Genomic DNA, 56,398 nt, shown 5'->3' with positions numbered 1-56,398 from the left:
GAGGAACATGGGGGATTATGTAGCGGATTTGCGAAGTCTTGTTGGCAAGAGGCCGTTGATCATACCGGGTTCAACCATCATCGTACAGAATCCGAAGCAAGAAATTCTGCTTCAGTTACGTTCGGACACACATGATTGGGGATTGCCGGGCGGAGCGATGGAGCTTGGCGAGACGTTGGAGGAAACAGCCAAGCGAGAACTGTTCGAGGAAACCGGTTTATCCGCAAAGAAATGGGAGTTGATTGATCTTCTCTCAGGCCCTGAGAATTTACCTGCGCTAGAGAAGCGGGCAGGAATTATCCTGAACAAGTTTTTGCACCGGAACTAAACGTCAGGCAAAAAAGAAGGATAGCCTCTCATAGGCTATCCTTTGGTATTCGGGTAATCTTGCTGACTTCTATTCGGATTGAGTTCCTCCGCCCAACGCTCGAAGCTCTTCATCAGTCAATTCTCTGAACTCACCCAGTTCGAGGGACTCGTCCAGATGCAGGGAGCCCATACGAAGTCGCTTGAGGTAGATGACCTCTAAACCATATGCGGCAAACATGCGTTTAACCTGATGAAACTTGCCTTCCATGATGGTCACACGAATCTCGGAGGTGGTGCCAGAGGAGAGGATTTCTAGTTTGGCGGGCAAGGTTTCGTACCCATCGTCTAGAACAACTCCATTGGCGAAAAGTTGGACGTGTTCTTCTGTCACGGTTCCTTCAATGCGAGCGAAGTATTCTTTGTCGACCTTTTTCTTGGGAGAAAGCAGGCTGTGCGACAACTGACCGTCATTCGTTAGAAGCAGAAGTCCCTCTGTATCAATATCAAGTCTTCCCACTGGATGAACTTTGATGGCCCATTCGTATGGAAGAAGATCGACAACTGTCTTATGACGAGGATCTTCAGTTGCTGAGATGAAACCGGGTGGTTTGTTCAGCATGACGTATACCCAGCGCTTGTATTGAAGCGGCTCACCATCAATGCTAATCTCTTGTTGTTCCGCAACGACGTGCATTCCCGGGTCTGTGGCGATTGCACCATCTACTTCAATTCGTTTTTCCTTAACAAGCTGTTTAACTTCTTTACGTGTGCCCAAGCCCATACTGGCCAGCACTTTATCCAATCGTTCACGTTTCATTCTGTTTCCTCACTCTTCTTCTGTATCATAGTTAATATTGTCCTATTGAAGGAGGAAATGCAAGCGATGGTTAACATATCTGCTTGCCACATCAACAACTTTTTGTTATATTTAGTGTTGCTGAATTGACTCGGAGAGATACCCAAGTGGTCATAAGGGGACGCACTCGAAATGCGTTAGGCGTCGTAAGGCGTGCGTGGGTTCGAATCCCACTCTCTCCGCCATTCATAGTGCATGAAGCATATTTTTGCCAAGGGGCAGGATATGCTTTTATTTTTCTCTGAATTCAAATTTTATAGCATTCTGAGTCGATGGAAGTGGAGTTGAGAAAAATGCTTCAAGAGATCATTGCTCATTCTCTCGACCAATGGGTAGCTCAACATCGCGCTCATACAGCCGAAGGGAAATGTGCTAAATATATTCCTGCATTAGAAAAAGTAAACCCGTCGCACCTGGGCATTTGCATTGCCGCTCCCGATGGAACGTTTATGTCGTCTGGAGATTGGAATGTACCCTTTACTCTACAAAGTATTTCGAAGGTCATCAGCTTTGTCGCAGCATGTTTGGATCATGGAGTTTCCTACGTGTTGGACAGGGTAGATGTTGAACCGACTGGTGATGCCTTTAATTCGATTATTCGTTTGGAATCACATAAGCCAGGAAAGCCGTTTAATCCCATGATTAACGCAGGAGCGATCACGGTGGCTTCAATGCTAAAAGGCTCTTCTCCTAAGGATAAATTGGAGAATGTGATGATGTTGTTGGAAGTCTTACTAGGAAAACGACTTCAGATCAACGAAGACGTGTTTCAATCGGAATGGGAAACTGCCCACCGCAATCGATCACTGGCTCATTATTTAAAAGAGACTGGCTATTTAGAATCTGGTGTAGAAGAAACGCTAGAGGTCTATTTGAAACAATGCTCGATAGAAGTAACGACACAAGACATTGCCTTAATCGGATTAATTTTGGCTCAGGATGGCTACCATCCTGTCCTCAAAGAGCAAGTGATGTCAAAAGAAGTGGCGAGAATCACCAAAGCGTTAATGCTTACTTGCGGCATGTATAATTTCTCCGGAAAGTTCGCCGCTTTTGTCCGTGTGCCAGCGAAGAGTGGGGTTTCTGGTGGAATCATGGCTTCCGTACCTGCTTGTCCAAGACCTGGAACGCCGTTTCCAAATGGCTGTGGAATCGGAATTTACGGACCTGCAATTGATGAGTGCGGAAATAGTGTTGGCGGGGTTTCATTATTACGGCACATTGCTCAAGAATGGGATTTGAGTATTTTTTAATAGGGTTGGAATCGATAAGGCATTCAGATGATCTGGATGCCTTTTTTTATTTCCAAATTCAATATTTGTTCAAAAAGTTATGAATGATTTATGAATACCAATAAATAAATGTGCAGCTATAATAAAAAAAGTTTATAACAAATGTATAGGAACCTCCTAATGGTGTGATCCGGCCGGAACACTCATCATAAGACGTAAATAGTGAGGATGATTAATATGGTTAACTGGCTTCGTACAAATGTATATGCAGCAGGAATTTTGGGCTTGATTCGACTGTATCTTGGATGGCAATGGATGAACGACGGATGGGGAAAACTCACTGGTCCGAAACCTTTCGACGCAACAGGCTTTATGCAAGGAATTATTGCAAAACCGGTTGTTGGCCCTCATAAAGACGTATTGTATCCGATGTATAATTCGTTTATTGAAGGTTTCGCCCTTCCCAATGTGAAGCTGTTCAACGTTTTGGTTGCTTGGGGAGAATTTCTTGTAGGCGTAGGACTTATTCTTGGTGTATTAACAACAGTAGCGATGTTCTTTGGCCTCATGATGAACTTCATGTATCTCTTTGCTGGAACCGTTTCAGTTAATCCTTGGATGATTCTTCTTGGGGTTCTCATACTCTTTGCCGGTTACAATGCAGGACGATTTGGAGGAGACTACTGGGTGATCCCGTGGGTCCGTCAATTTACAGCCCCATTCTTTGGGAAGTTGACCGGAAAACAGAATCAAAATGGAATCGATATAAAGCATAAAGTCGCATAGGTGAAAAACGAGGTCTTACAAATAGCGTTATTAAGGTTCTACACAAACTCCGTTGAGCATTCAGCGGAGTTTTTTCTGTGCTTTATGACCTGCCTATTTGGCTTTTACCCGTCTTGCGAGATAGGTTCGAATTCCATAAACCAATAGAGCCAAGATTACTAACGAGATCACGATCAGAATCGCGTAGCGATGGAACGCGAATACAAACCGATGCCAGTTTTCGCCTACATAATAACCAATTACTGTAAAACAACCAGCCCACAGAAATCCCCCTGGAAGCGCGTAGAGTAAAAAGGAGCGGTACGGCCATTTGCTGATTCCCGCGGAGATTGAGGTTACGTGACGAACTCCCGGAACGAAGTAACCAATGATAACCGCAAACTTGCCAAAACGCTCGAACCACACCTCTGATTTACGAATCCGCTCAGGCGACAGATGAATCTTCCTTCCATACTTCTCTAATAGAGGATATCCAAATTGATGTCCAATCCAGAAGCTGACGGACATGCCGCATACACTCCCCAATGCCGCAACAAGAATCACGAGCGAGAAACGAAGCTGATGGATTGATACGAGATAACCGCTGTATGTCATCAGTAATTCGTCAGGAATCGGCAATCCGATAACTCCTAGCATGAGTGCCCCAAAAAGACCAATATATCCATAATGGGCAATGAAGTTAATCACCAGTTGATGAAACAATAGGGAACCCTCCTTTTGACTCTTACTATCATTGTGCTCCGAAACGTAAGATGTATAACGCTGGTAAATCTTCAATTGAAGTTGTCTTTTGGAGTAGGAAAGTGGAGAATAGGGAAAGAGTATCCGTAATAGAACAATCGGACTGCACAAAATCATATAAGTGGTTTATTATAGATAAAAAGACAAGCCCCACTTATACAGGGAGATGAGAAAGAAACCATGACAGACTTTATTATTGGGTTAGCCAAGATCATCTTGGTCAATCTGATACTCAGTGGTGATAATGCCGTCGTTATTGCACTGGCCTGTCGCAATTTGCATCCAAGCCTGCAGAATAAAGCAATCTTCTGGGGAAGTTTTGGCGCGATTGGATTGCGGGTCATTTTAACATTTGTTGCGGTATGGTTATTGCAAATCCCGTTTGTTGAACTTCTAGGTAGTCTTTTATTGATATGGATAGCCGTGAAACTTCTGGCTGGAGAAGAAGAGAATGACGATATTAACGGTGGTTCCAATCTCCGCGAAGCGATTAAAACCATTATCGTAGCTGATTTGGTGATGAGCTTGGATAATGTGGTGGCGGTAGCAGGTGCGGCAGATGGAAATATTTTATTGATTTTAATTGGACTGGCCATCAGTATTCCGCTTATTATCTGGGGAAGTCAGCTATTGATGAAGCTAATGCAGAGATTCCCGATCATTGTCACAATTGGGGCAGCTCTCTTGGGGTACACTTCTGGTGAGATGATCATGGGAGATGACATTGTGGGAACGCAGTTGGAGTCGGTTTGGGCTGGATTTGAGCATCTTCTCCCGATTGTTCTCGCTGTCGTGGTTGTCGTGTTGGGAAAATGGATTGAAGCTCACAAAGAGAAGCAGAAAAACGCTCCGATTGTACGAGAAATACATGGTGATCTATAAATCGATCGTAGATGTAGAGACTTACCTTCAAAGGTAAGTCTTTTTTATTGGTTAGAAGCGCATATGAAACGGATTGCTAGATCAATCGTAAAAGTTAGAAATACTTCGTCAAGGCGTGATTTGTATGGAGATCAAAGAACAATTGTTGCGGGAATTGGCTCAGGTAGACAAGTGGGAAAGGGAACAGAAGGACTTATGGTTTTGGGAGAAGCTTGGTCGACTTCCATTTGTCTTGTTGGATAAAGTAACTCCGGCTTTCCTACAGGATAAGTTTAGCCAATTGCTGAACGAGACGGTAAGCTATGTCGAGACAGGTGGACGCTATCTGATCAGCGAGGATAGTGTCTATAAACGATTTATTCAGCATGTCCCACAAGGTGTCGTGCCGGATTCACACGCAGTCGCTCAATTACCGCTCCACACCATGGATCAAGTGGCTTCGGATTTGCGAGAGAACTATATCAAACTGGCTACTTTACAAGGTGCCACGACTGGATTTGGCGGGATATTTACGTTGGCGATCGATATTCCATTTTTGTTAGGCATGTCGCTCAAGACCCTTCAGGAAATAGCCTTATGCTACGGATATAACCCACGCTCAAAAGAGGAACGAATCTTTGTCGTCAAATGCCTCCAGTTTACATCTTCAGATATTGTGGGCAAACGAGCCATACTTGAGGAGCTTACCCAGTTCCAACAAGAGGTTGCTGGGAAGAACGTCATTTCGCAGATTCAAGGCTGGCGGGAGGTTGTCGTGACCTATGGGGATCATTTGGGATGGAAGAAACTATTTCAACTCATCCCGATTGCCGGTATGTTGTTTGGAGCCTACTTGAATCGCAAATCAATTGAAGATATCGCAGAGGCAGGAATGATGCTCTACCGAAAAAGAAGGATACTCGAAAAGCTAGGGAAACTGGAAAGATGAAAATCGAAGACCAATGCCAAAGGAGGGACTAGATCCCTCCTTTTTCTATGTCTATAAGCGAGAGTTTAAACGCGGTAGGCAGTCATGGAGTTTTCATTAAGCTTTAACGAAGAAGGGTTTTTCGTTCAATTGCTTTCATATATTGATCAAAAAGAAGGGGGAATGCTGGTGAAAGAGACCTCGGTAAAAAATCATGCGAACCGATTTGACTGGTTTAAAAGTCCGAGCAAGGGTTTGATGGATAAAATGCAGGTTTTTGCTGAGCTGGAACAAGCGATCTCCTTGGCCCCTGATGAGTACCAAATTATTGTGGGAGCAGATTCACAACTGCGCAGCAAGAATACTTCGTTTGTCATTGCGATCTCCTTTATTCATACAGGGCATGGGGGAGCTATTTATTATCAGCAGTTTCTGGAGCCACGAATTTCTTCCTTACAGCAGCGGATTTACACAGAAGCTTTTTATGCGGTGGGGTTAGCTTCTGAGCTGCGAGAATATATGAAAACCCGAATGATTACGGTCCCCATTCGACTTCATTTTGATATTGGCTGGAATGGTCCAACGATGAAATTCGTAAAAAGAATTCTTCACCTTGCGGATATGAACGACTTCGAAGCGTGTGTCAAACCCCATTCATACGGTGCCTCCGTGGTCGCGGACAAATTTACCAAGTAAGCGTGTCGAAAACGCTAAACCATTTGAGGTTGGCGTTTTTTGTTGCTTTCTGGCGAGTTCTAGCGAAACATTTTGACATGCGGGTCACTCTCAGCATGCAGGGTATCCCCTTATTATCGAAGAATATATCCAATTACCTAAATATGGATTCAATATCCCGCGGAACAGAACGTCTTTTTAAGTGGGGAGGGGAGGGACTGTGGATGCGACATACCTCATACAGTTCAACCAAACATTGCGCAGGTTAACACATTTCCTACAACAGTTGCAGCACGCAAGCTTGCTTGTGGACCAAGAGGGAATGGTTGTTGAGGTTAACGAAGCACTGCTACGCACGACCGGTTTTCATCGTCAGGAATTAGTCGGAAGCCCTTTTCAAAACATTTTGGATTACCCAAGAACCATCGAACAGCTCCACAGCCAATTGCTCCAACAGGATTTGACTCATGACGGGAATACCGAATGCGCGTGGCTGAATAAGGAAGGAAAGACCTCCAAAACCGCAATTATGATCACAAAAGAGCATGCTGGCGATCCTTATTATCTCGTTCATCTCTATGAACTTACTTATGTTCGCCCATACACGCTTCAGGAGCGATTGGTCAGTGAATTAACTTTTGAATCCAATCTTGGTGTCGTCGTGTTGAATACAGCGGGACAAATCGTAGAATTAAGCCAATTGGCCTGCAAACTGCTCGGTGTGGAACGAACCCAAGTCATCAACCAGCATATGGATCAGGCTTTCGCGGGAATTCCCGAAGAATATCGACTGATCCAACGTGAAGTGCTTGAAGGGATCAAAGTACAAAACAAGGCCACCTCATGGACAAATGATCAGCAGCGATATGAGCTGTTGGTCGATTCCAACACTTTGCACGATGAATCGGGTGAAATGGTTGGGGCCTACGTGATTTTTAAAGATGTTACCAATCTGCGCTCTTTTGGGCAAAAGATAGAGCGAAGCGACCGATTGGCGATGATTGGGCAGATTGCCGCGGGTACAGCGCATGAAATCCGAAATCCCCTTACCTCAATCAAGGGATTTTTGCAGATGTTCTACCATCTCTTTACGGACATGAAGATGGAGCGGGAACGAGGATATACCGAAATCATGTTAACCGAGATTAATCGGATCAATTCGCTAGTCAGCGAGTTCTTGTTGTTAAGCAAGCCGCGTGACGTTCAGTACCAGTTGGTTAATCTCAATGTCGTTTTTGAAGAGATTCTGCCCATTGTCGAGAATCAGGCGCTTCTTCATGGAATTGACCTTCAGTACAAGTCACGAGGTCAATTGTGCATGGTGGTTGGCGACGCAGAACTATTGAAGCAAGTGTTCATCAATATCTGCAAGAACGGAATAGAAGCAATGGGCAGTGAGGGAACATTGACAATCGGTCATCATTTTGAAGAGGAAGGAAACCGAATCAGCATTGACATCCATGATACGGGTCCCGGCATACCACTGTATGTGATTGATAAGATATTTGATCCTTTTTTTACGACGAAAGAAGAAGGGACAGGCCTCGGATTATCTGTGTGCCAGAAGATTATCCATGATATAGGCGGACAAATACGCGTATCGTCCAAAGGGTACGGGACAACTTTTCAAATTCTGCTTCCCTATATGTGAATATTGAAATTACTCAAGCGCTTCTATTTGCAGGGCGCTTTTCTTATTTAATTAAAAAAGTTTAAGTGTTTTACAGTTATAAAGTACTTAAACTTTTTTCCATCCGCGTAAGCTTGGTGGAGAAAAGACTTCGTCACTGAAGCCTCATTTTAAGCGAAGCTCAGCGGAGTGAACGAAGGAAGGAAAAGAGTCGGCATTCTTTACTCCTATGAGAAGCGAAGTGATTTTCTTGTCGACTCCCTTCCGTAGTGAACGGAGCGGACAGTAGATGCTACACGCGAGCTTAAACAGAGCAAAAGGGACGAAGTCTTTTCTCTTCTTATTTGGGAAAAGCCATCGGAATGGTGTATAATAAATAAGATAAGCTTATGGAGAATAGATAGCGAAGAGACAAGTGGGGAGTGGCAGGCTAATGGCTTATACAGCGCTTTACCGCGTATACAGACCACAAACCTTCGGAGATATAGTCGGGCAGGCGCACGTTACAACCACGCTGCGTAATGCGTTGAGAGAAGGACGTCTTTCTCATGCATATCTGTTTAACGGCCCACGAGGAACGGGAAAAACAAGTGCTGCCAAGATCATGGCCAAGGCAGTGAACTGTGAATCGCCACAAAATGGTGAACCGTGCAATGAGTGCGCTTCTTGTCAGGCGATAACAGCGGGCAAGGTTACAGACGTGCTGGAGATCGACGCTGCTTCTAACCGTGGAGTGGAAGAAATTCGCGATATTCGGGATAAAGTCAAATTTGCGCCGAGCGATGTCTCGTACAAGGTGTATATCATTGACGAAGTGCACATGTTGACAACAGAGGCCTTTAACGCGCTATTGAAGACGTTGGAGGAACCTCCATCCCATGTTTTGTTTATATTGGCTACAACAGAACCACACAAGTTGCCAGCGACCATTATTTCACGCTGTCAACGTTTTGACTTTCATCGGATAGCCTTATCCGAGATGGTAGAGAGGCTTCAGGAAATCTGTGAGAAACAGCATGTGAGCGTCGAGGATCATGCGTTGCAGCTGGTCGCCAAGATGGCCGAGGGCGGGATGCGTGATGCCCTCAGCTTGTTGGATCAGGCGCTTAGTTTTAGCGGAGATCACGTTACGCTTCAGGATATTTTGCAGATAACAGGCTCTGTTTCTCAGACATACTACTCGACGCTCGCCAAGAGGATTGTCGAGAGTGATGTCGCCCAGGTCATGCAGGAATTTGACCAGCTCATGCAGCAGGGGAAAGATCCTGAGCATTTCTTGCAGGATTTTATGTATTACTACCGCGATTTGCTGCTGCTCAAGACCGCTCCTACTCTGCAAGAGATCGTGGAGCGGACGCTGGTGGATGATCAATTTACGGCTGTGGCGGAGCTTTATTCTTTGGCTGGATTATATGATATGATCGAGGCATTGAATCAATCGCTTGCCCAACTGAAATGGTCCACCTATCCTCGAATTCTGGTTGAGCTGTCCTTGGTCAAATTGTGTCAGTACAGCCAGGGGCAAGGAACAGTGGTTAAATCAACGTCCGCGACTTCATCGGTTGCTCCGGAAGAGCTAACGACTTTGATGAACCGTCTCCGCTCTTTGGAGGAAAAGGTCACACAAGCCACCGCGCGTAATCAGTTGGGGACGACTGGTGCTGGACATGAAGAGGCGAAGGAACCAGCGCGACGTCCAGTTGCTTCATCTGCTTCAGGCGGAATTCGAACTCCGATGAACAAGGTGAAGGAAGTCGCTCGTTCCTTGGATGAGGCGAGAACGCAAAGACTCAAAGGCTTATGGGGTCAAATACTTTCCGACGTAAAAAAAGTCAGGATTCAGCATTACGCCTGGCTCGTCAATGGTCAACCAGCCGGGGTGAATCAGGATTCAGTTGTTGTCATTTTCAAAAGCCCTATCCATTGTGAAAAGACGATGGAGCCGGAACTAAAAGGAATCGTCGAGCAAGCCATCCAGAACGCCACAGGGGCTTCACTACAGCTGCTATCGGTGATGGAGGAGCAATGGACGTCCTTGGTTGAGCAAAGCGGGGTAGACCCGGAGGCTAAGGGTGAGGATCCATTTGTTTCGGAAGCGCTGAAGCTGGTAGGAGAGCAGCTGCTCGAAATCAATGATTAGCATTGAAAGAGTATTGATGAACGCCATTCATTTTCTAGGAGGAATATCATATGAAAAACATGCAACAAATGATGAAACAAGTGAAAAAAATGCAAGAAGATATGCAAAAGGCGCAAGAACAGTTGAAAGACAAAGTGGTTGAGGGAACAGCTGGTGGAGGCGCGGTTATGGTGAAAGCGAACGGCCATAAGCAAATTCTCGACATTACGATCAAAGCAGAAGTAGTCGATCCAGAAGACGTTGAAATGCTGCAAGATCTTGTGTTGACTGCGGTGAATGACGCGCTTCGCAACGCTGATGAATTGGCTGGCAAAGAGATGGGACGATTCACTGGCGGGATGAATATTCCTGGACTATTCTAGTTTGAACAGGATAGATCGCCCCTTAAAGGAGTAGAGATAATGTTCTATCCAGAACCGGTATCCAAGTTAATTGAAGGATTTATGAAGCTGCCAGGCATTGGCCCCAAGACGGCGGGCCGCCTGGCGTTTTTTGTACTGAACATGAAGGAAGACGATGTGCTTGACTTGGCCAAGGCGTTAGTCAATGCCAAGCGTCAGCTCCATTACTGCTCGGTCTGTAACAATATCACGGATCTGGACCCGTGTCATCTCTGCAGAGACAAGCGTCGGGATCAATCGGTGATCTGTGTGGTGCAAGAACCCAAGGATGTTGTAGCGATGGAGAAAACCCGAGAATTTGAAGGGGTATACCATGTCTTGCATGGTGCCATCTCGCCAATGGACGGAATCGGACCAGAAGATATTCGTATTCCTGACTTGTTGAAGCGTTTGGGCGATGAGCAGGTAAAAGAGGTCATTCTCGCAACGAATCCGAATATCGAGGGAGAAGCAACCGCTATGTACCTTTCCCGCTTGATTAAACCATTCGGGATTCGGGTCACTCGAATTGCCCATGGATTGCCAGTCGGCGGCGATTTGGAGTATGCTGATGAAGTAACACTTACCAAGGCACTAGAAGGCCGAAGAGAGTTATAATGAACATAGCGAATGGAAGGCTCGGCAATTGTCGAGTCTTTTTGCATGTCGAGTCTAATAGTGATCATATATAGGGTCATGATTTGATGGGACGAGGCATAGTCTAAGAAGAGGAGAGAGAATCCATGTATGTAGGAACTCAACTTCAACCGTTTACGGCGCCGCCCAATCGGACGAGACGCTGGGCATACCTATTGTTGTTCGGATACACTTTGAACCTGCTGATAGAATTCATGATGCTTCGTTTTACCAAAGGAACAGATGGACATTGGGTTGTTGAAATGGCAACGAAACTAGAGAATGGGATGATTTTCTTAATTCTCGGTGCCGGTGCTTTTAGTTTGATCTGTTCTGTCGGGTTTATCATCAGTTTTCTTCGGGAGCGTCGATTTCACAGAGAAAGAATCAGCCGATGGTCGGTGACGATTGACGATTTCTTGCATGTGATGGCGTGGCTTCAAATCTTTACTACCTTTATGTATGCGGGATATGCGTTCTTCCTTCCCAATCCTATTTTTCCAGAAGGAAGCATCGGCGGAGTTCTGGAATCGGCATCGTTTCAATTGATGATCCTTGTCATAGCGGCCTTCCGGTTTTTTGGCAGATGGGAAGTGATCGGGTTTACGCGACCGAAGAGTATGACCCGAATGCTGTTGGCGATTGTTGGTATTCTCGCCTTTATCATTGTCGGATTGGATTTTTTGCTTACGACTCCGATTGCCGACTGGTTGAATCTATCGTTGCAATCACAGCGGGAAACAGACATTCAGAACAGCATCGTTCAAGCGAAGACCTTTAATTGGATGAATGGTCTCGTCTCCATTGCCGTTGTGGGCATCATGGTGCCGATTGCGGAAGAAATCTTGTTTCGTGGAGTGATTCAGACCTACCTGGTGAAGCGCTTTGGGGCTGTTATTGGTGTGCTCTTAACCAGCTTTTGGTTTGCGTTAATGCACGTCGATATCGCTCTATTTATACCGCTGTTTGTGATCGGGTTAGGATTGGGATTTGTACGCCATCGGTACAACTCGATTTGGGGAGCCATTATTCTCCATAGCCTGAATAATCTGGCGAGTGCGATGCATTATTTTAACTAAAGAAGCCATACAAGTGTTAAGTGGGGGGAAGCGGGATGAAGTGGTTTCGGAGTAACAAAACAAGTGTTGTCATTCGCAATGACTGGAATTCGTTGACCGAAGCGATTGAGCGTGCCCGCCTCAATTGGCAGCACGCCCAACAGATGATGAGCACAGCGGAAGCAAAGCATGTGGACCAAGCCATTTACTATCTACAGCTGACCGAGAAACGTTACATGTTTTTGCTTGATCGAGCTCGTGCCGTATATGCGAAGAAGCATGCTTAGGGGGTAGCAGGATGGGTACCGAATGGATTGTTGCGTTAATCATCATCGGTATATTGCTTATGGTGGCTGCTAGCAAATCAATGACCAAGCCGCTTCGCTGGATAGGGATTTTGGCGATTAACGTTGTGATTGGCGCCATTCTTCTTTTCTTTGCCAATCTCGTCGGGGAGATGGCAGGGTTTCATCTACCGATTAATCCCGTGACGGCCGTTCTCTCTGGGTTCTTGAGGATTCCCGGGTTACTCGCTCTGATTGCCATTAAGCTATACGTTATGTAGGTTCTCTTATGTTTTCTTGTAACCTTCTGTCAGAAGAAAGGCAATGCTTCTGGTTTCGTATTTGATCCGGCAATGTTTCGGTTGTCGAAACGAATGGATTAGCCCTATGATCCGTGGAAGCGCCAAGACCAATCCCCCCGCCAAAAAGTCGATGGCATAGCTTTGCGGGATCCATACGAATAAGGCTGCAGGCACGCATATACTCCCAAGACAAACCGTAGTTTCAGCCGCACGGAAAAATCCAAGTGTAGCAGGATAAGCGGTTCCCGCCCCCCACCACGGACAAAACAACATGTCTGGTGAGAGCCTCGGTCTCGTTGAAACGGAGTATGCATACAAACGAAAGAACATGATATGCAGAATCGGCAGCAACGCCAGAATGGATAAAGAAACGAATAATTCCTCAAAATGAACGGGAAAAACTCGTGTTGATCCGAAGAGTAATCCTCCCAAACAAACCACTTGAAGCAGATAGCCTGCCAGTTTCCACCGAAAACGATATAAGAGTTGATAGTGATAGATGGTCTGTTCTTTCATAGCAGGCCTCCTTTTTTTGTGTGAAAAACGACATAACCGTTTGGTGTTGACTCTATATTACCTCAATTTTTCCTTGGACGTCTCTCTTCTAGCAGTTATGGAACGTGGTCCTCTCGTCAACAATAAACAACGAGAGACGTTTATAGCCAATGGAAGATAAGGATCACAAGGAGAACAGACATGGAGCCAATCTGGACATTACTAGTCGATTCGGAAGAAGGTTCGCTTTCCGATGATCTTCAACATACATGGAATAGACGAGGATTTACAATCACAACAGAGGAACGAGCGGCTACCGCTACTTCGGCCGTTCATGGGCTTCTTGTTTCAAGGGAGTGTAGTATTTCTCAGCTTCTTTCAAGGACGATGAAATGGCTGTCCGTGAATGGGCAGAGCAAGTTCCTCATCCTGTTGGTTGGAGATGAGATTCCCCATGGGATGGCTGAACAACTTCATGCTGCTTCTGGTGCGCATCCGGTTGACGTCGTGCGCCTTTTTCTATTACCGGATCAGGAGCATGCGGTCATTGGAGGCGATCCATCCAGTGATTGGGTGAGCACGCTTCGACGGGCTCTTGCAGATGAGGGGGTAATTTCGCAGATTTGTCAACGAATCGAGGCAGACGAAGCAGCGGTCTGTCTGTCGCTTTATCTTGAATGGAAGCATCATTTCTATATGTTCATAGGCGAACGGTGCGACCAGCTCCAAGCAAGAGCGGATGTAGTTGCCTGGGCACTTGGAATGGATAAACGGATCGGGCAAGGCTGGATTCAGGACAAGCCTTCACTTGACCACGTGAAATCGATACCCGTTCACTCCATCTCCCCGCAAGATTGGATGGTTCGAGAGCTACGCCTCCTGCTTACTCAGATCAATCCTCGGGCAGTCGCCATCTGGTCGGATGAGCGGAGTATTGCATTGATTGCACCCGAGATTGAGCGGCACGCTTCGATTCGCTTATATGTGACAGGGAACAACCATAGAGCAAATCATCCCGGGCAGGGTCGCTTTCTTCGGTTTACAAATCCGCAAGAATCACTAATAGATGCCGATGCTCTGCTGATTTTGGATGTTGATCCACTCATTAAAGAGATGTCACCCCATGTGTTTGTCCAAACCATGCGAAAGCCTGTCATTCTCGACGCCTGCTCCTGCTATCCGCTTCAGGAGATGGAAGCCTTCCACATTGCTTATCGAACCATTGGGCAAAGGACGAGATTTTTTTGAAAAATTCGACCTTTTATCCTGAGAAAAAATGTATAATTTAGTTACGATGGTTTAAATGTAAACGATTTCATCTTTATAAGAGGTGAAGGGATGGTCCCTAAGCGGCCTCGAACCTAATGCAATAGGAGGATTACATGAATCAGAAGAACGCACAGTCTTTGGTGAACGATTATCTGGATTTGTACCTCTATGCCGGAAGTATTGGTGATTGCGAATGGCAGCAGGAAATTATGGCTAGGTTGCATGAGCTTTATAACGGCAAAGACAGTCTTATGGACAACCAAACCTACACCCGGGAAGATCTTTGGCAGATATTTAATGGAATGAATCAAGAAATTCTAACACTCTACAAACAACTGCGAAGCCAGCCTGGCAATCGGTTTTTGCGAGAAAAAGTGTGGGAACTAAAAGCAAAACGTCAATCGTTAACCCGTCAGCTTTCTACTGTGGCGAAAATCCAATAAAACTGCATGCGGAAGGGAATCGTTCGTGGCTAATTTGTGGGCCTGGGTGAGTCCCTTTTTTACTTGGCAGATAGACGGCTCTGCTGGCTCCAGATGCTCATCTGACAGGTGACTTCAGGAACGTTTGGAATGGAACTGCTTATAATGGGGTATAATGTTTGGTATATAGTGGAAAAAGGTGGGGGCTACCATGGAAAAGCCTGTCCAGAATTGTATCGTGTGCAGAGAAGACCACGAAACTGGGATTGTGATCAATGATCAGTTCATCTGCCATTCATGCGAACAAGAGATGGTTAAGACAGACGTCCGTGAAGAGAAATATCTGTTCTTCATTCAACAGATGAAGCAGATCTGGTTAAAGAAAAACGCGTAACGGTGAGTCAAACACGTGTAAAAAAGGCATTTGCTATTTAAAGCAGATGCCTTTTTGCTTTACTCCCTGCGCCCAAGGCTTGGCGAAGCCCAAGTTTTCTACTACTATTTAGATAGAATAGTGACTGAAAAATACGATTTTGTAGGTTTTGTCAATGAATCGGAAACGGGATTGAAAGGATGTGAGTTTCATGTTTACAAGAGATGAGGCCTTCTGGGAGAGGCAGCATCGGGCTCCGCTTTTTGACGCGTTGAGCCAACACGCCAGGAACCGTCCGCATCCTTTTCATGTACCTGGGCATAAAATGGGACACAGCTTTGATCGGGAAGGCAAAGACGCGTATCAATCGATCCTTGCGCTTGATGTAACGGAAATTACGGGAATGGACGACCTTCACCATCCGGAAGGGATTATCGCGGAGGCGCAGAAGCTTGCGGCGGAAGCGTTCGGGGCGGAAGAGACGAGGTTTCTGATCGGCGGCAGCACAGTCGGCAATATCGCCTTAATTTTAACCGTTTGTCGGCCGGGAGATAAGATTATTGTTCAGCGCAATTGCCACAAGTCTGTTTTTAACGCGATCATTCTGGCGCGGGCAGAACCAATTTTTATTGTACCTGCGGTTGATATACCGACAGGGGTAGCGGTTGGGCTGAGAAAAGAAGATGTCGAACGCGCATTGCAAGCTCATCCCGACGTCAAAGCCGTATTTTTAACGAACCCCACCTACTATGGGATGGGAATTGATCTGGCGAAGATGGCAACCATTGTCCATCGATTCGGAATTCCGCTTCTGGTGGACGAGGCGCACGGTGCTCATTATGGTTTTCATCCAAAGGTTCCCGTCTGTGCTATGCAATGCGGAGCGGATGCGGCGGTTCAGTCGACGCACAAGATGGCGACTGCTATGACGATGTCCTCCATGTTGCACATTCAAGGAAACCGGATCGACCGCGAGCGTTTGGCTATGACCCTCGGGATGATTCAATCATCCAGTCCGTCGTATCCATTGATGGCTTCACTTGATCTGGGTCGACGGCATATGGTGGTAGAAGGTGCACGGGAAATGGACCGTGTACTCGCTCGAATGGATTGGCTCCGCGAGAATTTGGCGACACTTCCTTGGTGTAGGGTTTCTGCTTTGGAAGAAGGAAAAGCCTATTCCACACTTGATCCTTTCAAACTACACATCAGCCTGTACACGAACGAATTGACAGGCTATGAGCTGCAAGGCCATTTGGAGGCAGCGGGGATATTTCCTGAGTTGGTAGACAGAAATCATGTATTGCTGGCGGCCTCAACAGGAACTTCTCGAGATGATGTCGAAAGTGTATGGCATGTCATGAGAGAACTTGAATGTACCCCTTTAACAGAAGCAGACACCGTGTTTCAAGCGGGACTTCTTGCTTCCACGTTTGTACGAGAACTAAAGATTCCCATCTATGAAGCAGTTCATCTTGCGAAAAATTCGATACCACTTCTCGAAGCGGAAGGGAGAATTGCTGGTGAAATGGTGATTCCCTATCCTCCTGGTATTCCCTTATTGGTACCTGGTGAACGCATAGATGGTCACGTCATCTCCTTGCTTGCTGAAATGGCAGCCGACAAGGTGCGTTTTCAAGGAGCAAGCGATCCGGGACTTACCACGATTCAGGTTATTTAATCTAGGAGGGAACCAGTTGAACGGCTTATTTATCACCTTTGAAGGGCCAGACGGAGCAGGGAAAACCACGCAGGTACAGAAATTTGCGGAGCAATTAATCCAGCAAGGCTATGATGTCCTGCTGACCAGGGAACCGGGCGGAACGCCAATCAGTGACCAGGTTAGAGAGCTTGTTCTCAGTCCTTCTCATCCAGAAATGCACGATCATACGGAAGTGCTGCTGTATGCGGCTTCCCGGTCTCAACACGTGCATGAAAAAGTAATCCCTGCCCTCAAAAGCGGAAAAATTGTCGTTTGCGACCGCTTCGTAGACGCAAGCATTGCCTATCAAGGGTATGGCTTGGGCATCCCGGTAGAAGAAGTAGAACGGATTAACCGGTTTGCAACAAGCGGTCTTGTACCTAATCGTACGTATATGCTCGATGTGCCAGTAACGGAAGGGAAAGCGCGCCTGTTGGCGAGAAGCGGACTCGATCGGATTGAACAAAAGGGCGAAGCCTACCACGAGCGTGTACGAGAAGGATTTCGTAAACTAGCAGCTCAACATCCCGAGCGCATCCAAGTGATTAATGCTTGTCGGAGCATTGAGACGATCGCTCATGAAATACTGACAGATTTTACAGATTGGCTCTGCCATAACAAGTAACGTAAGCTGAGCAGAAAGGGTGTATGCGATGAAAATGGTGATCGCCGTCGTACAAGACAAGGACAGTGGACGTCTATCTCAAATGCTTGTCAAAAAAGGGTTCCGTGCGACCAAATTGGCGAGTACGGGTAGTTTTTTACGCGCAGGTAATACGACGTTTCTGGTAGGAACGGAAGACCATTTAGTTCCAGATGTGATCGATATCATCCAACACAGTTGCAAATCTCGCAAACAGATGGTTACACCCGTTTCGCCGCTCGGTAGCGCTGTTGATACGTTTATGCCTTATCCACTGGAAGTTCAGGTGGGCGGGGCAGCCGTATTTGTTTTAGATGTAGAGAATTTCCACTCTTTCTAGGAAAAGAGCATAGATACAAACGCGTCGGAGGTGAGCGCTATTGATGAAAATTGGCGAGGGTTTACGACCTAACTTTGATCCATTACGAAATACGGATAATCGTAAAAATATTCCACACGATAAGATTAACTTTGGTGAATTGGTAAGAGGCGAGGGTAATCGATTAACGGAAGATCGTTTAAGCCAATTGCTGAATGATATTGAACGACAAGGGCAAATTCTCGCTCGCTCACGTGCCGTGCGTGATTTTTATCAATACAAGAATTTGGTCAAACGTTTCATGGAAGAGGCGGTCAAGTTCGGAGTCGCGCTGGAAGAGAGACGCGGCACGAATCGACGGGGACGAAGCCGATTGTATAAAATTATCAAGGAAGTAGACAGTCACCTGCTGCAACTGGCAGAAGAACTTTTAGCGGAGGAAGCTCCGACGATTGACCTTCTCGCGAGAATTGGTGAGATTCGCGGGTTATTAATTAACCTTTATTTCTAAGTGAAAAGTGAGCACCCCGCCGAGCATCATGGTGGTGTGCCAGGCGGGTAAAGAGTTAGGTGTGAAAACAATGACGTGGAGTTCATTTACGGAACAGAGACGAGTAGCGGATATTCTTTCAGGCAGTTTGCGGAATAATCGACTGGCTCATGCGTATCTGTTCGTAGGTCCCAGAGGTTGTGGCAAAAAACGAATGGCACTCCAAGTGACCAAGTCGCTTTTTTGCGAGAAGTTAACGCATGATGCCTGCGGCGAGTGTAACAACTGCAGGCGTATAGAAGCTGGTAACCATCCAGACGTGTTCACAATCGCACCAGATGGGGCCAGTGTCAAAATTGATCAAATCCGTTCCTTGCAAAAAGAGATGGCCATGCGCTCGCTAGAATCAAAGCATAAAGTGTATATTCTGGAGCATGTCGATAAAATGACGACACAGGCAGCCAACAGCTTGCTGAAGTTTCTGGAGGAGCCGCCTGCTGGGGTCATCGCCCTTCTGCTCACAGAGAACAGTCACACACTTCTGCCAACCATTCTATCCAGGTGTCAAACCATCTCTTTTGCCCCTTTGTCAGGCGAGTTTATCGCACAACAGCTTGTGAACGAAGGGATTCCGATTGGACTTGCGCAAGCTGCATCCCAAATTACGGTACATTTGGATGGGGCAAGGGAATTAAGCCAATCAGATTGGTTTGCACTGTTTCGAAATATAGTGATACAATTAGTGAAAGAAATTAAGCAACCTGGCTCGCTGGCGTTGTTTACGATACAAGAACTTTTTCTCAAGAATGATCGGGTGAAAGAGGAGCTGCCTCTATTGCTGGATTTGCTCATCCTTTGGCTGCGTGATCTCCTGTATATCCAAGTAGGCCGACAGGCTCGACTTATTAATAGCGACCAGAAGGATGTGCTTGAAGGACAGGCTTATGCTTGGACACAAGCGGAGCTAATGCAAGGAATAGCGCTCGCCATGGAGACGCGAAACCGGATAGAGCGGAATGCCAATGCGCAATTGGCGTTGGAGCGGCTGGTTCTTCAACTCCAGGAGGGATAATGTTTGTACGAGGTAGTTGGTGTCCGATTTAAAAAAGCGGGCAAGATCTATTATTTTGATCCAGACCAATTGCCGGTGGAAAAGGATCGTAGTGTGATCGTGGAAACGGCAAGAGGGATTGAATACGGCAAAGTGGTGATCGGCAAAAAGACCGTAAGTGAGAACGACGTCGTTCTACCTTTGAAAAAAGTAATTCGGGTCGCCGATGAACATGACGCTACACAGGTTGAAGAAAACAAAGCGGCTGCGAAGAACGCTTTTAAGATATGCCATACCAAGATCCAAGAACATCAACTAGACATGAAGCTGGTGGATGTTGAGTATACGTTTGACCGCAACAAGATTATTTTTTACTTCACTGCAGACGGACGCGTAGACTTCCGGGAACTGGTGAAAGATCTGGCTTCTGTGTTCCGCACTCGGATTGAACTGAGACAAATCGGAGTTCGGGATGAAGCGAAGATGCTGGGTGGCATTGGGCCATGTGGGCGAATGCTGTGCTGTTCTACTTTTTTGGGCGATTTTGAACCTGTTTCGATCAAGATGGCGAAGGATCAAAGCCTCTCCCTCAATCCGGCAAAAATTTCCGGTTTGTGTGGACGTTTAATGTGCTGTCTTAAGTACGAAAATGATAACTATGAGGGTGCTAAAGAGGATTTGCCTGACATGGGCGCCAAAGTGGTTACTCCGATGGGACCAGGCAAGATTGTCAATGTGAACATCCTGGAACGCTCCGTTCAAGTTGATCTGTTGGAAGCAGAACGAGTAATGGAATTTAGTCTTGACGAGATATTTAACGAACAATAGTATGGTGTAGACAAGATGGTTTGGTAGCGGAGACGGGGTGGTCAAGTGGATAAACGTGATATCTTCGTGAAGATGGCAAGTATCGAAGAGAGAATTGGCGAATTATATCAAGAAATCGGCGAATTAAAAAATGTAATCGTCGCCTTAATTGAGGAAAATGGTCAATTGATCGTGGAAAATGAACATCTGCGGAATCGACTTGAGCCGAAGAAGCAAGCCTCCCCAACCAAAACAAAAGTGGAGAAGCAATCAACCAAAAAGCCCCAAAAACAAGTGGTTGGTGAAGGATACGACAATCTTGCTCGGTTGTATGCGGAAGGTTTCCACATTTGCAATATTCACTATGGAAGTTTACGAACAGAAGGAGATTGCTTGTTTTGCCTCTCCTTTTTGACGGGAAGTACCCATAAATAAAGGAAGCGACCTGATTCCATCTGGACAGGTCGCTTTTTCCCTACTATCTGGTGCTTGACGATTAAGCAAAGGTAAAGGAGTAGCAGCTTAATAATGGACAAACCACAAGTTCCTCTTTATGAGTCAGAACGTATAGACGATTTACTGACCCACGACTTGAAGATTATCCAGAGTCATGAGGTATTCTGTTTCTCGATGGATGCTGTTTTACTGGGACGGTTTGCTTCTGTTCCAAAGCGCGGGAGAATCATGGATTTCTGCACAGGGAATGGGGCGATCCCGTTGATTATGAGCACCAGAACCCTACACGCCACGATCACTGGAATCGAGATTCAGCCAAGGCTGCAGGATATGGCACAGCGGAACATTGATCTCAATAACTTAAACGAGCGAATTACGATCCATCTAGGAGATGTGAAGGAAGCGGTCAAAGAATTCGGATACGGCCAATTTGACTTAATTACCTGCAATCCTCCGTATATGCCGGCAAGCAGTGGGGAACAGAACGAGAATCAGCATTTGGCGATCGCCAGACATGAGATTCTGCTCAATCTGGAAGATGTGATCCGTGTTGCCAGTCAACTGCTCAAAACAGGTGGCAAGCTTGCCCTGGTACATAGAGCGACCCGGATGATTGATATTATTACACTGATGCGACAATATGGGATAGAACCCAAGCGTATGCGTTTGGTCCATCCACGGAAAGACGCCGAGCCCAATATGATTTTGATCGAAGGGACACGTGGAGGTAAACCTGAATTGCGGATTCAGCCACCGTTAATTGTGTATCAACAAGGAGAAGAATACTGTGATGAATTGTACGAAATCTATTTCGGTAAGCGCGATTCCCTCACATAACAGCCATTTCGTCTACATTCTTCGTTGTTCCGATGATACGCTTTATACCGGTTATACAACCAATTTAGTGAGGCGGCTTCACCAGCATAATGAAGGCAAAGCGGCGAAGTACACTCGGGGGCGTGGACCAGTCGAGATGGTTTATACGGAAGAAGGCGCGGACCGCTCCTGGGGATTAAAGCGAGAGGAAGCGATTAAACGCCTTCCGCGGAAAAAAAAGGAACGTTTAATCGATCATTACGGCGAAAAGAGGGATGGTCTTGAATAGCCAACAAAGCTTTTCAACCCCGCATGATGGCATACTCTATCTGGTGGCCACACCGATCGGGAATCTCGAAGATATAACAGTTCGTTCCCTCAATACACTGCGGGAAGCGGATATTATCGCGTGCGAAGACACGAGACAAACTCGCAAGCTGCTCAATCATTTTCAAATAGAAAAGCGAACTATCAGTTACCACGAACATAATAAGGAAGCAAGCGGACAAGGCATACTCGATCTGTTGGCGGAAGGGAAAAAAATCGCACTGGTCAGTGACGCTGGACTGCCGGCAATCTCCGATCCTGGCGCTGATTTGGCCCGAGACGCTATAGCCGCCGGTTTTCCGGTCATTCCAATACCCGGAGCCAATGCCGCTTTAACAGCGCTGATCGCATCTGGCCTGCCTACGGATCGATTCATCTTCTGCGGTTTTCTTCCGCGTGAGAAAAAGGAACGGCGCAATGAACTGGACAGGCTCCGTCGATATCCGGAAACGCTGATCTTTTACGAGGCTCCCCATCGAATTGATAAAACCATCGAAGCGATGCTTGAGGTGCTGGGTGATCGCCAAGCTGTTCTTGCCCGAGAGCTGACGAAGCGATATGAAGAGTTTACTCGTGGACAGCTTTCCGAGCTCTTGGAGTGGATCAACTCGGGAGAAGTGCGCGGAGAGTTCTGTATGGTGGTAGCTGGCTATGAGGGGGAAGCTTCAGGAGAAGAAGAGGAAATGACTTGGTGGAAGGATCTAAGCCTTGTCGAGCACATTGAACAGTACATCTCCCAAGGACTGCATTCCAAGGAAGCGATCAAGCAAGTTGCTCAAGACCGCGATCTGCCCAAAAGAGATGTCTACAAGGAATATCATACATAGAAAAAAACCCCCGTTCACGTGAGCGGGGGTTTCGACATTTGTTATTCAACAGTAGATTTATCGAGCATGGACATCAATTCTTGTACAGCCTCTTTGCTGATCATTTTGCCTTTGTAGTAAATCAAGTTGTCAGCATTTCCTGTAAAGATGCAAGCTGGCTCGTATTTTTTCAGGATAATGCGCTCTCCGTCTACATAGATCTCCAAAGCGTCTTTTTCAGCGATGCCAAGTGTACGGCGAAGTTCGATAGGAATTACAACACGTCCGAGTTCATCAACTTTTCTTACAATACCAGTAGATTTCATAGTACTTGTCCCCTCTCACATTGTAGGAATTTGCATTTATATTCCTAAACACTTTGTATTTATCGTCAATATTCGACAATTAATTTTGTTTTCATCATACCAGTGATTCCAAAAGGTGTCAATATATCTTTTACAATTTATAGAATATGTGGATTCGTTTATCACTATTTATTTACTTATTTATGATCTGGTTAAAAAACTTACCATAAATAGGACCAGAATGAGGAGTAAACGAAAAGTAATATCCAGAATATCCCGAAAACAGCTGGAAATTGTATAACATAATCATTCGATAAATGCGTCATATTTTGTCGAATAAAATATCACATTCGACAAAATCACCTGTTAATTGATAAACGACGTCCTTTTTGAATGTTGTTCAGCCCTTATCGGAATACCCTTGACAGCAGGTTTACAAAGGAATAACTTAGTACATAATAGAGATTGTTGTTACATAAGCGGACGATGATGGGAAGAGTAAATTCAATGCCAGATTTCAGAGAGCCGGGGAAGGTGGAAACCGGTATTTGCGCGTGAGTTGAAGATGGCCCCGGAGTTCTCGGATGCGAGCCGTTCCTTTTGATTGGTGGAACAGTAAGTGTTCGACGTTATCCTGCGTTAAAGGATTAGTCTATGTTGACTTGCCAAGTCCATTCCTTGCAAAAGGGTGGAAAATTTGGGTGGTACCACGGGTATAAAGACTCGTCCCAATTTCGGGGCTGAGTCTTTTTTTATTTCTTAATAGGACTAATTGTAAGGGGGATTTATAGTGAGTAAAAAAACGTATTACATCACCACACCGATCTATTATCCAAGCAATAAGCTTCATATTGGGAACGCCTACACAACGATTGCCGCAGATGCGATGGCACGGTATAAGCGTTTGCGCGGGTATGATGTTTATTATTTGACAGGAACAGATGAACACGGACAAAAACTCCAAGAGCGCGCCAAGGAAGAAGGTAAACAGCCGCTGGAATTCATCGATCCGGTTGTTGATTGGATTCGTGACTTGTGGGATAAGCTGGACATTACTTATGACGATTTCATCCGTACAACTCAGGATCGCCACAAGGAAGTGGTTCAAAAAATCTTCCAGCGTCTCCTCGATCAAGGCGATATTTATCTCGGAGAATATGAGGGATATTACTGTGTGCCGGACGAGGCGTTTTGGACCGAAACCCAAGCCAAAACGGACAAAGGCTACTTCTGCCCAGATTGCGGACGTCCCGTCAATTTGGTGAAAGAGAAGAATTACTTCTTCCGTATGTCAAACTATCAAGATCGACTGCTTCAATATATCGAGGAACATCCGGATTTCATTCAACCGGAATCTCGCCGCAATGAGATGATTAACAACTTCCTCAAGCCGGGATTGCAAGATTTAAGTGTGTCTCGCAGTACGTTCGACTGGGGAATCAAGGTTCCAAGCGATCCAGAGCACGTTGTCTATGTGTGGATTGACGCCTTGACCAACTATATTTCAGCATTGGGTTATCTCTCGAATGACGACAGCAAATACAAGAATTACTGGCCTGCGGATGTTCACCTCGTTGGAAAAGATATTTTGCGTTTCCACACCATTTATTGGCCAATTCTCTTGATGGCTATCGGTGAACCATTGCCGAAAAAGATCTTCGGTCATGGCTGGTTGTTAATGCCAGACGGCAAAATGTCCAAGTCGAAAGGAAACGTAATCGATCCGAAGTTCCTGATCGACCGATATGGTTCTGATGGCGTGCGTTATTTCTTGCTTCGCGAGATCGCGTTTGGTCAAGATGGCGTGTTTACTCCTGAGAGCTTTGTCCAACGACTCAATTTTGACTTGGCGAATGACCTGGGTAACCTGGTGAGCCGAACTGTGGCGATGGTGGAGAAATACTTTGATGGAGTATTGCCAGCTCCGACACAGCCAGGAGAATTCGACGAAGATTTAATCGCGCTTGCAACCAAGACAGCCTCACTGGCGGAAGAACATTTGGATGAGATGCGCTTCAGCAATGCCTTAACCCATATCTGGGAGCTGATCGGACGCACCAATAAATATATTGACGAAACACAACCATGGGCGTTGGCCAAATCAGAGGAGAACCAAGCGCGTCTTGGAACCGTTATGTATAACCTTGCGGAGAGCATTCGCATCATCTCGATCTTGATTCAGCCGTTCATGACCAAAACCCCTGCGAAGATTTGGGAGCAGCTCGGAATTGCTGATCAAACTGACAGCCAAGCATGGGAATCCGCGTATCAATGGGGTCAGCTGAAAGCTGGAAGCAAGCTCTCTCGCGGAGAAGTTCTCTATCCTCGTCTTGAAGTGGAGAAAGAACTAGAGTTTATTGATGCTTCGACAGCAGAAGCCCGCAGACAAGCGGAAGAGAACAAGAAGAAGCTGGAAGCCCTGAAAGGAGAAAAAAGCGTGTCCGACAACAAAGAAACACCGGTAACTACCGATAATCAAGCTGAGGTGGCGGCAAAACCTGCAGATGCCAAAGACGAAATCTCCATCGACGACTTCGTGAAGGTAGAGCTTCGTGTAGGCCAAGTAACCGCTTGTGAGAAACACCCGAACGCGGATAAATTGCTTATTCTTCAACTCGATATGGGCTATGAACAACGTCAAGTTGTATCCGGTATCGCAAAATACTACCAACCGGAAGAAATGGTCGGCAAAAAAGTAATCGTCGTGGCCAATTTGAAGCCGGTTAAACTTCGCGGGGTTATGTCCCAAGGGATGATTCTGGCTGCATCCCAAGGTGAGGAGCTTACGTTGGCAACGGTTGATCCAAGCATGCCGAACGGAGCCATTGTGAAGTAACGAAAGGGCTGAATTCGCTTGATCATCGATACACATGCACATTTAAACGCACCAGAGTTTGACGAGGATCGGGATGCCGTCATCGCCCGAGCTCGTGAGAACGGGATCTCAACCATTATTAACATTGGCTTTAATCGGGAGACGATCCCTACTTGTCTGGAGCTTGCCGAGAAGTACGAGTTCATTTACGCAGTGGTTGGCTGGCACCCGCAAGATGCCAAGGACATGACCGATGCTGATCTCGAATGGATTGAGGAGCTGACCAAGCATCCCAAGGTTGTCGGGATCGGCGAGATGGGACTTGATTATTACTGGGATACATCGCCTCGAGATGTTCAAGCGGAGGTTTTTCGTAAACAGATCCGCCTTGCCCGTAAATTGAAGTTGCCTATCGTGATTCATAACCGGGATGCCCATCAAGACGTCATCCGTATATTGCGCGAAGAGAAAGCGGAGGAAGTAGGCGGGATCATGCATTGTTTCTCGGGAAGCTGGGAAACTGCACAGATGGCGCTTGATCTGAACTTCTACATCTCATTTGGCGGTCCGGTGACGTTCAAGAATGCCAAACAACCGAAAGAAGTGGCATCAAAGGTACCGCTTGACCGCTTGTTAGTGGAGACCGATTGTCCGTACCTCACTCCGCATCCATTCCGGGGAAAACGTAACGAAACCGGATATGTGCGATACGTGGCAGAGGAGTTGGCAAATCTGCGTGGAGTTACTCTTGAGGAAATGGCGGCAATTACTTCAGAGAATGCCAAGCGTTTGTTTAAACTTCCGTAAACTGCATCTCCCTAAAATTTAATGGATTATCGACAAAGGCACCTTGCAAAAGGTGTCTTTTTTCGTGCCACATGCTTGTCCTAACCCTAGTTTTCCCCTATGTATTCGTTGGTTTTTTCGAAAAATGTAATACATATTAAAGAGTTTGCATACATTGAAAAGAAACGTAGCTTTTCCCAATTGTCGAACAAAAAAGTAAAGGATCGACAACTGAATCGACAGGAATAAGCTATCTTTTTACAAACCTTTTCTGTTAGCTTAATACCTAATGCCGCGACATGAATTCCAGTAATTACAACTTGATTTTTAGGGGGGAATTTGACAAACGGAGAAAAGTAGCATAAAATCGAGACGGCTTTGTTAAAGGAGTGTGGAAAATGGAGATTGGCAAGATATGGGTGACGCATAAGGCGTTGATCCTCTGGGTGGGGATTGCCTTACTGGCGTTATCTGTTGCAAGCTTCTTCTTTGTCCTAGCTACCCAGCCAAAGCATCTAACGCTTTCTGTGGATGGCGTTTCCAAGAACTATGAGACGCATGCGGATACAGTTCAGGAGTTTCTGAAAGAGCAGAATATTACGGTGTTGGAGCATGATGTTCTCTCACCGGAAGCGACTGCGCCTCTTAAGGAATCCATGACCGTCCAATTGCAAACGAGCTGGGCTGTGCCTGTTCAAGTAGACGGGCAAACAAAAATAGTACATACAGTCAAACGAGACGTAGCAAGTGTACTAAAGGATGCTGGGGTTACTCTCAGACAACAAGACAAGGTGCAACCTGCCTTAACATCGACGGTCTCAAAAGATACGAAGATTTCGATAAGCCGCATAGACCAAAAACTCGTGCAAGTTCAACAAGAAGTACCTTTTCAGGAAATTCGTAAAGCCGACGCTTCTCTCTCCAAAGGAAAGACGCGTGTCCTTCGAAAAGGTCAGCCGGGTAAAGCTGTCGTTCAGTACAAAGTCAATTTGGAGAACGGCAAGGAAGTTTCTCGCGAGCTAGTCAAGCGAGAAGTGGTTGCTCCTAAGGAAGATCAGGTTCTCCTGGTGGGAACCGCCAACAAGACGGTTTCGGCCGCATCCATTACTTCTCGTGGTGGGTTCGTGTTCAGACCAAGTCAGGTAATAAATAATGTTAGCTTAACAGCCTATTCCCCAGCCGTTGGAACACATACCTCAACGGGTGCAAGAGCAACGGAAGGCAGAACCATCGCTGTTGATCCAAGTGTCATTCCGCTTGGATGGTGGGTGTATATTGAGGGAGTCGGTTATCGCCGCGCAGAGGATACGGGTGGTGCCGTCAAAGGCAACAAGATTGATGTTTTCTTAGGTACGGAGGCAGAGGCCAATCGTTTTGGCCGCAAGCGAGGCAAAACCGTATATATCATCGGACCCAACAAACCATAGGTACTTACCGAAGCGAAATCAAACGCTTCGATGAAGTGGTCCCACATTTACCAAAGGCAGGAGGTAATCTCCTGTCTTCTATTTTTCGTTTGTAGGTAAAGACGATGAAGAATTAATGAACGTTTCAGCCAAACTTTCTTTTCTTCTGTTTACAAGTTTCGGCTGGGCATGCTACATACTAGGTATAAAGGTGTTAAAGGATGAAGGATGCAGATGAAGATAAAAGAGGTTATAGTCGTGGAAGGGCGCGATGATACGGCGGCGATTAAACGGGCCGTAAACGCGGATACAATTGAGACAGGAGGCTCGGCGATCAATCCGTATACGATTCGTAAAATACGTCTCGCCCAGGAGAAGCGTGGAGTCATTGTGTTTACGGACCCTGACTTTCAGGGGGAGCGAATCCGTAAGATCATTAGCAGAGAAGTACCCGGGTGTAAACACGCCTTTATTAAACGAGAAGAAGGTATGAAAAAAGGGAATATCGGGGTAGAAAATGCTTCGGTGGAAGTTATTATACGCGCGCTTGATCAAGTTAAGACCGAAATGATGGAGCAAGAAGAAGAAATCACGTTCGATGATTTGATCGACGCTGGATTGACGGCTCATCCCGAAGCCAAAGAAAGAAGAATCAAGCTAGGCGGTTTATTGGGAATCGGCTATGCCAATGCTCAGCAGATGCACAAGCGATTGAATCAGTTCCAGATCAGCCGTCAGGAATTCGCCGATGCTTTGGCCAAATTGGATGAGGGGGGGCAGCAATAAATGTCAGTACTCGAACAAAAAGATATTGCCACTCCGACGAGAACCAAACAGATTCTGGAGAAATACGGATTTTCCTTCAAAAAGAGCTTGGGACAAAACTTTTTGGTGGATACCAACATTCTTCATAATATTGTCGATGCGGCTCGGCTAAGTAAAAAGACAGCCGTAATCGAAATTGGACCAGGAATTGGCGCATTGACTGAACAATTATGTCGGGCGGCAGGAAAGGTGATCGCCATTGAGATCGATCAGCGGCTGTTGCCAATCCTTGCCGATACGTTATCTCCATATGACAACGTAGAAGTCGTGCATGGTGACGTGTTGAAGCTCAACCTGAATCAACTGATCGAAGAGAAACTTCGCGATTATGATGAGATCAGTGTCGTGGCCAACCTTCCCTATTATGTAACAAGTCCGATTCTCATGAAACTGCTGGAAGAACAGCTTCGGCTCAAACATATTGTCGTCATGATCCAGAAGGAAGTAGCCGACCGCATAGCGGCCAAACCAGGAAACAAAGATTACGGTTCACTCAGTGTTGCGGCCCAATTCTACGCGGAGGCAGAAGTAGCGATGATCGTGCCAGCCAGTGTGTTTGTACCGAAACCTAATGTGGATTCTGCGGTACTTAAACTATCCATTCGCCAAGAGCCAGCTGTTGTGGTGCGGGACGAACGGCTGTTTTTCCGTTTAGTACGAGCCAGTTTCGGACAAAGACGGAAGACGCTGTTGAACAATCTCATGAGCAATTTTGCGGGAAAAGAGCAAAAAGACGTGATCCTGCAGGCTCTGGAGTCCGTGGGCATTGATCCCTCCAGACGCGGAGAGACCTTGTCCATTGAAGAATTCGGAAAATTGTCAAACGCGTTTGGGGATTTGCTCCAATCGTGATAAAAAAGCCTCCCTTCAAGCGTAAATGAGAAGTTTACGGGAAGGGAGGCTTTTTTTGCGTGAAAAAGGCAAAATTCAACAAAAAGGGCGAAAAAATAGTCGTTGACAAAACTTAAGGTTGGTTGCTATAATTTTAATTTTTATTTGACACAATAGGGGTAGACTGTTATAATAGAAACAAGCGAGGTGGATAATACAAGATGGCTAGAAACGCTTTACTTGATATTAAACGCAGTTTAGACCTACACATTGGCGAGCGGATTGTGCTAAAGGCTAATGGTGGTCGTCGCAAGACCGTCGAGCGGACGGGCATCCTCGAAGAAACCTACCCATCAGTTTTTGTAGTCAAGCTTGATGATGATCAACTGTTTGAGCGCGTCTCTTACAGCTATGCTGATATTTTGACAGAGACCGTGGAACTAACCGTCTGTCGTGAAGATGAACACATCAGGATTACCTTCATTCAACAGTAGAGTCAATTTGGCTCTACTGTTTTTGTTTTTCCCAAGATGGCACATACTATACTTGTCAACGAGGAAGGAGGTTGTGAAGCGATGGGTCGTCGACGCGGAATCATGTCGGATCAATTCAAGATGGAACTCGCCAAGGACCTGGGGATCTATGAAACGGTGCAACAGGAAGGCTGGGGAGGCATTACCACTCGTGATGCGGGTAATCTCGTGAAACGGGCTATCCAGATCGCAGAGGAAGCGTTAGCCAAGCAAAACACCAATTCAACTCGTTGACACTAGAAAGCCGGGGAATTCCTCTGGCTTTCTTTTTCATAGGCCGATACGATGTCACAGGCCATCCATATGTGGAAAGGCGTATTTACTGGCATGGTTGATTCTGGCTGTGATAAAATAAGGAATTAGAATCAACAGACAGAGGTGAAGAAGGTGCGGATCTCAGTCAAAGCGCCGGCCAAAATTAACTTAACATTGGACGTCACATCCAAGCGGCCTGATGGGTATCATGAGGTGGAAATGGTTATGACCACTGTTGATCTTGCCGATCGGGTCGATTTAACATTACTTGGACATGATGAGATCACCCTCGATTGTTCAGCCAGTTTTGTTCCGGACGACATACGTAATCATGCCTTTAAGGCGGCCAAAATTTTAAAAGAGCGCTTCAATATTCAACAGGGTGTGAAAATCTATATCGATAAACAGATTCCCGTAGCAGCTGGACTCGCAGGCGGTAGCAGCGATGCGGCGGCAACGTTACGCGGATTGAATCAGCTATGGAACCTTCAGCTTTCGCTTGATGAACTGGCCGAAATCGGAGCGGAAATCGGTTCGGATGTACCGTTCTGCGTGTATGGCGGTACCGCGTTAGCCAAAGGACGCGGGGAATTAATTACGCATCTCACAACGCCAGCGCCGTGTTGGGTCGTGTTAGCCAAACCGCCAATAGGGGTTTCGACCGTCGATGTTTACGGAAACCTTCGGGTGAAGGAGATAACCAATCATCCGAATACAGAGCAGATGCTGCGAGCGATTGAAGAGCAGAATTTCGGGCTGATGTGTCGATCATTGGGCAATGTATTGGAGAACGTCACATTGGAGCGGTATCCGCAAGTGAAGCAGATCAAGGAGCTTATGCTGGAATCAGGGGCGGATGGAGTACTCATGTCTGGCAGTGGTCCGACGGTCTATGCCTTGGTCCAGAAGGAAGCCAAGGTTCATCGGATTTATAATGCCCTGCGCGGTTTTGTGAAAGATGTGTACGCAGTGCGAATATTAGGGGCGTCCGAAGCGGAAATACTTGCGTAAATCCGTACATAAGTGATACATTAACAACATAATATTCGGATTTTGTTTGGAGGATTGAAGGATGAAGAAATTGCGCAGAAGCGCACGCCTGGTGGATATGACGCAGTATTTGCTCGCGCATCCACATACCTTAATCCCGCTTACGATGTTTTCGGAAGAGTACGGTTCAGCGAAGTCTTCCATTAGTGAAGATTTGTCGATCATCAAAGAGGCATTTGAAAGCGAAGGCGTAGGAGTTTTGAAGACGGTTGCTGGTGCGGCAGGTGGAGTGAAATACATTCCGCGCACCGATGAGACACAAGCCAAGGTGTTCATGGAAGAGCTTTTAATTCAATTAGCTAAGCCTGAACGTCTCTTGCCTGGCGGATATTTGTATATGTCCGACATACTGGGCAACCCCAAGACACTTGGGAAGATCGGGAAGTTGTTTGCTTCCGCATTCGCTGACAAGGATGTAGAAGTGGTCATGACGGTGGAGACCAAAGGAATACCGCTTGCTTATGCAACCGCTACTTATTTGAATGTTCCGGTGGTCATTGTTCGCCGGGATAACAAGGTAACGGAAGGCTCGGTTGTAAGCATTAATTATGTATCAGGGTCAAGCAAGCGGATCCAGACGATGTCTCTTGCCCGCCGAGCGTTGGCGGAAAAATCTCGCGTACTTATTGTCGACGACTTCATGAAAGCTGGCGGAACTGTTCGAGGAATGATTGATTTGCTGCAGGAATTCCAGGCTACGGTTGTAGGCTGCGGGGTTTTTGTTGAAACGGCGGATGTTTCCGAACGGTTGGTGGACGAGTATATCTCACTTGCCAAGCTGCAAGATGTTGATGTGAAGGAAAAACAAATCGAGCTTGAACTAGGCAGTTACTTTACCAAGGAAGGGAAGTAGAACGATGGCAAAAATTTCGTTTATCGCTACCAATGAGGCACCAGCAGCAATTGGTCCCTATAGTCAAGCAACCAAGGTCGGTCCTTTTCTCTATACCTCAGGCCAGATTCCACTGAAACCAGATGGAAGTTTGGTAACAGGTGACATTGTAGAGCAAGCTCATCAGGTGTTTCATAACCTGCAAGCCATCCTGAAGGAAGCGGGAGCATCTCTTCAAGACGTAGTGAAGGCCACTGTCTTTATTAAAGATATGAATGAATTCGGCCGCTTAAATGAAGTATACGCACATTACTTCGGGGAGCATCGTCCAGCCCGTTCCACGGTTGAAGTCGCTCGTTTGCCTAAAGACGTTCAAGTGGAAATCGAAGTTATCGCATATATTGACGAAAAATAGAACTTTCGCCCAATTGTTTTACAAATTTTCTCAATGCTTGAAGGAATAATTAACCATCATGTGGAAATAGATAGTAAGTTTCATATAGATAAAGGGAGTGAACATGATGGAAGTAACAGACGTACGACTCCGCCGGGTGAATACGGATGGTAGAATGAAGGCGATTGCCTCCATTACAATTGACCATGAATTCGTGGTTCATGACATTCGTGTGATTGACGGCAACAATGGGATGTTTGTAGCAATGCCAAGCAAACGTACTCCTGATGGGGAGTTCCGTGATATTGCTCACCCAATTTCTTCGACTACTCGTGAAAAAATCCAGCAAGCGGTTCTGGCCGAATACGATCGAGTAGGTTTGGAAGAAGAAGCCCAAGTGGAAGCTGGCGCTTAATTTCCCGATAAACCGCAAAACACTAGGACGATGTGTTCCTAGTGTTTTTTCTTTTTTTAAACGATGAAATCTCTTATCTGGTTGTCCATCTTCAGGGTCGAATAAAGGATTGAAAATTGGGAACTTTATAAATACAAACAAGGACTGTTATTCCTTCCCATCTGGCGTATGATCGGGTGTCAAATTATCGAGGAAATCACTCACCTTCTCTTGAAATCACCATACGATTAAGATATAGTCATGTTGGAACTTATATGCTGGAGGGTTAACATGTCTACAATACATGCCGTCGTTCTCGCTGCTGGACAAGGTACGAGAATGAAGTCAAAGCTGTATAAAGTTCTTCATCCCGTTTGCGGCAAACCAATGGTTCAACATGTTGTTGACACCCTGGAAGCCATGCAGGTGAAGGATAGAATCGTCGTTGTTGGTCACGGGGCAGAAATCGTACAGCAGACGTTGGGCGATAGTGTCTCTTATGCCTTGCAAGCTCAACAGCTAGGCACAGGACACGCGGTTCAACAAGCTGCGCCACTTCTAGAAAACAAAGAAGGGACAACCCTGATTCTCTACGGTGATGTTCCACTTCTCTCTCAAGAAACTTTAACCGCTTTCCTTCACTTCCATCAGGAACAGCAATCGGCTGCTACTGTATTAACAGCTACTTTATCGGACCCTACCGGCTATGGTCGGATTATTCGTGATGATAGCGGCGAAGTGTTGCGAATTGTAGAACAGAAAGATGCAACACCTGAAGAAAGAGCCATTACAGAAATCAATACAGGGATCTACTGTTTTGATAATCAAAAGCTCTTACAAACTCTGTCTCAATTGCGCAACAATAATGCTCAAGGTGAGTATTATATTACAGATTGTATCGGGATTTTGCGTGAAGCTGGAGATAAAATCTCCGCTTATGTCTCTTTGGACCCGGATGAAACGATGGGTGTGAACGACCGCGTACAATTATCTCAAGCGGAAGCTTATATGCGCAGACGAATCAACGAGAATCATATGCGTAATGGAGTTACGATCATTGATCCAGCCTCCACTTATATTGAATCAGGTGTAGTGATCGGTTCTGATACGATTCTTCACCCAGGTACTATCCTGCGCGGTAAGACTGTTATCGGTGATGACTGCGTAATTGGACCTCAAACCGATTTGAAGAATGTAGTTGTAGAGAGTCAAGTAACGATTACCTATTCTGTGCTTGTGGACAGCCAAGTGGAAACCCAGGCGATAGTAGGACCTTACGCGTATGTAAGGCCAGGAAGCTTGATTGGGTCGCAGGCTAAGGTCGGAGATTTTGTTGAATTGAAGAACGCCAAGATTGGCAAAGGAACCAAAGTTCCTCATCTCAGCTACATTGGTGATGCTGAGATTGGCGAAGGGGTCAATATTGGATGCGGTTCCATTACGGTTAATTACGACGGTAAGGATAAGCATAAAACCATTGTAGGAGATCATTCCTTTATTGGATGCAATTCCAACTTGGTTGCACCGGTTCAAGTAGGAAAAGGCGCCTATGTTGCCGCTGGTTCGACAATAAATCAAGATGTGCCTGATGACGCTCTGGCGATTGCGCGAGAACGCCAAGTGAATAAACTAGGATATGCCACTAAATTGCCACGTAAGTAGAATAACGAATAATAACGGGAGGTTTTTTAAGAGAATGGCTAACTACCGCGACCCGAAACTGAAGGTATTTACTTGTAATGCGAATCCACAGCTTTCTCATGAAATCGCTCAACATATTGGTTTGGCGCTTGGAAATGCTGAAGCAATCCGCTTTAGTGATGGGGAGTGCCGAATCAAGTTGAATGAAAGCGTTCGTGGCTGTGACGTGTTCGTAATTCAACCAACAAGCGCACCAGTAAACGAAAGCCTAATGGAGTTGCTTGTCATGGTAGACGCATTGAAACGCGCGTCTGCGAAAAGCATCAATGTGGTCATTCCTTATTATGGCTATGCTCGTCAAGACCGTAAAGCTCGCGCTCGTGATCCTATCACAGCGAAACTTGTTGCGAATCTGATTGAGACAGCTGGTGCTCATCGCGTGATTACAATGGATTTGCACGCGACTCAAATTCAAGGATTCTTCGATATTCCAGTGGATCATCTTCTTGGAGTACCAATCCTTGCGAATTACTTCAGTGAAAAAGGGTTGTCTGATATCGTAGTCGTTTCCCCTGATCATGGAGGGGTTACCCGCGCTCGTAAGTTGGCAGAAAGACTGGAAGCTCCAATTGCGATTATTGATAAACGCCGTCCTGAGCCGAATGTAGCGGAAGTTATGAATATTGTTGGCAATATTGAAGGCAAAACCGCAATTATTATTGACGACATTATTGATACGGCTGGAACGATTTCATTGGCCGCTAGCGCATTGATCGAGGCGGGAGCGCGTGATGTTTACGCTTGCTGTACACATCCTGTACTGTCTGGACCTGCCATTGAGCGAATTGCGAATTCCAAAATTCGTGAATTGGTTGTGACCAATACCATTCCGTTGGCAGAAGATAAAATGATCGATAAGATCAATGTTCTCTCCGTTGCGCCGATTATCGGGGAAGCGATCATTCGGGTACATGAAGAGTTGTCGGTAAGCAAGCTGTTCGATTAATGACAATTACCAGTTATTGATTCAAAACCTCCTCGGATGGACAAGCTAGAAAGGAAACGATTTCTAGTTTGTCGGAGGAGGTTTTTTGCTGTGCAAACGATTCACGCATTCATTCGAGACTCAAAGGATCGTCAATCGAATCAGCTTCGGCGAGAAGGATGGATTCCAACGGTTCTGTACGGGAGTGACCAATACAATCTCTCTTTGAAGGTCAATGCGAAAGATTTAGATATGGCGCTCAGAAAACAACCGACTAATCTACCGTTTAAATTAAACGTAAACGGGCAGGAGCACAATGTAATGGTGTACGAATTGCAACGTCACCCTGTTCAAGGGAATCTGCTGCATGCTGATTTCAAACAAATTAACATGAATGAAAAAGTACATACTTCAGTTCCGATCCATCTCGTAGGCGATCCGGAATATGGAATTGCCTCACTTGTGAGACACAGCGTAGAAGTCTCCTGCCTTCCAAGAGACATTCCTGAGAGCTTCACAGTCGATGTGGAAGGACTGCAGATTGGTGACGTGATTCTTGTGAAGGATTTGCAAGTCAATCCCAATGTGGATTTGGGGTTGGATGAACTTGAAGTGATCGTCAGTGTCTTGGTGCCAAAAGCGAAAACAGGCGAAGCCGAGAATGCCGAGGGGGCAGCGGAGGCTGTTGCCGAAACAGCGGGTTCTCCCGTGGAACAAGCAAAAACTGTATAAAACGATCGGAGGGGCACCTGTCGAACGGTGCTCCTTTTCCTATTATTTGCTCCCCGGATTGTGTCAACAAAGGTTTCTTTTTATCCGGTCACGAATCATGTAAAATGAGAGGAACGGCTTATTTTCTGTGAAAAACGGGTTGACCGTTTGTCGGGAACACAAGATGGAGGAATTATTCGTGAAAGTGATCATCGGACTGGGCAATCCAGGGAAAAAATATGAGGATACCAGACATAATGTCGGGTTTATGACCATAGATACAATTAGTAAACAGTGGGATATCCCGGTAGGTCAGCAGAAGTTTCGAGCCCTAGTCGGAGAAGGCCGCATCGGAATGGAAAAGGTGCTGTTGGTCAAACCGCAGACGTACATGAATCTATCGGGTGAATCGGTCAGTGAGATTTTAAAATTCTATAAGCTGACACACGAGGATATTTTGGTGATTTATGATGATTTGGACCTTCCTGTTGGTAAACTGCGTCTGCGCGGAAAAGGAAGCGCGGGCGGACACAACGGAATCAAATCCTTGATCGCTCACCTAGGGACGCAAGATTTTAAACGGATTAAGATTGGTATCGATCGTCCACAGCCAGGTAGAAGTGTAAGTGACTATGTCCTCGGTACTTTTTCTAAGGCGGATCAACAAGAGATTAAGCAAGCGATTGAGCAAGCTGCGGAAGCGTCTGTTTATTGGTTAAAGGAAAGCTTCCCGAATGTGATGAATAAATTTAATAGCCTTTAGAATGCTGTTTTATACGGGCTTTCTCGTATTTTCCCTCGTAGTTTCGGACATACTGAGTGTGTAGATGTACGGGGGGTGGCACGTATGAGTTATCGCTATGAATGTCGTTGCTGTGGGATGAGAATAGGTGAGATCGCTCGTTCTGATATCTCGGAAGACCGATTAGGGTTTAGTTCCTTGACCCCAGAAGAACGTCAACATATAATATCGAAAGAACAAGGCGGGGATACGGTAATCCGTATTTTATGCGACTACTGTCGGGATGCGCTAGACCAGAATCCAGAGCTGAGTCTGGTAGGAAACCCGCTGCAATAAGGATGAAGGCTTAAGTACAATGTGGCCTTGGCTTACGTTAAGCTAAGGCTTATTTGGAATTGCGAGACCCCGCCCGACGGCTAATAATGATCAGTCAGGTGGGCATTTTCGCATGAGAGAAAGGCCGGAGAGGAGACGAATGAATGCAAGTCATCATCAATCCCTTTAGAGAAGACTCCAATTTTGGGACCATTGCTGCCGGCTTGACAAGGGGATTACATGAGCAATTAATAGCAGGTCTTGCGGGTTCTTCGCGCCAAGTATTAATGGCTGCTCTCTATCAAGAGGGTAAACGGCCGCTCTGTATTGTCACCCATAACATGTATCAGGCACAAAAAGTATATGAAGATTTAACTGAATTAGTAGCTAACGACCAATTGTTGCTCTTTCCAGCCAATGAATTAATTGGTTCGGAATTAGCGATTGCCAGTCCAGAGATGCTAGCGCAACGAGTTCAGGTATACAACCGTTTAGCCCAAGGCTTTACGGGTATTTTAGTTATCCCGTTTGCCGGGCTCCGTCGGTTTATTGTCCCTGCTGAAGTCTGGAGAAGCTCACAGATTGAACTGCAGGTGGGCCAAGAACTAGAATTGGATGAATTCTTAAATAGGTTAATAGAGTTTGGATATGAACGAGTGGATTTGGTTGAACGCAAAGGTGAAGTAAGTGTCCGCGGAGGAATTGTGGATTTGTACCCAATTGACTCTGAATGGCCGCTGCGCATCGAGTTGTTTGATGTTGTCATCGATTCCATTCGTACATTTGATATGGCGACACAGCGTTCCAAAGAGACGGTTCAGAGTTACACGATCGGCCCTGCTCAAGAAATGATCGTCAGCCAAGAGACGCTTAGAGAATCGGCTGTTCGCTTGGAGAAGAAGCTAGGCGAGACGATTGACAAAGTAAAGGATTCGTCAACCAAGGAACGACTGATGAAAAAGATCGGCGGAGACATTGAAGTGATGCAAGAGGGCCATCGCTTCTCTCATCTGTACAGCTATATCTCTGCCATTTATCCAATGAATGAGACAATTCTTAACTATTTGCCACAAGATACAGTCTTGCTGATCGACGAACCTTCACGGGTACTCGAAACGGCGGGACAGCTCCAAAAAGAAGAAACCGAATGGCTGACGTCAAGAAGCAATGACGGAGAGTTCATGTTTAATCTGACGCTCTCAACCAGCTACGACGAGATTGTAACCGATTCACGCCGACAAATTATTTACCTTTCTCTATTTCTTAGGCAGATACCTAAAACCCAACCGCAAAACATCGTAAACTTCAACTGCCGAACCATGCAGAATTTCCATGGTCAAATGAATGTGTTAAAAAACGAGCTCGCTCGTTGGAAAAAAGGTAACAACCGAATTGTCTTCATCGCAGCGGATGCGGAGCGTGCCAAACGCTTGGAACGCGTCCTGCACGATTATGAGATGGAAGCTGATTTACTTCTCGATTCAATTACGGTCGTACCGCCAGGCAGACCAACCATTATCATCGGAAACCTGCAATCCGGGTTCGAATTGCCGTTGAATCACTTCATTGTGGTGACGGAAGGGGAAGTATTTACCGCCAAGCAGCGCAAAGCCCGTAAAGTTCAGCAAAACATGACCAACGCTGAGCGAATCAAGAATTATCTGGAGTTGAAGCCAGGTGATTACGTGGTTCACATCAATCACGGGATCGGGAAATACTTAGGGATTGAAACTAAAGAAATTCTCGGGATTCATAAGGATTATCTTCATATTCGCTATGCGGGCGGCGACAGTTTGTTTGTGCCAATTGAGCAGATTGATCATGTCCAGAAGTACGTAGCAAGCGAAGAGAACGAGCCGAAAATCTACAGCTTGGGTGGCAGTGAGTGGAAGCGCGTTAAGAATAAGGTTAAATCGTCGGTCAAAGACATTGCTGAAGATTTAATCAAGCTGTACGCCGCCCGCGAATCTGCGGTTGGCTACGCGTTCCATCAGGATACGGCGGAGCAACGTGAATTCGAGGCCATGTTCCCGTACCAGGAGACAACGGACCAGCTTCGCGCCATTGCCGAAGTGAAAGCCGATATGGAGAATAAAAGACCAATGGATCGCCTTGTGTGCGGTGACGTAGGTTACGGTAAAACAGAGGTAGCCATTCGTGCCGCGTTTAAATCAGTGATGGATGGCAAACAAGTGGCGGTCTTGGTTCCGACCACGATTTTGGCACAGCAGCATTACCAAACCTTCTCTGAGCGATTTGCCGACTATCCGATTCGGGTCGAAGTATTAAGTCGATTCCGTTCCCGTAAAGACCAGACAGCGACGATGAAAGGATTAAAGGAAGGTACGGTTGATGTCGTCATCGGTACCCATCGTGTGCTGTCCAAAGATGTGCAGTTTCGTGATTTGGGTCTCTTAATTGTGGATGAAGAACAGCGCTTTGGCGTAAGCCACAAAGAAAAGTTGAAGCAATTAAAGACGAATGTAGACGTCATGACACTGACGGCAACACCAATTCCGCGAACGCTGCATATGTCCATGCTGGGTGTACGTGATTTGTCGGTCATTGAAACGCCGCCAGAGAATCGATTCCCTGTGCAGACGTATGTACTGGAATACAATCCAACGCTTGTCCGTGAAGCGATTGAGCGCGAATTGGCAAGGGAAGGGCAAGTATTTTTCCTATATAACCAAGTCCAAGGAATTGAGCAAATGGCCGAACATATCTCCATGCTTGTCCCAGAAGCACGTGTAGCTGTAGCGCATGGTCAGATGAACGAAGGAGAGCTGGAGGCAATCATCTTAGATTTCCTTGACGGGCAATATGATGTTCTCGTGAGTACGACCATTATTGAGACGGGTGTAGATATCCCGAACGTGAATACGTTGATTATCTACAATGCTGACAAGATGGGTCTATCGCAGTTGTACCAGCTTCGCGGACGGGTTGGTCGTTCCAATCGGATTGCCTTTGCATATTTTACCTATCAAAAGGATAAGGTACTGACAGAAGTCGCCGAGAAAAGATTGCAGGCAATCAAGGAATTTACGGAGTTGGGCTCTGGGTTCAAGATCGCGATGCGCGATTTATCGATTCGTGGAGCAGGGAATCTTTTGGGCGCCGAGCAGCATGGATTTATCAATACAGTCGGTTTTGATTTGTATACCCAGATGTTGAAGGAAGCGATTGATGAGTTGAGAGGCGAAGTGAAGCAGGTAGCCGCTCCACCAGTCGAAATCAATCTGCAGGTGGATGCGTATATTCCGTCCTTATACATTACGGATTCACGTCAAAAAATCGAAATGTACAAGAAGTTCGTCGCCGTCACTTCACTTGACGATGTGGATGACTTGGCGGAAGAATTAATTGACCGATTCGGAGATATTCCGAAACCGGTGGAGAATTTGCTCACGATCTCAAGATTGCGTGTCTACGCCGTTCGTCACAATATTGTTGAACTCAGTCAAAAGGACCCGGATGTCATCAAAATCTTCCTGCATCCTAGCCAGAATACCAACATTGATGGTGGTGCTTTGTTTACACTTACAAACAAGTGGGATCGCCGTGTAGGCTTGTCGGGTGGACAACAAATCATCATTACTGTTAAAGTAAAAGGGTTGAGTGAAGAAGATGGCCTCAAGATGGTTGAGAATTTGCTCATCGAGTTTCACAAGGTTCGAAAAGATACTGTTGCAGGCGAACCCTTGGCTCAATAAGGTTCAAGACTTGTAAACAGAAAGGAGCATTACTAATGACCAAAGGAAATAAACGGTCGACCGCCAAAAAAATCTTGATGGTGCTGTCGACGACTACACTTGCTCTTTCTTTACTGGCTGGATGCGGCAAACCGAATGATCAAAAGGCTCAGCCGGCCCAACCGAATCAGACACAACCTGCTACAGGAGCAGGTAATGCTGCGAATGATCCACTTGCTCAGTTCCCAGCATTAAAAATTCCGTTCACTGTTGGAGCGGAAGATGCTGTAGTGGAATACCAAGGCGGCAAAGTAACTGGCAAACAATTTGAGAGTTTCCTCAAAACGATCACTTTCTTTAATCCGCAACAACGTGAAATGATTGAAGCTGCTGATAAAACCGCGCTCGAAAACTATGCGCATGAGTACACCGGAACCGTAATTCTGGCCTCCCGCGCAGATGATAAAGACAAAGCAGCATCAAAAGCTCTGTCTGAGCAAACGTATGAGAAGATCAAATCACAATATCAACAGATGATTGGCAAGGACGAAGCGACTTATACGAAATTGCTGCAAAATATGGGGTTAACCAAGGAAGAGATCATTGAACAGATGACTCTGATCAACAGCTCCATCGAAGTTTTGAAGAAGTCCGTGGATGAGGCTACTTTGAACAAAATGTACGAATCCAACAAGGATGCCTATACGAAAGCGTCTGTCCGTCATATCTTGATTAGTACCGAAAAGCGCAAGCCAGAAGAAGCATTGAAGCTGGCGAACGATTTGGAAGCTCGCCTGAAAAAAGGTGAGGATTTCGCTAAGCTGGCGAAAGAAAACTCCGATGACCCAGGAAGTAAAGACCAAGGCGGTCTGTATGAGAATGCGGACGTGGACCAATGGGTTCCTGAATTCAAAAAAGCAGCGCTTACTCAACCGATTGGACAAATCGGAGCACCTGTAAAAACTAATTTCGGATACCACATTATCCGAGTGGAATCTCGTTCCAAAAATGAAGACAAGCTTAAACAACAAGGTTTGCAAATGGCGTATGACAAGTTCTTGAAACAAGATTTGACCAAGCTGGTAACCAAATGGAATATTCCAGAACCTAAACCAGCGAAGAAATAAACCGTGCAAAACAGGGAGTCCTTGCGATTCCCTGTTTTTTCGTTTTGTTGAATAATCTTGAAGGCAAGGCGAATACTAAAGTCACTCGCTACCACCCGGGGGAGAGTAACTGACACATAGGTAACTGTTGGATGAGCGTAGACATAGTTAAATAATACACTACCCAATTTCTCAAGAAAGCGAGGCAACATGACTATGAAAGCAACAGGTATTGTTCGTCGAATTGACGACCTCGGACGGGTCGTGATCCCGAAGGAAATCCGTCGTACACTGCGCATTCGTGAAGGTGACCCTCTTGAGATTTTTGTCGACCGTGATGGAGAAGTGATTTTGAAGAAGTATTCACCTATTGGGGAACTTGGTGACTTTGCCAAGGAATATGCTGATTCCTTGTTTGAAAGCTTAAATCACATTGTCTTGATTTCGGATCGTGATTCCATTATTGCTGTTTCTGGTACCTCCAAGAAGGAATACATGGAAAAACCAGTTGGAAGCATTGTCGAGAAAACCCTGGAAGATCGAAAAAGCCGTTTGGAGAAGAACTCTGGTCAATATGAGATTTGCCGTGATATACAAGAACAGTATTCATCCTTCGTAATTGCGCCAATCGTTGCTGGAGGCGACCCAATCGGCTCTGTCATCTTAGTCAACAAGAATGAGGCGACCAAAATGGGTGATCTTGAAACCAAAATGGCAGAAACAGCAGCTGGCTTTCTCGCTAAACAAATGGAGCAGTAACGTGATGACAAAAAGCAGCCTCTTCCCGATGAGGCTGCTTTTTTATTGGGCTGAGTTCCCGAGGATGAACGACTTACGCAATCCTATGTACTCCCAGCTGATAAGGGTAAGATTGGAGGGAATTATGTTATAATAGACAAAGTTTGCGGATTTGAGAGGGGAACATCATTTATGTCATCAAAGAAAAGTACCAATCATTTTGTTAAAGGAGCAGCAATTCTAGGAGTAGCCGGTTTGATCTCCAAATTGCTCGGTGCCGTATACCGAATCCCTTATCAAAATATTACAGGTGATATTGGTCTATATGTGTACATGCAAGTATATCCGCTCTATACTACATTATTAATCCTCGCGACAGCAGGCTTCCCGATCGCTATTTCCAAAATCGTTTCGGAGCGCATCGCGATTGGTGATTATATAGGGGCGCGTAAGGCATTTCGGATCTCTAGTTTGGTCCTCAGCGTATTAGGCGTCTTTTTCTTCCTTTTGCTCTATTTTGGTGCTCCGCTCATTTCTGGCTTAATGGGGGACAAGCATCTCACCATGCCATTGCGCGCGGTTGCTTGGTCACTCCCCTTGGTTCCAGCCGCAGCCATTATGCGGGGGTATTTTCAAGGGCATCAGAATATGATTCCGACTGGAGTCTCTCAGGTTGTCGAGCAGCTGATTCGCGTGATCTTTATTTTAATAACAGCCTACTGGATGATGAACGCTTACCATGATGCGTATTTGGCTGGATCAGGTGCGGTGTTTGCGGCTTTCCCTGGTGCGGTGGGTGCCTGTCTTGTTTTGCTGTACTACTGGCGCAAGTATTCCAAGACCCCCGAATGGTCACCTTCTCCCCAACATAAGCAAAAAGTTCGGCCAATGACAAGCAAGAAGGTCTTTCACAGTCTGGTGTTTTATGCCCTACCGATCTGTATGGGCGCATTGGTCCTCCCGTTGATACCTTTAGTTGATTCGGTTACCGTATTAAACATGATGCTGTGGAGCGGAGTCGAGGAACAGGCGGCCAAGTTGTTAAAAGGCGCGTATGACCACGGTCAGCCACTCATTCAGTTTGGAACGTTTTTCGCTACCTCCCTCTCGTTAGCGCTGGTTCCATCTATTAGTGAAGCGGTCACTCAAGGCCAGCATCAAGTCATTGCGAACCGGACGGAAGTGGCCATTCGCTTAACGATGTTACTTGGATTACCGGCATCGTTTGGACTGGCTCTGCTTGCTCAACCAGTTAACGTGATGTTATTCGGGGATACAAGTGGAACCGACGCGCTTGCCATTCAGGCATTTACGATTGTTTTTGCGACGCTCGGGATCGCCACTTCAGGAATTTTGCAAGGGTTGGGCTTGGTGATGCATCCTGCTCGTCATTTAGCGTACGGAGTGCTGGTGAAGCTTGTATTGAATCTGGCCTTGATTCCAGTTTGGGGAATTTCAGGAGCAGCGGTAGCCACAGTAGTCGCTTATGTGGTTCCCATGGTATGCAACCTGCGCTCGATTGTCAAACATACAAGTGTACGAATGAATAAGAAACAGACGGTAACGAAACCTGTTTTTGCCGTACTGATTATGTCTGTCGTGGTGTTGCTGGTGGAAGGGTTAACTTCCTCCATTTTTAGAGGGACGATTGGTTCAGAACGTCTTTTCGAAACAGTCGTGGCCTTGATCACGATTGCCTTCGGAGGAGTTAGTTACCTTCTCGCATTGCTGTGGGCTGGCGGACTCACCAGTGCTGACCTTCGCTTCTTGCCAAAAGGTCAACGACTGATCCCGCTGCTGCAGAGAGTGAAACTTTTACGCCAATAAATGATGAACTTAAGGAGGTCCCTAGATGACAGCCACTATCCATGTGCTTGGCTTGGGTGCGGGAGACTTAGATCAACTGCCAATCGGTATTTATCGCCAAATGCAGCAAGCCAAAGCAATTTACTTGCGAACGGCGGAACATCCCGTCGTCCATCAGTTAAAAGAAGAAGGCTTGCAGTTCCAATCGTTTGACGATGTGTATGAAAAACACGAGACATTCGATGCGGTGTACTCCTCCATTGCGGGAGAATTATTATATGAAGCGAACAAGCATGGAGAGATTATTTATGCGGTGCCTGGTCATCCCTTGGTAGCCGAGCGTACCGTTCAAATCCTGTTAGAAGAAGGCCCGAAACAGAACGTGCAAATTGAAGTGAAGGGTGGACAAAGCTTCTTGGACCCGCTTTTTGCTCGCTTGCATGTCGATCCGATCGAAGGATTCAGCTTGTTGGACGCGACGAGTCTGCGAGTGGAACAAATCAATCCGCTTTTGCACACCGTAATTGCTCAGGTATATGATCGTCTGGTTGCGTCCGATGTGAAATTATCGTTGATGGAAGTATTTCCAGACGAATATCCTGTCACTGTTGTAACGGCCGTTGGTGTAGCAGGCATGGAACGAGTCGAGACTGTTCCGCTCTATGAGCTGGATCGAGTAGACCATCTCGGCAATTTAAGTTTGGTCTATGTTGGGCCTACAGAAGAACCAGCCGTGAAATACCGACAGTTCTCTCAATTGAAGGAGATTGTCGCTATCCTGAGAAGTCCAGAGGGATGCCCGTGGGATCGGGAACAAACCCATCAAAGCATCCGTAAAAACATGATTGAAGAAGCGTACGAAGTGGTGGAAACCATTGATGACGATGATCCCGATGCAATGTGTGAAGAGCTGGGAGACGTCTTGCTTCAAATTATGCTTCACTCACAGATGGCCTCCGAGGTTGGCGACTTTACCGTTGAAGATGTGATTGCCACATTGAACAAGAAGCTGATTCGACGCCATCCACATGTTTTCGGTACGAAGGAAGCCAACGATTCTGATGAAGCATTCGCCAATTGGGAGCAGATCAAGGCGGAAGAGAAGGCAGCCAAAGGACAAGACCCTGCGACTACCTCCAAGCTGGCGGGGATTCCTCGTGATTTGCCTGGCCTGATGTACGCCTATAAATTGCAGAAAAAAGCAGCGGCAGTCGGATTCGATTGGGACAATATTGCTGATGTCTATCTGAAAATTGAAGAGGAATACCAGGAAGTACGACAAGCCAACGAAGATGAGCAAAAAGGAGAGTTAGGTGATCTCCTGTTTGCCGTGGTGAATCTGGCGCGTTTCCTCAAGATTGATCCGGAAGAAGCGCTCAGCATGACCAATCGCAAGTTTCAGGATCGCTTTGCCTATATCGAAGGGAAGCTGCTTGAATCCGACCGTACATTTGAAGAGACGGATTTGGCAGAGATGGACACCTGGTGGGAAGAAGCCAAGCGATTTACATAGAAATATAATGTTGAAGGGAAGGGTATGACCATGCGGTTAGATAAATTTCTCAAGGTTTCACGGTTAATTAAACGACGGACACTCGCCAAAGATGTATGTGATCAAGGACGTATCGAAATTAACGACCGAACAGCTAAGGCGTCAAGCAATGTCAAAATTGGCGACAAGCTAGCCATCCGCTTCGGGCAAAAGGTTGTCATCGTCCAAATTGACGAGATTAAAGAAAATCCACGCAAGGAAGAAGCAGCTTCCCTTTACCATCTGATAGGTGAAATTCCGGTTCCGCGTGATGAAAAAGAAGAAGATGAATACCTGAGATAAGGTTGTTCTAAACCCCCCTCCCACCCCATACAATAGTACAAGTAAAACTTGTCTGTTAGTGCAGGGCTTCTTACAAGGAGGAGGGTTTTCTCATGAATGAGCAACAACTGAAGCGGCCGCGTCACGAGGTTGTCATGATTAATCGACGCAGTTTGGCCATTTCTGGAGTTAAAAACGTGGAAAGTTTCGATAGTGAGGAGTTCTTGCTTGAAACAGAAGGAGGCTTTCTCTCCATTCGGGGTCAGAATTTGCATATGAAAAACTTGAGTCTAGAAACAGGGGAAGTCGCCATTGAAGGGCTTGTACATGAAATGGGCTATCTCGAACAGGGGCAGGCCGGGGATCGGTCGAAGGGATTCTTCGGTAAGTTGTTCAAGTGAGTATCGCGGTTCAGCTTCAAACCATTGCATCGATGTCGCTTTGTGGATGCTTGATGGGGATAGGCTTTGACACGTATCAGTATTTTCGTGAAAAAGGTCGTTTCCCCAAGTGGCTGACCTTTGTTTTTGACTTATTATTCTGGTTCGCGAGTATTGCTGTCGTCTTTTATGTGCTTGTCGAAGTGAATCAGGGAATTGTTCGGTTTCCGATTTTCTTCGGCATTCTGATAGGAGCATGGGTTTACTTTGTCCTAGGAAGTAAGACATATATTCAATTCCTAATTACCGTGATAAAATTTGCTCAATGGCTCTACAAGACCATTTTGACCATTATCCAAGCCCTTGTGATCCGTCCGATTATGTTTTTGTATCGGATTATTTTCATGATACTGGCATTTATCCTCTCCATTTTGATGACGATTGGGAGATTTATTTGGAAGATCATTTTATGGATCTCTTCACCTTTTACCAAATGGGGTCAAAGTCTGGGGAAAAGTTTTCACCGGCAAGGAAAAGGAATTTGGCACCGTATCAAGAATTGGATTACTAGCAGGAGGAAAAAACAGGAATAAAACTCTGAAGGTGGAGAAGAAGGATGAAGAACGGAACCCATCAGGTGAATAGAAATAAACAGAAACGCAGAATTCGCCTAGTTCTGTTAGTAATGCTGCTGATCTCTGTCTGGACGGGCTATACGATTTATTTGCAAAGCAGTTCCCTCGCTCAGAGTGAAGAAGATTTGAACAAGTTAAAACAGCAATCCATGGCGATCAAGCAGAAGCAGACCGAGTTAACGTATAAGGCCAGCCGATTGAACGACAAAGAGTATATTGCTGAATTAGCGAGGAAAAACCTGTATTTTTCTAAACCGAACGAAATTATCTTTGTACTTCCCGATAAATAGCGCATCTATCTTTTTTTACATTTGTCAACTTAAATATCTATCCAAAATAAATAATTTTTCTCTTCAAAAGAAGAAGGTCATTTGGAAAATATGCCGAATTACTTTACTCATAAGCCCGTATTGCAGAGTGCGGATTCACCTGTGACCGACGTTTCACGCCGAACGTCGGTTTTTTTTGTCTTTTTTCGGCCATTCACAATTGTTCAGATAATTTGTCGTACGATTTTAGGAATAACACTCAAGCTTTTGACAAATTTTACTAGGGTCACTCTTTATAATAAAACCACACAATCGAAAGAACGGGTGGTGGGTCTGGTATGTGGAATAAGAATCAGGTCGTATCTGGAACCGGGAGTAGCTGGTCCTATCGGCTAACGAATCAATGGTCACAACGTGCTGGTGAGTGGGGAGAGAAAATCTCCATTCTGGCCAACAAGTGGAACTTGCTGCCGCTTTTGATGGGATTATTGTTGGGACGAGCACTTATTTTGGAAGAGCTATCGGTGTTTATCGTTCCTTATTTCATGGTGATGTACTATATCCGACGAGACAGTCTGCTGACAGTTACCTGCGCTCTTTTGGTCGGAGCCTTCACGCATACAGTCCCCATGGGGCTACAAGCATTGCTCAGCATCGTGATTGCCTTTATGGCGGTAAGATTGGCAGACCGATTGAAACACAAGGATTTCTCCAAAATACCGATTCTTGTCCTGGGAACCGTGTTCCTCTCCCATTTATTGTTTGAGGTTCTCTCGAATCAAGTGACAACCTACAGTATCGTGATGGTTGGTGTTGAGTCGATCTTAAGTTTTGTGCTGACGCTGATTTTCATACAATCCTTATCCATCATTCATCTGGCGAGGCCCTATGAGCCGCTGAAAAATGAAGAGATCGTATGTCTCGTCATCCTCCTTGCTTCCTTGATGACGGGAACAGTAGGGTGGATGGTTCAAGGTGTCTCGATGGAGCATGTATTGTCCCGCTATCTGCTTCTTCTCTTTGCTTTTACGGGCGGAGGTACCGTAGGAGCCGCTGTTGGCGTTGTGACGGGGTTGATTTTAAGCCTCGCGGATATTGCTTCGCTTCAACAAATCAGCTTGTTGGCCTTTTCCGGTTTGTTGGCCGGTTTATTACGAGAAGGAGGAAAAGTTGGCGTCTCAGCAGGTGTCTTGATTGGTTCCTCTATTTTGGCCATCTACGGAGGAATTGATGACGCGTTATACCACTCATTGGTGGAGACGACCTTGGCCGTCCTAATGTTTATGGCAACACCGTCTAGTATATGGAAGAAAGTCTCTCGCTTTATCCCGGGTACTTCAGAGAATCTGCAATCTCATCAGGAATACATGCGTCGCATCCGTGACATGACGGCTGGCAAAATCCAGCAATTTTCCGAACTATTCACACAATTATCGCGAAGCTTCGCCCAAACGGCCGAAATCGAAGAGAAGGACGAGCAAATCGACTTGTTTTTAAGCAAAGTAACGGAATCGACTTGTCAAAAATGCTTCAAGAAGGATCAATGCTGGGAGCGCGAAACTCATATTACCTACGATGCCATGCGATCGATGATTGAAATCATTCAAGATCAGGGAACCCTAATGGGTCATACAATTCCACGCGAATTTGAGCGGAAGTGTGTCAAGGTTGATCGAATTGTGAATGAGATGGAGCGGGAGTATGATCGCTTCGTCGCTTTCCACCAGTTGAAAAAACAGGTTAGTGAGAGCCGCAAGCTGGTTGCAGACCAGCTCTCCGGCGTATCGCGCGTCATGAGTGACTTTGCCCGGGAAATTCAGCGGGAAGGAATTGAGTTAAGCATCCAGGAAAAACAAGTCTCCACCGCATTAGAGGGACTAGGGTTGTTAGTACGAAGAGTCGATATACACAGTCTTGAAGAAGGGCAGGTTGATATTGAGATCAGTCAACCCACTTGCTATGGACGGGACGAATGCGCCAAGATTGTGGCTCCAATGCTGTCAGAGATTCTGGGTGAGAATATTGTCGTGAAGGAACGGCATTGTGAAGCGTTTCAGGATGGCTATTGCAAAATGTGCCTCTCGTCGGCTCGTACGTTTGAAATAGATATTGGCGTGGCCGGGGCCGCCAAGGACGGCAAGCTGTTGTCGGGCGACAGTTTTAAAACGATGGATTTGGGCAATGGAAAAGTGGCGCTTGCCATTAGTGACGGCATGGGCAACGGGGAGCGGGCATACATGGAGAGTCAATCCACCTTGGATATGCTGCAACAGCTGCTCAAGTCTGGCCTCGATGAGAAACTGGCGATCAAAACGGTGAATTCGGTTTTGGCTCTCCGATCGACAGAAGAGATTTTTGCGACGGTTGATTTGGCTCTGATTGATCTGCAAACCGCTCATACACGCTTTGTCAAAATTGGCTCGACGCCAAGCTTCATCAAGCGGGGACAAGAAGTAATTAGTGTCACGGCTAGCAATCTACCAGTTGGAATTTTGGAAGAGATTGAGGTCGATGTGGTGACACGCAGCTTGAAGCCTGGAGATCTGTTAATCATGATGTCAGATGGGATCTATGATGCGCCCAGACATATTGAGAATCGTCAAGTCTGGATGAAGCGCCTAATCTCTGAATTGGAGACGGATGATCCGCAAGAGGTTGCTGATTTATTGCTAGAAAAAGTCATCCGCCATCACTATGGAGAAATAGTTGATGATATGACAGTGCTGGTTGCCAGAGTCGATCGATTTGTCCCGCAATGGTCAGGCATTCAGGTTCAAGGCATGGATAAAGTAGAGAGACCGCGCGTTGTCAGCTAAATTCAAACCGATACGAAGCGCAGATCATAGCGTATGTTTTCCTATCTCCTCGTCGATACTGGTAGAAAAGCTAGTAGATTGGGGAGATTTTTTAATGGCTAAGTTAGCAACTTTACGTCAAATTCTCGTTGTGACAGACGGCTGCTCCAATGTCGGGATGAGCCCTGTCGCCGCTGCGACATTGGCAAGAGAACAAGGAATTACGGTTAACGTGATTGGAATAGTAGAGCGGGATGAACTCGGAGATCAAGGGGAGAAGGAAATTAAGGAGATGGCACAGGCAGGCAGTGGTTTAAGCGATATTGTTTATCCCGCGCAATTGGCGCAAACCGTGCAGATGTTGACACGCAAAGCGATGACACGAACCATTCATCACGTCGTTAATAAAGAACTCAAGGAGATCCTGGGCAGCGAAGCGGTTGAAGAGCTCTCTCCGGAGAAGCGAATGCAGGTAGCGACGATGGTCGATGATTTGGGAGAGAGCAGCAATCTGGAAGTTGTCATGTTAGTAGATACCTCGAGCAGTATGAAAACCAAGCTGAATGCCGTCCAACAAGCGATCCATGATTTTAGCATCAGCCTGCGATCTCGTTCCGGTTCCAGCAAAATGATGGTTTGTACATTTCCTGGGAAACAAAAGCATATCGATGTCCGTATTCCATGGACGCAACAAGTGGAAAAAGCGCATCAACTGACAACCGGTTTGACCATGAGCGGCATTACGCCTACTGGTCCGGCAATTGTTGAGGCGATTGCCTTGTTTGAGCATGTAGAACTTCCGCGTTCGTTGGAGGATCGCTATCGATTGGAAGCGAAGTCTGACGATGAAGATAAAGGATTCTTGCAAGATCATGTCTTTTAATCGCATTCCTCCATTCTTACCCAAATATCTGACGGGAAAATGGCATGGTAATAATTACCAAATCGTGCGAGAGTTAGGGAGCGGGGCGAATGGAACCGTTTATCTTGCCCAGACAAATCAGGGAAACTGTGTCGCTCTCAAAATTGGAGCAGATTCTCTAGATTTGTTCATGGAAGTGAACATGCTTCGTGAGATCAAACCCAATGGAGGGATTCGAGTAGGTCCCTATGTCATTGATGTGGATGATATTATCATTCAGGGACAGACACATACCTTCTACGTGATGGAATACGTAGAGGGTGAACGTTTAGATCATTATATCGCCAAAGTAGGAACCGATTGGGTACCTGTCTTGATAATTCAACTCCTTACCCGGTTGTATATCTTACATCATCAGGGCTGGATTTTTGGGGATCTAAAGCCAGAGAATATTATGGTCGTCCATACTGACAAACAGCTTCGCCTCATTGATTTTGGCGGAGTGACCAAAATCGGCAATGCTGTCCGCCAATTCACCGAAGAATACGATCGAGCCGCATGGTTGGCGGGAGATCGCAGGGCTAGTGTAACGTATGATCTCTTCTCTCTCGCTGTCATGATGGTGAAGCTGATGATTGGACGGGAAGAGTGGAAAAAGATTAGTTTTACAAAGCACAACCATCAACTCCTTTGTGATATAATACGGAGCAATAATAGTCTTTATCCGTATCGATCAGTTCTGATGCGGGCTCTTGAGGGGAAATACACTTCTGTCGTTTCGATGCGGCAAGAGCTGGTTGAGGCGCTGCAGGTTAAAACAACCGTGCCTGGCTCCACCTCGGCTCCCCAACAGGATAAGGATGCAATCGGAAAGTGGATTGGCGGCATTTTTGCAGCTTCCCTTTTATTACTGGCTGGTTCGTTGTATTACTTATGGATGTGAGGGATGCGGATGCTTTTATCCGATGATCTCGTGATGGAGACGTGCTTACTCGCGGGAATGATTATGTTAAAAAGCGGCGCGGAAACGTATCGCGTGGAAGATACGATGGTTTTAATCGCCAAGGCAGCCAATATGGAAGATGCCAACAGCTTTGTCACGCCGACGAGCTTGATTTTTTCATTTTGCGGTGGACATAAGGATCGTACGAGAATGGTTCGGGTTAGAGACCGAACGTTTGACTTGAACAAGGTGACCTTGGTGAATGACGTTTCTCGCCGATTTGTTGCGGGTAAGATTACATTGCTCGAAGCCTACAATCGGTTGCAGGAGATTGATCAGATGAAGCCACTATACCCGGCTTGGCTTCAACATATAGCGGCTGGCTTAGCCAGCGGCTCTTTTGCGTTGCTGATCGGGGGCACGTTGATGGATTTTCTGCCTACCGCAGCGGCAGCCATACTGGTGAACCTGGGGGTTTTTTACTTTCAGCAGGTACTCAAGGTCAAATTCTTTGCTGAGTTTATGGCTGGTTTTATCGGAGGGCTATTAATTCTGTTCTTCTATCGCTGTTTTCCATTATTGCATTTGGATTTGATGCTGATTGGCACCATGCTCCCTCTCTTCCCTGGGATTGCGGTAACCAATTCGATACGGGATCTGATGGCAGGAGATCTGGTAGCCGGTGTCTCACGCGGCGCCGAGGCGATCCTGACTGCTTTGTCAATTGCTTCAGCTGCGGCGATTGTACTTTCTTTTGCGAGGTGATGGGGATGGGATGGGAAGGATTAATTCTTAGTCTTGTTTCTGCTGTGTCCTATGGAACGCTGTTCAATGTCCCGATCCGAACCCTATGGGCTGGCGGCCTCGTAGCCATGCTAGGATGGGCGATTTTCATTACGATGCCGATCTTTGATGTGAAACCGGCCCTTTCGATTTTTATCGCGGCCACTTTTGTGTCGTTGATGAGTCAGGTTCTCTCCGTTCGGCTAAGAGTCCCCTCAACCAATTTCAGTATCTCGGGGGTCATTCCACTGGTACCTGGGGCGACAGCCTATCGTTCGATGTTTGCTTTTGTGAACGGGGATAATATTGGCGGGATTACGTTGTCGGTACAGACTTCACTGGAAGCGGGAGCGATTGCATCTGGACTTATTCTAGGCTTATCGCTTTTTTCTGTTTGGAAAGGATTTGTGACGCGATATGCTCTTGCTAAACGTCCGAAAACAAATTGAATCTCTTCAACTGTTGCCGCCTGGCGAGAAGATTGTGGTAGCGGTCTCAGGCGGTGTGGACTCGATTGTGCTGCTGCATCTTTTGTGGAGTCTTAACGAACGCTATCAGTATGGATGGCACTTGTATGTCGTTCACCTCAACCATAATTTCCGTGGAGAAGAATCACGGGAAGATGCGAGATTTGTTGGTGAGTTTTGCCGATCCATTGGAGTCGAATGTGCCTTGTTTGAACGAGATGTAACGGGGTATATGAAGGAACACCAACTGGGGGTTCAGGAAGCGGCAAGGCTTGTACGCTACGATTTGTTGGCAGAGGAAGCCAGGCGAATCGGCGCGACCAAGGTGGCAGTCGCTCATCATGCGGATGACCAGGTGGAGACCATACTATTTCGCCTGCTTCGCGGTACGGGAATGAAAGGACTTGCGGGCATGCAGACGAGACGTTGGCTGATTCCTGATCAAGTGGAAATCGTTCGTCCGTTACTTACGATTTATCGACACGAATTGGAGACATACCTGAAGGAGCAGGGGCTGCCGTTCAGGGAAGACAGCAGCAACACTTCACGGAAATATGTGCGGAACCGAATCCGTTTGGATGTCATACCTTCATTAATAGGCATAAATCCGCGGGTAAAAGAACATATTATACAGTTGGCACAGTCTGTACGAGTTGAGGCCGCATACCTCGATCGGGTTTCACAGGCGGGACTGGAAGATGTAATAGTAAGAAAAGAATTGAATAAACTAGTCATTAATCGAGAGAAGTTTCTAAACTATGACCTCGCTTTACAAAGGAGAATGATTACACTAATATTAAGTTATCTGTCAAACGAATCTGAATGGTCTTCGCAACATGTGGAGACCGTTTTACGTATCATAGATGGCGACAGTCCATCAGGATCTATCCATCTGCCAGACCATTTGGCAGTGACAAGGCAATATGAATACATACATTTTGGAAGACATGAGCAGGTTCAAGTCAAGGCTGCAAGCCCGCGCGAATACTGCTATGATGTAATCGTTCCGGGGACAACCTGGGTAGAAGAAGCAGGGGTAGCCATTCATACTTCTTGGGTGTCCAAGGAGATGTGTCGTCATGTTGCGTCACCTGTTTCAACTGTTTTTGATGCGGATCGTCTGCCTGATAAACTTGTCGTACGCAATCGAAAAGCGGGAGATCGTATGTCTTGGTTGGGGTTAAATGGTCACAAGAAGCTGAAAGACCTGATGATTGATCAAAAAATCCCCCAAGCCCTAAGAGATACATGGCCTGTTTTGGTTGCAGGAAACAATATCCTTTGGCTTCCTTCAGTGAAGCGTTCGTCGCAGGCACTGGTACAAGAAGAATCAAGCAGAATCTTGTATGTAGAAGTGGAGTTTCTTGGAGAAGATTGGCGGGAGGTTACTTAAATGAATAACGACATCAAGGAAATATTACTAACAGAAGAGCAAATTGCAGAGAAGGTTAAGGAATTAGGAAATACGCTCGCAAAGGAGTACAAGGACAAAAATCCTTTAGTCATTTGCGTTCTTCGGGGAGCCGTTATATTTATGGCGGACATCATCCGTCACATGAACATCCAATGCGAAATGGATTTCATGGCGGTTTCAAGTTACGGCGCCAACACAGAATCCTCTGGTGTCGTAAAAATTCTCAAGGATTTGGACACCTCGGTGCAAAACCGTCATGTTCTCATCGTAGAAGATATTATGGACAGTGGTCTTACGCTCAGCCGTTTGGTTGAATTGATGAAACATCGCGAGGCCGCATCCGTAAAAGTAGTTACACTGTTAAATAAGCCGGAAAGACGCAAAGTAGAAATCTCGCCTGATTACAGCGGATTTACGATTCCAGATGAATTCGTTGTAGGATACGGGCTTGATTATGCTGAAGCATATCGTAACCTTCCTTACATTGGAATCCTCAAACCGGAAGTTTATTCCAAGTAGTTTGGTTGTGATAAACACTATCATTGTGATAAAATGTGGAAAGTGTCTTTTTCGCGAGAGGAGGTAAGAAATGAATCGTTTTTTTCGTAATACAGGGTTCTATCTACTTATTTTTCTTGTCACAGTAGGGATCGTTAATTTCGTCCTCTCTGGGACAGATAAGACAACACAGCTTGATTATCAGCAATTCCGCACCGAGTTAAAGAGTGACAATATTACAGAAGCATCTCTTCGTCCTGAAGGGGGTACATACGCGGTTTCAGGTAAGCTGGCTAGACCGTCTGCGAATGGTCAAAGCTCGTTTAGTACGAGTATTCCACTGTATGACAACGATGTTTTGACAATCATTAACGATAAGATTGATCAAGGCAAAATCAAAAAGGTTGACTTCCAGAAACAAGAGGGCAACAGCATTTGGCTCACGTTCTTGACGTCAATTATTCCATTTGTGATCATCTTTATCCTATTCTTCTTCTTACTGAACCAAGCTCAGGGCGGCGGCAGCCGAGTGATGAACTTCGGTAAAAGCAAGGCGAAGCTCTACAATGATGAGAAGAAG

Annotated in this window: 62 protein-coding genes, 1 tRNA gene, 1 pseudogene and 1 other annotated feature (1 of these 65 only partly in view); of the genes and pseudogenes, 60 read left to right on the top strand and 4 right to left on the bottom strand. The window is 46.1% G+C overall.

Features of this window, described 5'->3' with window-relative positions; genetic code table 11:
* Nucleotides 1–7 precede the first annotated feature (7 nt).
* A pseudogene (locus tag ACQCN2_RS21640) lies at nt 8–265 on the top strand (NUDIX domain-containing protein); the annotation flags it as partial.
* A 132-nt stretch (nt 266–397) separates the two neighbouring features.
* On the opposite strand, the gene ACQCN2_RS21635 reads toward ACQCN2_RS21640, so the two are convergent.
* On the bottom strand, nt 398–1,126 hold the full coding sequence (locus ACQCN2_RS21635) for a pseudouridine synthase (RefSeq protein WP_426931038.1): 729 nt from the start codon (nt 1,124–1,126) through the stop codon (nt 398–400).
* Nucleotides 1,127–1,258: 132 nt separating this feature from the next.
* Here ACQCN2_RS21635 and ACQCN2_RS21630 point away from each other — a divergent pair.
* From ACQCN2_RS21630 to ACQCN2_RS21620, 3 genes are all read left to right on the top strand, one after another.
* Nucleotides 1,259–1,350, top strand: a tRNA-Ser gene (locus tag ACQCN2_RS21630).
* Nucleotides 1,351–1,437: 87 nt separating this feature from the next.
* The gene (locus ACQCN2_RS21625; protein ID WP_426931037.1) at nt 1,438–2,418 is read left to right on the top strand and encodes a glutaminase; all 981 of its coding nucleotides are present in this window, start codon (nt 1,438–1,440) and stop codon (nt 2,416–2,418) included.
* Between the two features lie 216 nt (nt 2,419–2,634).
* Nucleotides 2,635–3,183: a DoxX family protein gene (locus ACQCN2_RS21620; RefSeq protein WP_426931036.1), complete on the top strand. Its 549-nt coding sequence runs from the start codon at nt 2,635–2,637 to the stop codon at nt 3,181–3,183.
* 93 nt (nt 3,184–3,276) lie between these two features.
* Here the strand turns inward: ACQCN2_RS21620 and ACQCN2_RS21615 are convergent, their stop codons facing one another.
* Nucleotides 3,277–3,885: a DedA family protein gene (locus ACQCN2_RS21615; RefSeq protein WP_426931035.1), complete on the bottom strand. Its 609-nt coding sequence runs from the start codon at nt 3,883–3,885 to the stop codon at nt 3,277–3,279.
* A 219-nt stretch (nt 3,886–4,104) separates the two neighbouring features.
* On the opposite strand from ACQCN2_RS21615, the gene ACQCN2_RS21610 reads away from it, so the two are divergent.
* The 10 genes from ACQCN2_RS21610 to ACQCN2_RS21565 all read left to right on the top strand — a co-directional run bounded on the left by ACQCN2_RS21610 (nt 4,105) and on the right by ACQCN2_RS21565 (nt 12,797).
* Nucleotides 4,105–4,806, top strand: a complete 702-nt coding sequence (locus ACQCN2_RS21610; protein WP_426931034.1) for a TerC family protein — start codon at nt 4,105–4,107, stop codon at nt 4,804–4,806.
* 124 nt (nt 4,807–4,930) lie between these two features.
* A complete protein-coding gene (locus ACQCN2_RS21605) occupies nt 4,931–5,734 on the top strand; it encodes an EcsC family protein (RefSeq protein ID WP_426931033.1) in 804 nt (267 codons plus the stop codon).
* 168 nt (nt 5,735–5,902) lie between these two features.
* A complete protein-coding gene (locus ACQCN2_RS21600; protein ID WP_426931032.1) occupies nt 5,903–6,409 on the top strand; it encodes a ribonuclease H-like YkuK family protein in 507 nt (168 codons plus the stop codon).
* A gap of 199 nt (nt 6,410–6,608) precedes the next feature.
* Entirely contained in the window at nt 6,609–8,039 is a 1,431-nt protein-coding gene (locus ACQCN2_RS21595) for an ATP-binding protein (RefSeq protein WP_426931031.1), read from the top strand.
* Nucleotides 8,040–8,451: 412 nt separating this feature from the next.
* Nucleotides 8,452–10,158: a DNA polymerase III subunit gamma/tau gene (gene dnaX, locus ACQCN2_RS21590; protein WP_426931030.1), complete on the top strand. Its 1,707-nt coding sequence runs from the start codon at nt 8,452–8,454 to the stop codon at nt 10,156–10,158.
* A 50-nt stretch (nt 10,159–10,208) separates the two neighbouring features.
* Complete coding sequence (locus tag ACQCN2_RS21585; protein ID WP_426931029.1) at nt 10,209–10,520, top strand: YbaB/EbfC family nucleoid-associated protein; 312 nt, start codon at nt 10,209–10,211, stop codon at nt 10,518–10,520.
* A 39-nt stretch (nt 10,521–10,559) separates the two neighbouring features.
* Nucleotides 10,560–11,156 (top strand): recombination mediator RecR, encoded by a 597-nt coding sequence (gene recR, locus ACQCN2_RS21580; protein WP_426931028.1) that lies wholly within the window; start codon nt 10,560–10,562, stop codon nt 11,154–11,156.
* Nucleotides 11,157–11,281: 125 nt separating this feature from the next.
* Entirely contained in the window at nt 11,282–12,253 is a 972-nt protein-coding gene (locus ACQCN2_RS21575) for a CPBP family intramembrane glutamic endopeptidase (RefSeq protein ID WP_426931027.1), read from the top strand.
* A gap of 35 nt (nt 12,254–12,288) precedes the next feature.
* Nucleotides 12,289–12,519: a DUF2508 family protein gene (locus ACQCN2_RS21570; RefSeq protein WP_426931026.1), complete on the top strand. Its 231-nt coding sequence runs from the start codon at nt 12,289–12,291 to the stop codon at nt 12,517–12,519.
* Nucleotides 12,520–12,530: 11 nt separating this feature from the next.
* Nucleotides 12,531–12,797, top strand: a complete 267-nt coding sequence (locus ACQCN2_RS21565; RefSeq protein ID WP_426931025.1) for a pro-sigmaK processing inhibitor BofA family protein — start codon at nt 12,531–12,533, stop codon at nt 12,795–12,797.
* Between the two features lie 6 nt (nt 12,798–12,803).
* Here ACQCN2_RS21565 and ACQCN2_RS21560 read toward each other — a convergent pair whose 3' ends face one another.
* Nucleotides 12,804–13,334: a hypothetical protein gene (locus ACQCN2_RS21560; protein ID WP_426931024.1), complete on the bottom strand. Its 531-nt coding sequence runs from the start codon at nt 13,332–13,334 to the stop codon at nt 12,804–12,806.
* A gap of 180 nt (nt 13,335–13,514) precedes the next feature.
* Between ACQCN2_RS21560 and ACQCN2_RS21555 the strand changes: the two genes are divergently transcribed.
* The 13 genes from ACQCN2_RS21555 (at nt 13,515) to rsmI (ending at nt 22,815) form a co-directional block, all read left to right on the top strand.
* The gene (locus ACQCN2_RS21555; protein ID WP_426931023.1) at nt 13,515–14,561 is read left to right on the top strand and encodes a hypothetical protein; all 1,047 of its coding nucleotides are present in this window, start codon (nt 13,515–13,517) and stop codon (nt 14,559–14,561) included.
* Nucleotides 14,562–14,695: 134 nt separating this feature from the next.
* Nucleotides 14,696–15,025: a hypothetical protein gene (locus tag ACQCN2_RS21550; RefSeq protein WP_426931022.1), complete on the top strand. Its 330-nt coding sequence runs from the start codon at nt 14,696–14,698 to the stop codon at nt 15,023–15,025.
* Nucleotides 15,026–15,215: 190 nt separating this feature from the next.
* The gene (locus ACQCN2_RS21545) at nt 15,216–15,398 is read left to right on the top strand and encodes a sigma factor G inhibitor Gin (protein ID WP_426931021.1); all 183 of its coding nucleotides are present in this window, start codon (nt 15,216–15,218) and stop codon (nt 15,396–15,398) included.
* 190 nt (nt 15,399–15,588) lie between these two features.
* On the top strand, nt 15,589–17,058 hold the full coding sequence (locus tag ACQCN2_RS21540) for an aminotransferase class I/II-fold pyridoxal phosphate-dependent enzyme (RefSeq protein ID WP_426931020.1): 1,470 nt from the start codon (nt 15,589–15,591) through the stop codon (nt 17,056–17,058).
* Nucleotides 17,059–17,074: 16 nt separating this feature from the next.
* Nucleotides 17,075–17,704 carry a dTMP kinase gene (gene tmk / locus ACQCN2_RS21535; RefSeq protein WP_426931019.1) on the top strand — a complete coding sequence of 210 codons (630 nt, stop codon included), beginning with the start codon at nt 17,075–17,077 and terminating at the stop codon, nt 17,702–17,704.
* Between the two features lie 28 nt (nt 17,705–17,732).
* Nucleotides 17,733–18,062, top strand: a complete 330-nt coding sequence (locus ACQCN2_RS21530) for a cyclic-di-AMP receptor (protein WP_426931018.1) — start codon at nt 17,733–17,735, stop codon at nt 18,060–18,062.
* Nucleotides 18,063–18,105: 43 nt separating this feature from the next.
* On the top strand, nt 18,106–18,552 hold the full coding sequence (locus tag ACQCN2_RS21525; RefSeq protein WP_426931017.1) for a YaaR family protein: 447 nt from the start codon (nt 18,106–18,108) through the stop codon (nt 18,550–18,552).
* A gap of 70 nt (nt 18,553–18,622) precedes the next feature.
* Nucleotides 18,623–19,603, top strand: coding sequence for a DNA polymerase III subunit delta' (gene holB / locus ACQCN2_RS21520; RefSeq protein ID WP_426931016.1), 981 nt, complete (start codon nt 18,623–18,625; stop codon nt 19,601–19,603).
* Between the two features lie 3 nt (nt 19,604–19,606).
* Nucleotides 19,607–20,410 carry a PSP1 domain-containing protein gene (locus ACQCN2_RS21515; RefSeq protein ID WP_426931015.1) on the top strand — a complete coding sequence of 268 codons (804 nt, stop codon included), beginning with the start codon at nt 19,607–19,609 and terminating at the stop codon, nt 20,408–20,410.
* A 45-nt stretch (nt 20,411–20,455) separates the two neighbouring features.
* Complete coding sequence (yabA, locus tag ACQCN2_RS21510; protein ID WP_426931014.1) at nt 20,456–20,824, top strand: DNA replication initiation control protein YabA; 369 nt, start codon at nt 20,456–20,458, stop codon at nt 20,822–20,824.
* 93 nt (nt 20,825–20,917) lie between these two features.
* Nucleotides 20,918–21,682 (top strand): tRNA1(Val) (adenine(37)-N6)-methyltransferase, encoded by a 765-nt coding sequence (locus ACQCN2_RS21505; RefSeq protein WP_426931013.1) that lies wholly within the window; start codon nt 20,918–20,920, stop codon nt 21,680–21,682.
* Entirely contained in the window at nt 21,636–21,950 is a 315-nt protein-coding gene (locus tag ACQCN2_RS21500) for a GIY-YIG nuclease family protein (RefSeq protein ID WP_426931012.1), read from the top strand. Before ACQCN2_RS21505 ends, ACQCN2_RS21500 begins: the two co-directional genes overlap by 47 nt.
* Entirely contained in the window at nt 21,943–22,815 is an 873-nt protein-coding gene (rsmI, locus tag ACQCN2_RS21495; protein WP_426931011.1) for a 16S rRNA (cytidine(1402)-2'-O)-methyltransferase, read from the top strand. The genes ACQCN2_RS21500 and rsmI overlap by 8 nt, the downstream gene beginning before the upstream one ends.
* A 41-nt stretch (nt 22,816–22,856) precedes the next feature.
* Here the strand turns inward: rsmI and ACQCN2_RS21490 are convergent, their stop codons facing one another.
* Nucleotides 22,857–23,120, bottom strand: coding sequence for an AbrB/MazE/SpoVT family DNA-binding domain-containing protein (locus tag ACQCN2_RS21490; RefSeq protein WP_426931010.1), 264 nt, complete (start codon nt 23,118–23,120; stop codon nt 22,857–22,859).
* A 456-nt stretch (nt 23,121–23,576) separates the two neighbouring features.
* Nucleotides 23,577–23,833, top strand: a binding site (T-box leader).
* 56 nt (nt 23,834–23,889) lie between these two features.
* Here ACQCN2_RS21490 and metG point away from each other — a divergent pair.
* The 33 genes from metG to ftsH form a co-directional block, all read left to right on the top strand.
* Nucleotides 23,890–25,935: a methionine--tRNA ligase gene (gene metG / locus ACQCN2_RS21485; RefSeq protein ID WP_426931009.1), complete on the top strand. Its 2,046-nt coding sequence runs from the start codon at nt 23,890–23,892 to the stop codon at nt 25,933–25,935.
* Nucleotides 25,936–25,953: 18 nt separating this feature from the next.
* On the top strand, nt 25,954–26,721 hold the full coding sequence (locus ACQCN2_RS21480; protein ID WP_426931008.1) for a TatD family hydrolase: 768 nt from the start codon (nt 25,954–25,956) through the stop codon (nt 26,719–26,721).
* A gap of 377 nt (nt 26,722–27,098) precedes the next feature.
* Nucleotides 27,099–28,127: a resuscitation-promoting factor gene (locus tag ACQCN2_RS21475; RefSeq protein ID WP_426931007.1), complete on the top strand. Its 1,029-nt coding sequence runs from the start codon at nt 27,099–27,101 to the stop codon at nt 28,125–28,127.
* Between the two features lie 213 nt (nt 28,128–28,340).
* Nucleotides 28,341–28,892 carry a ribonuclease M5 gene (gene rnmV / locus ACQCN2_RS21470; RefSeq protein ID WP_426931006.1) on the top strand — a complete coding sequence of 184 codons (552 nt, stop codon included), beginning with the start codon at nt 28,341–28,343 and terminating at the stop codon, nt 28,890–28,892.
* Nucleotides 28,893–29,783, top strand: a complete 891-nt coding sequence (rsmA, locus tag ACQCN2_RS21465; protein ID WP_426931005.1) for a 16S rRNA (adenine(1518)-N(6)/adenine(1519)-N(6))-dimethyltransferase RsmA — start codon at nt 28,893–28,895, stop codon at nt 29,781–29,783.
* A 200-nt stretch (nt 29,784–29,983) separates the two neighbouring features.
* Nucleotides 29,984–30,256, top strand: coding sequence for a biofilm formation stimulator Veg (gene veg / locus ACQCN2_RS21460; RefSeq protein WP_426931004.1), 273 nt, complete (start codon nt 29,984–29,986; stop codon nt 30,254–30,256).
* Between the two features lie 81 nt (nt 30,257–30,337).
* Complete coding sequence (locus ACQCN2_RS21455) at nt 30,338–30,529, top strand: small, acid-soluble spore protein, alpha/beta type (protein ID WP_426931003.1); 192 nt, start codon at nt 30,338–30,340, stop codon at nt 30,527–30,529.
* Nucleotides 30,530–30,682: 153 nt separating this feature from the next.
* Nucleotides 30,683–31,561 (top strand): 4-(cytidine 5'-diphospho)-2-C-methyl-D-erythritol kinase, encoded by an 879-nt coding sequence (ispE, locus tag ACQCN2_RS21450; protein WP_426931002.1) that lies wholly within the window; start codon nt 30,683–30,685, stop codon nt 31,559–31,561.
* 61 nt (nt 31,562–31,622) lie between these two features.
* Nucleotides 31,623–32,453 (top strand): pur operon repressor, encoded by an 831-nt coding sequence (gene purR, locus ACQCN2_RS21445; RefSeq protein ID WP_426931001.1) that lies wholly within the window; start codon nt 31,623–31,625, stop codon nt 32,451–32,453.
* Nucleotides 32,454–32,457: 4 nt separating this feature from the next.
* On the top strand, nt 32,458–32,847 hold the full coding sequence (locus ACQCN2_RS21440) for a RidA family protein (protein WP_426931000.1): 390 nt from the start codon (nt 32,458–32,460) through the stop codon (nt 32,845–32,847).
* Between the two features lie 106 nt (nt 32,848–32,953).
* Complete coding sequence (spoVG, locus tag ACQCN2_RS21435) at nt 32,954–33,241, top strand: septation regulator SpoVG (protein ID WP_425651979.1); 288 nt, start codon at nt 32,954–32,956, stop codon at nt 33,239–33,241.
* Nucleotides 33,242–33,511: 270 nt separating this feature from the next.
* Nucleotides 33,512–34,882: a bifunctional UDP-N-acetylglucosamine diphosphorylase/glucosamine-1-phosphate N-acetyltransferase GlmU gene (gene glmU, locus ACQCN2_RS21430; protein ID WP_426930999.1), complete on the top strand. Its 1,371-nt coding sequence runs from the start codon at nt 33,512–33,514 to the stop codon at nt 34,880–34,882.
* A gap of 34 nt (nt 34,883–34,916) precedes the next feature.
* Nucleotides 34,917–35,867 (top strand): ribose-phosphate diphosphokinase, encoded by a 951-nt coding sequence (locus ACQCN2_RS21425; RefSeq protein ID WP_426930998.1) that lies wholly within the window; start codon nt 34,917–34,919, stop codon nt 35,865–35,867.
* A gap of 90 nt (nt 35,868–35,957) precedes the next feature.
* Nucleotides 35,958–36,578 (top strand): 50S ribosomal protein L25, encoded by a 621-nt coding sequence (locus tag ACQCN2_RS21420; RefSeq protein WP_426930997.1) that lies wholly within the window; start codon nt 35,958–35,960, stop codon nt 36,576–36,578.
* A 178-nt stretch (nt 36,579–36,756) separates the two neighbouring features.
* Complete coding sequence (gene pth, locus ACQCN2_RS21415; RefSeq protein WP_426930996.1) at nt 36,757–37,320, top strand: aminoacyl-tRNA hydrolase; 564 nt, start codon at nt 36,757–36,759, stop codon at nt 37,318–37,320.
* 84 nt (nt 37,321–37,404) lie between these two features.
* Nucleotides 37,405–37,635, top strand: coding sequence for an anti-sigma-F factor Fin (locus ACQCN2_RS21410; protein ID WP_426930995.1), 231 nt, complete (start codon nt 37,405–37,407; stop codon nt 37,633–37,635).
* A 143-nt stretch (nt 37,636–37,778) separates the two neighbouring features.
* A complete protein-coding gene (mfd, locus tag ACQCN2_RS21405) occupies nt 37,779–41,330 on the top strand; it encodes a transcription-repair coupling factor (protein ID WP_426930994.1) in 3,552 nt (1,183 codons plus the stop codon).
* A gap of 35 nt (nt 41,331–41,365) precedes the next feature.
* Nucleotides 41,366–42,436, top strand: a complete 1,071-nt coding sequence (locus ACQCN2_RS21400; protein WP_426930993.1) for a peptidylprolyl isomerase — start codon at nt 41,366–41,368, stop codon at nt 42,434–42,436.
* A gap of 195 nt (nt 42,437–42,631) precedes the next feature.
* Nucleotides 42,632–43,174 carry a stage V sporulation protein T gene (gene spoVT, locus ACQCN2_RS21395; RefSeq protein WP_426931064.1) on the top strand — a complete coding sequence of 181 codons (543 nt, stop codon included), beginning with the start codon at nt 42,632–42,634 and terminating at the stop codon, nt 43,172–43,174.
* A gap of 171 nt (nt 43,175–43,345) precedes the next feature.
* Nucleotides 43,346–44,980, top strand: coding sequence for a putative polysaccharide biosynthesis protein (locus tag ACQCN2_RS21390; protein ID WP_426930992.1), 1,635 nt, complete (start codon nt 43,346–43,348; stop codon nt 44,978–44,980).
* Between the two features lie 25 nt (nt 44,981–45,005).
* Nucleotides 45,006–46,472, top strand: a complete 1,467-nt coding sequence (gene yabN / locus ACQCN2_RS21385; RefSeq protein WP_426930991.1) for a bifunctional methyltransferase/pyrophosphohydrolase YabN — start codon at nt 45,006–45,008, stop codon at nt 46,470–46,472.
* 30 nt (nt 46,473–46,502) lie between these two features.
* Nucleotides 46,503–46,793 carry an RNA-binding S4 domain-containing protein gene (locus tag ACQCN2_RS21380; protein ID WP_426931063.1) on the top strand — a complete coding sequence of 97 codons (291 nt, stop codon included), beginning with the start codon at nt 46,503–46,505 and terminating at the stop codon, nt 46,791–46,793.
* A gap of 92 nt (nt 46,794–46,885) precedes the next feature.
* Nucleotides 46,886–47,173 (top strand): sporulation protein YabP, encoded by a 288-nt coding sequence (gene yabP / locus ACQCN2_RS21375; protein ID WP_426930990.1) that lies wholly within the window; start codon nt 46,886–46,888, stop codon nt 47,171–47,173.
* Nucleotides 47,170–47,745: a spore cortex biosynthesis protein YabQ gene (yabQ, locus tag ACQCN2_RS21370; protein WP_426930989.1), complete on the top strand. Its 576-nt coding sequence runs from the start codon at nt 47,170–47,172 to the stop codon at nt 47,743–47,745. The genes yabP and yabQ overlap by 4 nt, the downstream gene beginning before the upstream one ends.
* Nucleotides 47,746–47,768: 23 nt before the next feature.
* Nucleotides 47,769–48,077 (top strand): FtsB family cell division protein, encoded by a 309-nt coding sequence (locus tag ACQCN2_RS21365; protein ID WP_426930988.1) that lies wholly within the window; start codon nt 47,769–47,771, stop codon nt 48,075–48,077.
* 317 nt (nt 48,078–48,394) lie between these two features.
* The gene (gene spoIIE / locus ACQCN2_RS21360; RefSeq protein WP_426930987.1) at nt 48,395–50,872 is read left to right on the top strand and encodes a stage II sporulation protein E; all 2,478 of its coding nucleotides are present in this window, start codon (nt 48,395–48,397) and stop codon (nt 50,870–50,872) included.
* Between the two features lie 94 nt (nt 50,873–50,966).
* The gene (locus tag ACQCN2_RS21355) at nt 50,967–51,734 is read left to right on the top strand and encodes a vWA domain-containing protein (protein WP_426930986.1); all 768 of its coding nucleotides are present in this window, start codon (nt 50,967–50,969) and stop codon (nt 51,732–51,734) included.
* A complete protein-coding gene (locus ACQCN2_RS21350; RefSeq protein WP_426930985.1) occupies nt 51,724–52,656 on the top strand; it encodes a serine/threonine protein kinase in 933 nt (310 codons plus the stop codon). The genes ACQCN2_RS21355 and ACQCN2_RS21350 overlap by 11 nt, the downstream gene beginning before the upstream one ends.
* A gap of 3 nt (nt 52,657–52,659) precedes the next feature.
* On the top strand, nt 52,660–53,421 hold the full coding sequence (locus ACQCN2_RS21345) for a threonine/serine exporter family protein (protein ID WP_426930984.1): 762 nt from the start codon (nt 52,660–52,662) through the stop codon (nt 53,419–53,421).
* 5 nt (nt 53,422–53,426) lie between these two features.
* Nucleotides 53,427–53,888, top strand: coding sequence for a threonine/serine exporter family protein (locus ACQCN2_RS21340; protein ID WP_426930983.1), 462 nt, complete (start codon nt 53,427–53,429; stop codon nt 53,886–53,888).
* A complete protein-coding gene (gene tilS, locus ACQCN2_RS21335; protein WP_426930982.1) occupies nt 53,857–55,299 on the top strand; it encodes a tRNA lysidine(34) synthetase TilS in 1,443 nt (480 codons plus the stop codon). Before ACQCN2_RS21340 ends, tilS begins: the two co-directional genes overlap by 32 nt.
* Nucleotides 55,300–55,839 carry a hypoxanthine phosphoribosyltransferase gene (gene hpt / locus ACQCN2_RS21330; protein WP_426930981.1) on the top strand — a complete coding sequence of 180 codons (540 nt, stop codon included), beginning with the start codon at nt 55,300–55,302 and terminating at the stop codon, nt 55,837–55,839.
* Nucleotides 55,840–55,909: 70 nt separating this feature from the next.
* Nucleotides 55,910–56,398 carry the start of an ATP-dependent zinc metalloprotease FtsH gene (ftsH, locus tag ACQCN2_RS21325; protein ID WP_426930980.1) on the top strand. Its footprint extends 1,437 nt past the window's final position, so the window shows 489 of its 1,926 coding nt (coding positions 1–489); the start codon lies at nt 55,910–55,912; the stop codon falls past the right edge of the window.

Origin of the sequence: Brevibacillus ginsengisoli, assembly GCF_050113715.1 — a bacterium.
GTDB lineage: Bacteria > Bacillota > Bacilli > Brevibacillales > Brevibacillaceae > Brevibacillus_H > Brevibacillus_H ginsengisoli.
Note: the sequence above shows the minus strand (reverse complement) of the source record. Positions and strands in the feature narration are given on the sequence as shown.

What these genes read in the sequence shown, in the direction of transcription:
- ACQCN2_RS21505 (WP_426931013.1), top strand. Translation starts at nt 20,918, where the DNA reads ATGGACAAACCACAAGTTCCTCTTTATGAGTCAGAACGTATAGACGAT.
- glmU (WP_426930999.1), top strand. Translation starts at nt 33,512, where the DNA reads ATGTCTACAATACATGCCGTCGTTCTCGCTGCTGGACAAGGTACGAGA.
- holB (WP_426931016.1), top strand. Translation starts at nt 18,623, where the DNA reads ATGACGTGGAGTTCATTTACGGAACAGAGACGAGTAGCGGATATTCTT.
- ACQCN2_RS21570 (WP_426931026.1), top strand. Translation starts at nt 12,289, where the DNA reads ATGAAGTGGTTTCGGAGTAACAAAACAAGTGTTGTCATTCGCAATGAC.
- ACQCN2_RS21345 (WP_426930984.1), top strand. Translation starts at nt 52,660, where the DNA reads ATGCGGATGCTTTTATCCGATGATCTCGTGATGGAGACGTGCTTACTC.
- rnmV (WP_426931006.1), top strand. Translation starts at nt 28,341, where the DNA reads ATGAAGATAAAAGAGGTTATAGTCGTGGAAGGGCGCGATGATACGGCG.
- purR (WP_426931001.1), top strand. Translation starts at nt 31,623, where the DNA reads ATGAAGAAATTGCGCAGAAGCGCACGCCTGGTGGATATGACGCAGTAT.
- ACQCN2_RS21610 (WP_426931034.1), top strand. Translation starts at nt 4,105, where the DNA reads ATGACAGACTTTATTATTGGGTTAGCCAAGATCATCTTGGTCAATCTG.
- ACQCN2_RS21390 (WP_426930992.1), top strand. Translation starts at nt 43,346, where the DNA reads ATGTCATCAAAGAAAAGTACCAATCATTTTGTTAAAGGAGCAGCAATT.
- dnaX (WP_426931030.1), top strand. Translation starts at nt 8,452, where the DNA reads ATGGCTTATACAGCGCTTTACCGCGTATACAGACCACAAACCTTCGGA.
- hpt (WP_426930981.1), top strand. Translation starts at nt 55,300, where the DNA reads ATGAATAACGACATCAAGGAAATATTACTAACAGAAGAGCAAATTGCA.
- yabN (WP_426930991.1), top strand. Translation starts at nt 45,006, where the DNA reads ATGACAGCCACTATCCATGTGCTTGGCTTGGGTGCGGGAGACTTAGAT.
- ACQCN2_RS21380 (WP_426931063.1), top strand. Translation starts at nt 46,503, where the DNA reads ATGCGGTTAGATAAATTTCTCAAGGTTTCACGGTTAATTAAACGACGG.
- ACQCN2_RS21540 (WP_426931020.1), top strand. Translation starts at nt 15,589, where the DNA reads ATGTTTACAAGAGATGAGGCCTTCTGGGAGAGGCAGCATCGGGCTCCG.
- ACQCN2_RS21585 (WP_426931029.1), top strand. Translation starts at nt 10,209, where the DNA reads ATGAAAAACATGCAACAAATGATGAAACAAGTGAAAAAAATGCAAGAA.
- ACQCN2_RS21545 (WP_426931021.1), top strand. Translation starts at nt 15,216, where the DNA reads ATGGAAAAGCCTGTCCAGAATTGTATCGTGTGCAGAGAAGACCACGAA.
- ACQCN2_RS21365 (WP_426930988.1), top strand. Translation starts at nt 47,769, where the DNA reads ATGAAGAACGGAACCCATCAGGTGAATAGAAATAAACAGAAACGCAGA.
- ACQCN2_RS21625 (WP_426931037.1), top strand. Translation starts at nt 1,438, where the DNA reads ATGGAAGTGGAGTTGAGAAAAATGCTTCAAGAGATCATTGCTCATTCT.
- ACQCN2_RS21350 (WP_426930985.1), top strand. Translation starts at nt 51,724, where the DNA reads ATGTCTTTTAATCGCATTCCTCCATTCTTACCCAAATATCTGACGGGA.
- spoVG (WP_425651979.1), top strand. Translation starts at nt 32,954, where the DNA reads ATGGAAGTAACAGACGTACGACTCCGCCGGGTGAATACGGATGGTAGA.
- veg (WP_426931004.1), top strand. Translation starts at nt 29,984, where the DNA reads ATGGCTAGAAACGCTTTACTTGATATTAAACGCAGTTTAGACCTACAC.
- ACQCN2_RS21400 (WP_426930993.1), top strand. Translation starts at nt 41,366, where the DNA reads ATGACCAAAGGAAATAAACGGTCGACCGCCAAAAAAATCTTGATGGTG.
- ACQCN2_RS21455 (WP_426931003.1), top strand. Translation starts at nt 30,338, where the DNA reads ATGGGTCGTCGACGCGGAATCATGTCGGATCAATTCAAGATGGAACTC.
- ACQCN2_RS21620 (WP_426931036.1), top strand. Translation starts at nt 2,635, where the DNA reads ATGGTTAACTGGCTTCGTACAAATGTATATGCAGCAGGAATTTTGGGC.
- ACQCN2_RS21475 (WP_426931007.1), top strand. Translation starts at nt 27,099, where the DNA reads ATGGAGATTGGCAAGATATGGGTGACGCATAAGGCGTTGATCCTCTGG.
- recR (WP_426931028.1), top strand. Translation starts at nt 10,560, where the DNA reads ATGTTCTATCCAGAACCGGTATCCAAGTTAATTGAAGGATTTATGAAG.
- ACQCN2_RS21500 (WP_426931012.1), top strand. Translation starts at nt 21,636, where the DNA reads ATGAATTGTACGAAATCTATTTCGGTAAGCGCGATTCCCTCACATAAC.
- mfd (WP_426930994.1), top strand. Translation starts at nt 37,779, where the DNA reads ATGCAAGTCATCATCAATCCCTTTAGAGAAGACTCCAATTTTGGGACC.
- yabP (WP_426930990.1), top strand. Translation starts at nt 46,886, where the DNA reads ATGAATGAGCAACAACTGAAGCGGCCGCGTCACGAGGTTGTCATGATT.
- ACQCN2_RS21410 (WP_426930995.1), top strand. Translation starts at nt 37,405, where the DNA reads ATGAGTTATCGCTATGAATGTCGTTGCTGTGGGATGAGAATAGGTGAG.
- ACQCN2_RS21555 (WP_426931023.1), top strand. Translation starts at nt 13,515, where the DNA reads ATGGAGCCAATCTGGACATTACTAGTCGATTCGGAAGAAGGTTCGCTT.
- ACQCN2_RS21355 (WP_426930986.1), top strand. Translation starts at nt 50,967, where the DNA reads ATGGCTAAGTTAGCAACTTTACGTCAAATTCTCGTTGTGACAGACGGC.
- ACQCN2_RS21565 (WP_426931025.1), top strand. Translation starts at nt 12,531, where the DNA reads ATGGGTACCGAATGGATTGTTGCGTTAATCATCATCGGTATATTGCTT.
- ACQCN2_RS21440 (WP_426931000.1), top strand. Translation starts at nt 32,458, where the DNA reads ATGGCAAAAATTTCGTTTATCGCTACCAATGAGGCACCAGCAGCAATT.
- ACQCN2_RS21340 (WP_426930983.1), top strand. Translation starts at nt 53,427, where the DNA reads ATGGGATGGGAAGGATTAATTCTTAGTCTTGTTTCTGCTGTGTCCTAT.
- ACQCN2_RS21605 (WP_426931033.1), top strand. Translation starts at nt 4,931, where the DNA reads ATGGAGATCAAAGAACAATTGTTGCGGGAATTGGCTCAGGTAGACAAG.
- ACQCN2_RS21550 (WP_426931022.1), top strand. Translation starts at nt 14,696, where the DNA reads ATGAATCAGAAGAACGCACAGTCTTTGGTGAACGATTATCTGGATTTG.
- ACQCN2_RS21635 (WP_426931038.1), bottom strand. Translation starts at nt 1,126, where the DNA reads ATGAAACGTGAACGATTGGATAAAGTGCTGGCCAGTATGGGCTTGGGC.
- ACQCN2_RS21490 (WP_426931010.1), bottom strand. Translation starts at nt 23,120, where the DNA reads ATGAAATCTACTGGTATTGTAAGAAAAGTTGATGAACTCGGACGTGTT.
- ACQCN2_RS21575 (WP_426931027.1), top strand. Translation starts at nt 11,282, where the DNA reads ATGTATGTAGGAACTCAACTTCAACCGTTTACGGCGCCGCCCAATCGG.
- ACQCN2_RS21525 (WP_426931017.1), top strand. Translation starts at nt 18,106, where the DNA reads ATGAAAATTGGCGAGGGTTTACGACCTAACTTTGATCCATTACGAAAT.
- rsmA (WP_426931005.1), top strand. Translation starts at nt 28,893, where the DNA reads ATGTCAGTACTCGAACAAAAAGATATTGCCACTCCGACGAGAACCAAA.
- ACQCN2_RS21425 (WP_426930998.1), top strand. Translation starts at nt 34,917, where the DNA reads ATGGCTAACTACCGCGACCCGAAACTGAAGGTATTTACTTGTAATGCG.
- ACQCN2_RS21530 (WP_426931018.1), top strand. Translation starts at nt 17,733, where the DNA reads ATGAAAATGGTGATCGCCGTCGTACAAGACAAGGACAGTGGACGTCTA.
- tilS (WP_426930982.1), top strand. Translation starts at nt 53,857, where the DNA reads ATGCTCTTGCTAAACGTCCGAAAACAAATTGAATCTCTTCAACTGTTG.
- ACQCN2_RS21560 (WP_426931024.1), bottom strand. Translation starts at nt 13,334, where the DNA reads ATGAAAGAACAGACCATCTATCACTATCAACTCTTATATCGTTTTCGG.
- spoIIE (WP_426930987.1), top strand. Translation starts at nt 48,395, where the DNA reads ATGTGGAATAAGAATCAGGTCGTATCTGGAACCGGGAGTAGCTGGTCC.
- spoVT (WP_426931064.1), top strand. Translation starts at nt 42,632, where the DNA reads ATGAAAGCAACAGGTATTGTTCGTCGAATTGACGACCTCGGACGGGTC.